The sequence below is a fragment of the Aurantiacibacter flavus genome, assembly GCF_039710615.1.
Taxonomy (GTDB): domain Bacteria; phylum Pseudomonadota; class Alphaproteobacteria; order Sphingomonadales; family Sphingomonadaceae; genus Alteraurantiacibacter; species Alteraurantiacibacter flavus.
On record NZ_JBDLBR010000002.1, the window covers coordinates 845,972 to 895,119 of the forward strand.

Consider the following 49,148-nt stretch of genomic DNA (forward strand, 5'->3'; position numbering starts at 1 on the left):
TCCAAGCGCTTCGGGGGAAAGGCTGCCTGTCACCGCTGCCACGGCGAGACCTGCGCGAGCTTGGCGACGAAGGAATTCGGCCTGAGACTCTCTTGGAACGCGAGCCATTCGGCGCGGTGACGCGCAAGCAACGCCAAGAGGTTCGCCTCCGCCTCGGCCGACGACATCCTGAGGGCATCAGCGGTTTCGCGGGCGACGCGGGCAACCGCGCGTCGATGGATGGCAGAGCCGGAGAGCGAGGCCAGATGGTCGAGGTGGAGTACACCGGCTATGGCATGTTCGCGGAGCGAAGGGGTCATCAGCTTGAAGCCCACGACCGCGCCTTTCTCGATCTCGGGGGCGGACAGGTCCTCCCAGATGTAGTTGGCGGCAGGCTCCTCAACGCCAGCCGCATGCATGCTGAGGCGGCGCAACATGCAGGCAGCGCAGATACCGCATTGTCGGCGCTTGTGCTCGAAGCTTACCTGCCGAGCACCCTGCCAACATGACCGGGTGTTCGCCCAGTTGGGCGGCTGCGCGAGCTTCTGCGCCGCTGCGACGGTCTCGCCCTTGGTCGACCAGATGCGGGGATACTCGTAGTGCGGCGCCTTGCCGGTCAAGGCTTCGAATAGCGCTTCGATCCGACGGGTAAAGGCGGGATGGACCCGATAGTCGGGGTGGCTTTGCCCCAAGGTGACGAGGATTGGACCAAGGGCGCCTTGTCCGCTCTCCGTCACTACGATCCGCTCTACATTGGCGAGCGCCGCAGCGATGCCTGTAATTACCGCGAACTTGAAACCCCGCGACCGCGCCGACGATTCGACCCTCTGGCCTACATCGAACCGCACCTGATAGGGCACCGACATAAAGCGGCGTTCGCGGGGATCCTTGGAGTGAGTGTCGGCGCCCTTGGTACCAAGGCGGACGCGCACGAGACCGCCCTTTTCGGCATTATCGACGAGCGCCGAAACAGCGCGGGAATCCACACCGTCGCTATACGGCATGATCACGCGGTCGCGCACGTCGAAGCCGAGGGAGCCCTGTCCCACGCGCTCAATGTCGCGCTTGCGTTGCACGAAGCTGACGATCCACTGATCGCCCGTTAGGAACGAAAGAGCATCCTCAAGTGCATTGTGGACTGCGGGATCCTCCCAACGATTGAGCGAATGGACGGCCACACGCAGGTCGAAGGACCGCGCCCAGCCCCACGCCGGGCGTTTAACGCTGAGATCGCAATATTCCACAGCGGCCGCGATGACGAGAAGGTCGACAAGTTCTGGACGCCAGCCGGTATAGAAATAGCTCTCCAGCCCAGCGATTGAGAGATTGATCGCGGACCCGAGGTTGGCAGCGATCGCGCCGTCGCGAACATCCGCATCGAGCTCAACCGCATCGACCACGAACGCGGTCTCGCTTGAGGCATGATAGGTGCGGGCGGTCATAGCGGAACTCCAGCGTCGAGATCGGTGAATTGAGCGCGGGTGCGGCGCATCAGCGGCTCGCCCGTCCGCAGTGCGGCACGCGCGAGACCGGACAGATCGATTTGGCCGTGCGCCGCCTCGAAGCGGTTCCGCACAAACTCCGCGTTGCGTATGCTGTCGTCACGGCGGACATGCTCTTCAACCTGACGGTAATTGCAGAGCAGGCGGTCGGAGAGCGCTTCCTCCGCGGCGAACTGGACGGCATCGCCGCCAGTTCGTCCGGTTACTACGGCATCGATCGCGTTGCGGACGAAAGACGCCTCCAGCGGCGAGGCGCAGCCGCGCCGGAGCGCAGCGAGATCTGCCAGAACTTGGTCCGCGAAGAGCGGCTGCTGCCCCAGAGGAGCAACAGCGGAGGTGACTGACGCAACAAGTGCCTGCCGGACTTCGGCGCGCCAGTCCGCGTGTGACGCGCGCGTCACGCTTTCGACGATCTCATTTTGAGAGAACGCCTCCTTGTACGCGCACTTTGCTGCATGTCGCCAACGAGGCTTCATCGGAAGAGATTTGTACGGGCCATCACTCATCACATCGTGCTCCCCGCACTTTAAATGAAGCTAGGTTCTGACAATGTCAATATCGATTGCTAAACAACCTGACATTACCTTGTTCTGGTAGGTGGCGGGCGCGACCGGTTAATGCAGCACCAAGGCAGAGGTTTGGAAGGTCAGCTACGATTGGTGAGCTTAGGCGAGGCCGACACGATCGATAGACGTGGAAGCATAGGGATGAGCAGGCGAAGGGTGATCGCTCGCCCCGATTGAATTCTGCTTATCGTAGGATCAGTGGCGGCCTGTCGCGGCCAAAGTCGATCACCGGCGCTGTACGGCGTCCCTATAACGGTGCGAGTGGCGACACATATTCGTCAGGTTTATCTAGCGCGGGGCGCCGGTTGATCGAAGCGAACCGAGCCCCGCTTGTCTCGGACTTGAGATCTGTCAGCTATAGCCCCCCGCATGCCAAAACCTGCCAATCCGCAAACGGCCCAGAAGCCGTCGCCGGCGAGTGTCTGAACGTAGGGCAGCTTTTGGCGAGCTAATCCGAAGCAAGGAATGACGGCTATTTTGGCGGCTGCCGACCCAGACCCGGTCGTTCCCCAGCATCAACGGCAAGGTCAACTTTCGCCGAAAGCGGTCAGGCCGCATTTGCGATTGAGACCCGAATCGGCTGATGACTGAAGCTGGGAGGATTCCTGCCGGTAGCAACCTCAACGACAGGTTTGCCGAATGGCCAAAAGCGGTCAAACCCACTCCTCGGGTAGTAATCTGCACACGCCTTAACGCTCGCCGTTGTGTAGGGTTCGCTTCAGCAGAATGGAAATCACATCATTAGAATGAAGCATGTCCTCGTGGACATGTCAGCCGCGCCAGCACCAAAATCGAGAGCGGCGGGCTAGATCAGGTTTTGACTGTTGCGCGGCATTCTGGTGCCGATAGGATCGACAGATGGACGCCTACAACCTCGATCCTCGTCAGCTCATCAGAATCGAAGCTGTTCACGGCGGTTTTCTGTACCAACACCTTTATGCGGCCGCCTGCCTGTTTCAGGCCGCGCGAACGGGCGTAACCCACGTCGTCGTAGAAAATGATGAAGACGTAGAGTTGCTCCAGGACCGCGAGCGCATCTACGCTCAAGTCAAGAAGCGGGCGGCAAATCTGATTTACAGCGATATCGAAGGTGCGCTTGAGCGGTTCGACGCGATCAGGGCCGAGCATTCGGAGGGGCGCCGAAAAGGAACATGCCGGTTCGCGATAGTCACGAACAGCGCACCAAGTCCGAACCTTGCCGAGCGCATGGAAGCGGAGGGATGGCCTTCAGATGTCGTGGTGCTCTACCCGGGCTCGGAGCCCGAAGATGACGTCCTTCCCCAACCTCGAGCGAGCATAGAAGAGGCCTTTGAAGCCTGCCGGGGCTCAGCGGAGACGTTGCCATTCGCTGTGCTCGCTCCCGAAACACTCGTCTGGAAGCTCGCCGGCCGAATCATGGCCGCCTCCGCCGGCGCCGAGCCCAATCCGGATCATGCTTTTGTGGTCGCCGATCTTCCAGCCCTTTTCGAGCAGCTTGTCATTCAGCTGCAGGATTTTCCTGCACCGCCCCTCCGCTACCGGCCTCAAGACAACGAGCCGAGCCTCGCGAACGGGCATCGTGTGCGGATGATCGTGGGCTTCTCGGGCGCCGGAAAGACATCATGGGTCTCACAAACTGCACTGCATGCGACCGATCGCCTGGCCTATTACGACGTCGCGGATATTTCCGGTCCAGCTATTGCGAGCGCGGTGTCACGGGAACTGGCGGCCCGCATCTACGGATCGCGCGGGGGAAAGCTCGGCGAGATTCTGCTACCGGGTGCAAGCGGGACCGAGATCCTCTTCGCTATTGGCCGTCATCTGGCCGAGGACAAACTCACCGCAACAGTTGTACTCGACAACGCCCATCGCGTTCCGGCCGGCGATCTAGTCGCGCTGGTCAATGCATCCGAGCACCTGCGATTCGTTCTGTTGGCCCAGCCAGGTACGTCGATCGCACGAATAGAAGCGACGATCGGCATCAAGGCAGAGCTCCTTGCTGGTTGGTCCAACGAGACAGCCGCGGCAGAGGGTGCGTCGGTCGGCTGTCGCGGCAGCTATGAGGATTACGAGCGCCTTTTGCGGTTGACGGGAGGACTGCCCCTCTACGTCCAAAACGCGCTCAAGATTGCAAGCGAGAGCTATGGTGGCGACCTGAGCCAACTCATTGCGGCGCTTCAAGAGCGTACACACATCACCGAGACCGCCCAAGAGTTGATCCTCTCCGACGGTTTCGCCACGTTCAACGAGATTGATCGGCACGCCACGGCGGCATTAAGCCTCAGTGATGTCCCTATGACTCAGGCCGAGGCTGCGGGCGTGCTCAACCGGAGCTTCGCGATCGAACCTGCCGCAGCGGCGGCGGCATTCAGGCGCCTTCGATCGAGCGGCGTGATCCAGATTTTCGGCATCGACCACTTCAAGATTCACGACGCTATGCGACCGCTCGGCCTCGCCTGTTTCGATGAAAGCGGCGGTGAGCACCTCCAGAAGGCACGAGAGGCAATCCGCGACCTACTGATCGCCACCCTGCAGCAGGACAATGATCGTCAGCGGGTTTTCCTGCTCCTTCGAATGTTCGTCGCCCTTGGGAATATCAAGCCGCTGGTAGAAATGGCCACGGACGAGTTGTTCCACGAGATGGGGTATATGGGCGAAATCGCTGGGTACCTTGCCACAGCCGCACAGTCCGATGCCATCAGCGCCGAGGATCGATTCTGGGCTCTGGACGGCCTCGTCTTCGCCCACTTCAAGGCGGGGGATAAGGCCGACATTGAGGACAAGCTCGACCGCATGGAGGAGCTGATCCGCAAGGAGACGCTCGGCCTGCAGGAACGGCTTGCCCTTGGGATGAAGCGGATGGTCTTCGCAGCCCGCGCCCAGGACGCCGCCACGGTTAAAGCGATCATGAAAGACCTGACGCGCGTGCTGCCCAAGACCCCCCAGCACCTCCGCGTCGCGCGGTACAACTACGCCCATGCGATGTACGAGCTCGGTCAGATGGAGGAGTGCGTCATCGCGACCCTCGATCTGGTCTCGGAGTATTACGGCGTGCTCGGCCTCACCATCAACGATGTGATGGCGAAGAACCCTGACAAAATCTTCCCTCTGCTCAGTGAGGGGAAGAACCACACCGATAATTTGAAGCATCTCGCCGACGCTTTAGACCTCCAGTCCAAGGCACTCAGGGCAATCGGCAAAAACCCCGGTCTGGGGCCGATTCACGCCATGAAATTCTACTCGATGGCGCACTCGCTCGATTCGTTCGTCCGTGTCGGACAGGAGCTGGTCGACGACTTTGTCGGCCACCACGACTATATCGGTGCCCGGAACGTCATCGAGACTAATCTGATGCCCACAATTGTCGGGCTCAAGCTGGCTGGCCGCGTCATCCCTGTGCGCAGCCAATATGCCGTCGTGCTTGCCTACTGCGGCGCGTTCGACGAGGCGGACGCAGAAATGGCGCGGCTGATTCCCTACGAATCTGGCTTGGATGAAGAAGGGCAGCGTGAGTTGCAAAACCAGCGTGCTTACATCACCTATCTTCGTGATAACCCGCCTCCCCCGCAACGAGAGATGCCAGCGCAGCTCAGCGGGCCCGCGGCAAAGCCGTAGCGCTGCGCCTCGGGCTAAGAAGCAATCCAGCGACGCAGATAGTAGTCCGTCTCCTTGTTGCTTTTGCAATGGTAGGTACTGCGGATCATTTTGCGAATAGTCTTGCCCTCCGGCCCCGCTTGCTGCTCCCCTTCAGACAAGTCGACGCTGTCGAGTTGCTCCTGCGTGAAGCCCTCCGCAGGCATGGGATTAATCGTCCAAATTTCGCTGATGTTTGCGGTCATGCCATTTGAAAACTCGATCCGCTTGAGCAGGCGAGGAACGTGATCCTCGAGTCCGTAGAGCCGTGCCGCTCCGAGCTTCACGCTGACACGCACGTCCAAGATCGGCTTTCGCCTATAGAAGGTCACGTCGGTTGGCTGCCCGGACGTCGACAACAGCGTCAGTGTATGGGTGAGCATGCCTATGCGATCGCCAAAATGCTGCTCTAAGCGCTTAATCGCCTCTTGTGGCGTAATGTCCTGCGTCATCAGCTCCTCACCTTGCGCCTACCAGCACTCACAGACATCTGAATAGCCTGGCGCTCACAACCACCGCAACGAGTGTGTGGTAGTCGCTCAGGCAGAATGGCAGCTAGCAGCGTAAGCCGACTATCCAGCGATGGCACCTCAACGAAGCATTCCGGGTCGGAAGCTGACCAACTGCAAAGCGCCGAAAAGGCAGTCAGGGTATTGTCCCGAAAGCAGCCGCCAGGCCAGCCGCCAGTTTTCAGATGTATCGCCGATAGTCCGAGCTCACTACCTGTCCTTCAGCCATATATTTGAGTACTTCGCCCACCTTGCGGGCGGCTCGAATAGGCACGGGCAGACGCTGGTTCATCTGAGTTGAGTTCCAGTTGATTTTGGTCAGCGAGAATACCTCTTCGGCGATCTGAGCGACAGTGCTGTCGCTGCTCGGATGGGGGCAAAGGAGCAATGGTCGCGGCACGTACATACCGGGATAGGTGCCGTAATACGGAATGCTACCATTCGTGTAGAGCAGGCCCTTGCCGTCCAGCTCGACGAATGTTCCCCGCAAAACCGGATAGTCGCCATCTCGCAGGATTTTGGCGTCATAGGATTCCTGGACCCATACAAGGTCGCGGAACTCGGTCTCGGCCTCATCTAACGCGCGTAAGATGCCATCCGCTTCCTCGTCCCGAAAGCGTGAGGTTTTCAGAATAATCACCCGTGCGGGAGGGTGCTTGTGATGATCGCGGTAGGCCTTCAACGCGCCCTTCACCAGGTCATAGGCGTCGGTTTCGGTCATGTACGGATGGCGGCCGCGCGTCTCGGTCTGAGCCCGCTTCCCCTTCAGGATAAACCCGCGACCCCGCTCATCAAACATCTGGGCCGAACTTGTCCATAGCTGTTGCCCCATGACATCGCGATAGAAGCTGACCCCGATGTAGCAGGCGCGAAACTCGCCCTCTTTCGGTAGGCGCCGCCAAGGGATGCGACCTGTGCCTTTGTAGTAGAGTGTTGTCAGGAGGTTCCAAGTCCGACCGGCCTGATCCTGAATCTTCCGTTCGCTGCTAAGTTTCACCTTACGCGGGATCCTGGCATTTTCGTCGATCACGTCTTCCCAGATGATCTGGATCGGGAAGTTCAGCGGCATGGCGCGGGCCTTGAGTAGGCCTCGGAAGTTCGGCGCGTCGGAGCCGCCAGCGTCTTCCTTCTCAGTCGTGCCCTGCGCATCGGTCTTCGCGTTCCAGACCCGCTCGATAAGGCCGACAGGTAACGCAATCATGGCGACGTCGGGCCGATTGCCGCTATCGTCCATCGTCTGGAGGATATCCATGACCGCGTCGACCGCCATCTCGACCGCCTTGGCGTGGTTGGGCTCTTTCCGGATCTTGTCGATCTGGGCTTTGGTCAACGTGCCGCAAGCGTCGTCATCGACCTCGAAACCACATCGGAATGGATTGTTGTTGTTCAGGCCAGGAAAGTGCGGGTTCATGTTCGGATGGCTCTCGGCTTTCGAGGCGAAGCCAGATGCTGCCGCAACCAGAAAATTCTTCGAGCCTTCCACGGTCTTGGCATCGCCGACTAAGCCGACGCGAATCTTGTCGCCCAGCGGCGCCTGCAACGGGCCAGCGTCGGTCAGGCCCAACCGAGGATCGGGATGGCTGTGTTGATCGCCAAATTCGAGCAAGGGCTCGTCAAATATCCGACACTCAAACTTCATCGAACAACAATCCCACTATGCTGCCCTCATCCCGGACCGGCTGAACCTGCTTTGGCCGCCCCCAAACGTCGTCTGGCACTGTCGTCGGCAAATCCACCTCGGGAGGAGGTTGGAAACGGAGCATCATCGCAGGACCGGCGTCCTCATTCCCGAATAGCCCACCGCCCCGTTGCTCATGCTGTGTAAGGAACCGGTGCCACATGATCACCTGGCCGCGGATCGACGCATTGTTCTCCAGCCGCTTCTTTCCTGAGAGGAGTGCGTCCGGATGGGGGTGGCGATAAAACCCGTTGGTTGTGAAGTGATAGGTCGGGCTGACCATCAGAAACCATTGGTCCATCATGCATTCGAAGCGAGGGACGAAAGCGTGATGGCGTACGAAGCCGACCTTTCCGGGCATCTTCGTGCTCATCGACACGTTCACGACGTCCGCCTTCGTTTTCACTTTGGCGGACTGATAGTGGAAGGTCCTCGGTTGGCTGTCTTCGATCGCCCGGATGTAGAACAGCTTGTTCTCCTTATCCCACGCTAGGTCGTCCTGCATCTGATGCTGCAGCGTTTGTCGGAGCAGGAAGGAGAAGTTGTTCTGCTCGTCCATCTCCTGATGATAGGCAATGAGTGGGGTTTCAATCGCTTCCACCTGATCGATATCGACGATCGCTGCCGTCACAGCTTTGCGCGGATCATGGAATGACCAGAAGGTCCCAGCCTTGATTGCCCAGTCAAAGCGCGGCGGCTCGTCCTGATCGAATAGCTCTTTGATCGCTCGCTTGCTGTCGAATGGTGTGCTTGCAACAAAAATCTCCGGAGGCAGAGTGATCGGGAACATGTTCACCAAGGCTGTCTCGCCACCGCCCAGGGGTGGAACATAATAGCCGAAGCCGTTCACAGGCACCGTCAGCGCCGCGAGCCGATCAAGGGATGAGCGGTCGAGAATGTCGCGGCTTTTGTCGAAGGTCAGTACGCGCTGTTCTGCGCCAGGGTGGTTCTGGACCTGACACCAGTAATGGCTGTCGTCACTCTCACGATACAGAACGACGATGACTGGCAGATTGGAGGTCTTCCAATACTGAAGGTCCTTCAACTCTAGCAGATAGGTGAAGCTGGTCTCGGTCTCCGATCGGTATTTGCCCGCCCGCGTCGACTTGATTTGGACAGCGATCATGCGAGCGGTTGGTTCGCCGTCGATCATGACCTCCGCAAGCCCATCGATTCCTGCCTCGAGGCGACTGCGATGGTCGAATTGGAAACCTATAGACAGGAACCGCTTGCGGACCGCAGCCTCTCCTAGCTCGCCGATGATCTGATTGTCAGTGATCTTCTTCGCCATACCAGGATAATAGAACATCTTGGCAACAAAGCTATCGTGTTTTTCGCAACGGCCGACGCCGAGCTGTGGCTCGACAAGTTCGACCGGGGCGTTTGGTTCAAAGAGATGTCTGCTCTTAGATACCAGCCGCTCAAAGCCGCCAATCCGCTGTCGGCCCAATTCCGCTCGTCCGGTGATATTGCCCGGGCAAAAGCTAGAGCGGCAGCTTTTGTCAGAAGCCGACATTCAGCCGCCGCGCATGGAATGACCGGGAAGTCCCAAATTTCCACCATTCCCTTCAAGAAATCGACGGCCCTCCCCGCTGACGTCCGATTGTCCAGTTGATGCTGTCTCCCCGCATGATGCCGAACACGTGTTTGCCGACATGACGCTCAAGGACGGGACGCCATGGCACGAGCGTAAACTCGCGCGACTTTTCGATCAGCGCAAAGCGCCCCGATGCAAGCTCGATCGGTCGACGATAGACGCCCTCGACCCGCTCTCCCGATCTGGCCTCGGCATAGCGCAATCCCAGTTCATTTGAGAGCTGCCCGGCTGCACGGCTCAATTCCCGCCGCCGAAGCGTCTCCAACAGACTCGCCCGGAATATGACGCGGCCCTGCTCTTCCTGTGCCAGGCCTTCCTCCATGAGCCATTGCCGTCGGCGCTCCAGCGCCTCGTGAACATCTCGCCCAAATCCGGCATCGCGGAACTGGTCAGTTTCGGCACCGACTAACTGCCGATCGAGCCAGGTCGCGCCGTCGCTGCCGACCTGCCGGTCGAGTGGTAAGGACGACAGGGTGTTGACGACGACTGGGGCTGCCTTCGCCCGCTGCGCCTCGAAGGCCGCTGCCCGCTCGAGATGATCGGCAGCGATGATCCATGTACCATCGGCCTCACGCCCCAGATCGCCCATTGCCTTGCGGATGGCTTCCAGACGTCGGACATGGGTTTCGGCGAAGCTCTGCGAAGAATTGGGATCCTGCCGTAAATGGATGTCGACCGAGTAGCGCCCGCCATGAGCCGCCGCGATCTCGGCGACAGTGCGATCCACCATGCGGGCGGCTGTCGATCTGGCCTCGATCCTCACCACCGCACCAGTAGGAATTGCCTCTGTGGCGTCACCCTTGCCGATATCGACATAATGGCTGCGTCCATCGCTCGCATCCACGATCAGATAGTGACGGTCGGTCATCTCGTCGGACAGACCGCGTTCGATCACCCGTCCGACAATCGGCGTCATGGAAATAGGATCGGCAATGACGTAGTCGGCGGCCGCGCGTTCCAGTCCATGCTCGGTAAAGGCGCGCTGCATCGTGCGGATGATGTCACCGCGCTCGCCCATGCGGCGCAATGTCTCGTCCATCCCGTCGGCGAGCCGCCAGCTGCCCGGTGCGATTTCCTCGGCCAGCCCAAGCCGTCCAAGTGTCTGCAGTCTTCCCGCCCGCAAACCTTGCTGGAAGGGATCGCGATCGCTTGCCTCCACTACCCGATCCCGGTCCATGCCGCGCAGCAAGCGGCGATCGATAGCGGTCAGCCGTTCCTGACCGATTTCGTTCTGAAGCCGGTCGGCGATTTCGAGATCGCTTCGCGGGCCGAGATCGAGCGAGACAAGTTCCGCGGCGCGCTCACGCATACCGACCGTCAGATATTCGCGGGCGATGACCAGGTCACGGCCACGCTCGTCCTTGCCGCGCACGATGACATGGGTGTGGGGATGACCGGTGTTGAAATGATCGACCGCGACCCAATCGAGGCTGGTCCCGAGGTCCTGTTCCATCTGCGCCATCAGGCGGCGCGTAAGCGCACGCAGATCGTCATAATTCTGGCCGTCCTCCGGAGACACGATGAAGCGGAACTGATGGCGGTCACCGGTCTGCCGGTCGAGGAAGCTCCTGCCGTCGGCTTTGTCCTGCTCGGCGGAATAGAGCTGCCCGGGTGCGCCCTCGCGGGTTACGCCGTCGCGCTGGATATAGCGCAGATGCGCGCGGGCAGCATTCATCCCCCTCGCCCGGTCGAGCCGGACAATGCGCGATTTGACCATCACGCGGCGCTGACGGAAGGCCGCGAACCGATCGCGCGAGGCGAGCACCCGGCCCACGCCGACACCGATCCCGGAGCGATTGCCGTGAAAGGCCCCTCGCCGCCCACCGGCAGCCTTGATTCCGCCTGCGAGATTGGCGGCCTTGAGCACCTGGCTCATATAGCTGCGGCCGCGCCGGATCGGCGTGCTGCGGGGCTTGCCAAGACGCGGTTCGATCTCGTCGTCATGCGACATGGCAGAAATCCGCGATCAGCCCGGATGGCGCCATATAAAAGCGCAGTAATCCGCAGGTTTCAGCGATGCATGGCGCCATAGCTCGCCGGATAGCGCCATCGACGAGCACCGCAAAAAGGATGTGCAGACAAGGAGTTATGGCGAGAAGGCCGCAGGGCATGGCGCCATTTCTTTCATCTTGCCTTACGCCCCCTTCCCCTGACCTCGCGCTCCTCCACCCTTCCCCGTCACCACAGCCAACCATCGACCGAGAAGGGAACGACGCTGAAACGCGCCGTTCCCGGACCCCGATCAGAGGCCTCTCGGATGCTGCTCCAGCTCCCGCAGAGCGGCTTCCAGTTCGGCCTCGATCTGCGCGATCTCCGCAGGATCGTCGTTCCACGCAAGTTCGGCCCGAAGCTCTTCGATATGCTGCTGAAGTTCCATGATCGCCTCCTGATCTCGTAACGACAGGGGCGGATTCCGGCGGGGAGCAGACCGAGTCAGGGACCGCGAAGCGGCCGCGTGAGCGGCGATGGGGGAGCCGATTTTGCGTCAGCAAAATTGGGGGAACCGTCGTCCTTGAGGTGGTCTGCTGCCTGCCGGATACTGGGCAGGCTCGAGCGGATATCACTCCCTCCCCGCATGGCCACGCGCTCATTTGCGGTGCTCCCATGGCATGTTCAGAGGCACGAAAATCGGGGCGGCCGGTTCCGAAGCGGGCGGCGCAGGCAAAGATTCAATCGTCCTTTCTGCTCCTTCCAGAGCGAAAAACAGCCGCGTTCTGGGCAGCATCGCAGGCGGCATTTCCGGCGTTGCGGGCGTACTTGCAAGCTGCGCGATATAGGCCCGGGTCTCGCCGGGAAGCGGCCTTCGCGAACGCAAATACTCGGCATAACGGCCGGGGCCTGCATTATAGGCCGCAAACAGGCCGGGATAGCCGAAGCGGTCATACATCGCGCGAAGATAGGCGGTTCCGGCCATGATATTGTCGCGCGGATCGTGTGGGTTGGGACCAAGGCCATGGCGCTGCCGCATAGCGTCCCAGGTGCCGGGCATAAGCTGCATCAGGCCCATAGCGCCTGCAGAACTGGTTATCGGCCGGCCCTTCCAATGCGTCAGTCCGGCACTTTCCGCCTGCATGACGGCGGCGATCCAGGCTTGCGGTATGGCAAAACGCTGGGAGGCTTCGGCAATGATCGGTTGCCAGCGCTCCACTGCCGGAGTGATTTCCACGACCGGCTCGGGCGTTTGCGCCAGGCTGGCGGACGGCATGACGAGGGCCACCAGAAGCGGCGCGACGAGGCGGGTCAGCGCAGCCATAGCGGCATCGCCTTTCCGATCAGCGCATCCTCATCGACCGGCCCGAAATAGCGTCCGTCGAAGGAATCCGGCGCATCCATAAGCAGCAGAACCCGGCCGCCACGAAGCCGCTCGCAGCCATGCCACCATGGGAGCGGACGGCCCCGCGTGTCTGTGCTGCGGCGAGCGGTAACCCATGAGCCGTTGATGAAAATATTCTGCCCCAGCGCACAGACGTCATCGCCGCTTTCGGCCGCGATGCGCTTGAGCAAAGGCACGTTGGCAGGAAGGTAGCGACGCTTTGCGGCCAGCGTCCGGACGCTGCGCGGTGTCCTTGCCAGCACCATGTCGCCGGTGTGGAGCCGCGCATGGGGATCGATGCGCCAGAGTCCGACCGGAGCGCTGGCTGAAGCGTTCCAGACCAGACGCAGCGCGGGCCGGACGGCCAGGTCGAGCACGGTCGCCAGCCCCAGAAGGGTAAGGCCGATCATGCTCGCTGCCAGCACCGGACGGCGCCGGGCGCGGAGCTGGCGGGCAAGCGGCGGGTCCCATTCGAGTAAGGGCGCAGGCACGGGGCGCGGCAGGCGGGATACACGCGGCTTACGCATCGTCCGGCTCCTTGTCCCAGGTCGCGGAATGCAGACCGGCGAGAGTGCGGCGCGACCAGTCGTCGAGGTCGTCGATATGATAATTCACGCGGCCGCCGTGCCGCCGGTAGCGCGGTCCCTCGCCCCGCCAGCGCATGTTGGCCAGCGTCTTGGCCTGCATGCCGAGATAGTGAGCGGCCTGCTTGGCGCTCAGAAACGGGCTGCCCTTGCGGGCCTTTCCGGCCCGGTCGAAAGCGTCGTCATCCATATAAGCGTTCCTTTCCTAGCTCCTTGCAGACGGATCGGGACCGCCCGCGATGAGGCAGGAAAATGCGGGCGCGGCGCAGCGCCCGGCAGGGTCGATTCCGCGTGCATCGCTTTTCGACCCCCTCGCCGGACAACGAAGGCTCCGCGCCGGTGGGGACGCGGAGCCTCGCAAGGCGGTCAGACGGCTTCGTTGACGATCACCGCCAGCACATCGTCATCGTCCTGACCGGCGGCGCGGCCGAGATTGGCGTAGATCGGCCATTGTGCGATCTGCGGGTGGAAGATGCGCAGCGAGATATAGGCCTTGCCGGTCTCGCGCGAGGTCTTGACCCAGCCCGCGCCCAGCTCGTTCGTACCGCTGAAGATGCGGAAGTCGGGCTGGCGTTCATGCGCCTTGGCGGGGTTGGGGACGATCTCGATGCCGACCGGATTACGGCGTCCGAGAAGTGCGATTGACCCACGCATTTCGTTGGTTTCGGGGTTGCGGGAAACGATACCGAGAGTGGACATGGTGTGCTCCTTTCATCTGTTCGCCGGAGCCGATCCCCGGCGATGCCGGGACCGTGATGGGCGCGGGAGAAGGGCCGCACCCAAAGGGCCGCAGCAGAGCGAAGGACCGGACTGGCCGGGCTATTTTGGAGCGAAGCGGGCGCGAGGAGCCGCGTTTACGCGGAGGGGAAAATAGGCGGGCCAGCCCGGTTGCGCGGCCTTGGCCCGTGCCATAGGTCGATGAGGCAGCCGGGGTTGCGTCCGGCCCCAACAGCATGCGGGGCACTGCCTGAATCGAGCCGGTCGTTCCCGAACATGAGCCTGAACACTGTGCGTATGGATCGCAAACGCCCGGATTCCATCCTGTCCGGCGACCAGGGCGATGCCGCCCCCGGAAGCACCAGCAGTGCCGGAATGGGCGTCAGGTGGCAGCGGCGAACGGTGCTGTGCGGGTTCTCCGTCTAGCGCGGAAGCTGGTAGCGAATTCGCAGGGTCGCGCCCTGTCCTGATGGCGGCGCATGGACGATCTGATCGCCGCCGCGCATCTCTGCGCGCATAACCGAACAGCAGGCGGGCATGCGGTGATCGGGGCCGGGATAGCCACCGACATTGCGATGCAGTTCGCCGGAAATCACTTCGATAAAGGCCAGACCGCGTACCTCGGCCCGCGCGATCTGGCGCTCCAGTTCGATGCGGAATTCTTCACTTTTCGGCATAGGCCCTCCCCGTGCCCTGACGATAGGGCAAAGCCCAGCCGGACAAAAGACATGCCGCCCGCGCGAGATCCGAAGGATGCGCGGGCGGCAATTTTGCAGTTGTCTCAAAAGCGAAACGGGGGGCAGCGATGCGCTGCCCCCCGCCCTGTCATTCCGCGGCAACAGCGTAGGGATCGATCTGCGGCGTGGGCTCCGGTAAGCCTTTGATGAGCGGCTCGACCTGCTTCCATTTCGCCAGAGTCGCAAATGGCCTGACAGTATAGCTTTGGGCCGGAAAGCGCAGCCATTTGGGCACCCAGCCCTCAACCCGTTTGCGGCCATTGTCGCCATGCAGGCAATCGCGGATGATTGCCTTTTGCGTCTTCACTTTTTCCGCGACATTGCCGTCCGCGAACGCCTTGCCCGCCACTTCGCGCAGCAGCGCATTAACCACCTGCCGGTCGCGAATGAGATCGAACAAGGCATCGTCCGGCGTCCAGCAGCGCGCCATATCCACCTTCAGATAGGTGCCGAGCGCTTCGACGATGGCGCTCCCCGCCTGCATCGTCTCGCCCATGACCACGGCGAGGATTCCCATCACCTCATGATCGCCAAGGCCGATGAGCCGCGCGAAGATTGCTGCGAGATCATCGCCGCCACCGGTTACATTGGGCGCGTCGGGCGGGAAGTCCAGCAGAGCCAGAACCGCACGGCTTTTCTCGTCGAACAGCGTTTCCGCAGCGCAGGTTTCAACGCTTTCGGCAATGGCTTCATTGCGGACATGCTGGTCGTCCACCCGCACGTTCCAGAGCGGCGAACCGGCAATGACATGGGCGACCATGAGCCGCAGCGCGACGGCGGGATGATCGGTCAGCACGGCCCGCGTAGCGGCGTGGCGGTGCAGATCGATATAGGTCTGCAAGGGACCGGTCGTCTCGCTGCGCTGGTCGCGCGCCGCCTGCCGGTCGGCTTCGGTTGCGCCGCCGCGCGCTTCGAGCGCGCGTACTTTCTTCGCTTCCCGGCCCGACAACCAGCCTTCATGGCATTCGACTTCGCCCCGATGGCTGATGCTGATGAAGACCTTGCCGCCCTTGTCTCTGGGCGTGCGCTCATATTCCCATGAATGGAAATACTGCCCCGGTTCCATCACCTCGACCTCGCTCCAGCCTTCCGCCAGAAAGGCGTCGCGCTTCGCTGCGATGGCGGCATTCTGCGCGCGCCAGAACTGATCGGCGTCGGCGAATACACCATCCTCCCCGAACAGGTCGGCAATGATCCGGCCCTTGTAGGTTTCAAGCGGGAACAGGGCGTGTTTCGTGGAAATCGACACGCCGCCGAACAACCATGACTTGAGCTGGTGCCCGGTCGGGCAATAATCGTCCTCGCTGCCCCACAGCGCCAGCCATGCCTTTTGCTGCGCCTTGGTTGCGAGGGTCAGATGGCGGATGCTGGCCGCGTTGATCTCGCCTTCGCGATAGAGAGTGCGGATGCGGGGCAGCAGATTGCCAAGCGCGAGAACGCGGCGGACATGAAGATCAGTCAGCCCGAAGGTCTGGGCGATCTGTTCGGCGCTGCGCCCTTCCTTCTGGATCAGCCGGGTAAAGCTTTCCCATTGCGCCACCTCGTCGGGATCGAGACGAGCGATATTCTCGATCAGCGAGGCTTCGAGCGCGGCGGCATCGTCGCCTGCGTCCATGATCGCGCATGGGAGCAGATCAACTTCGCCGCTCTCCTGTGCTGCAAGTGTCGCGGCATGGAAACGCCGCGCTCCGGCGACGATGGCGAACATGCCGGGCCTGCCTTCGTCTTCGCCTGCCCGCACGATCAGGGGCACGATCACGCCGCGCGCCTTCACCGTGGCGAGAATGTCGGACACGTCGGGCGGCTTGGTCCCGTGCCGCATATTGGTCTTGCTGACGAACAGCTTGCCATGATCGATATGTGCGAGGTGCATGACAGTTCACTCCTTTTCCTTGGGGGTGGACCGGCGGCATCCGCTGCGTCTTGCAAGGGCTCGCGGGTGCAGCCGGGATAAGCGCCTTCAAGAGCGGCGCGGCTCATCCGTGCGGGTTTGCCCGGAATTGCGTGGGGTCGAGGCCAAGCGAAATGGCGGCCGCGCACAGCCAGCACTCGCGCTCGATGATCCGGCCTTGCTGCCTTGCGGCTTCGGCATAGACCACGAGCGGGAAGCGGGCGGAAAAGGTGAGGTCGCGCTCGATCCGGCACCCATAGGGAAGGCGCAAGGCTTCGATCTCGGAGAGGCCGAACGAGCCAAGTTCCGGACATCCGAAGCCAAGGTCGGCAAGCCCGAACAGCGTGTCGCCATCGGCATCGAGTTCCGAGGCCAGCCACGTGGCCGCGCCGAGCGGATTGAAGAGTTTGAGCAGCGGCACCTGTCGGGCACCGCGCGCCTCGCCCTGTGCCAGCATGCGGCGACGAAGATCGTCGGGGAGTAGGATCATGCCGCCTGCCTCCCCAGCTCATCGCCGGTCATCGCCTCGCCGTGACCAAGGATATAGTCCGCCGCCTTGCTCGCCTGCCCTGCCGCGCGGAAGATCGCGCGATTGTCTTCGCGCAGCACTTCGAGCCACGATCCGACATAATCGGCGTGCCGCACGGTCGGTGCGATCCCCAAGGCGGCGCAGGTGAACGCGGCGGAAATCTCGGCGCACAATTCCTCGCGCGCATAGGCTTTGGAGCCGAACCGGCCGGACAGGTCGCGACCGAGCCGGTGCCCTGCCCCGCTCCAGTGCGAGAGTTCATGAAAGGCGGTGCGGTAGAAATTTACAGAATCGCGAAAGGCGGGCTGCGGCGGCACCGCGACATAATCGCCGCCGGGCGAATAATAGGCCTGCGCGCCGCCGATGCGGAAATCAGCACCCGTTGCCGCGATCAGGGCCTCGGCATGAGGGATGATTTCCCGCTCGGGCAAAGGTGCGCTCTGCGTGACCAGCGCGTTCAGGGCTTCTGGGCGCAGCCCTTCGCACTGCGCGACATTGAAGACAGTAAAGCGTTTCAGGAACGGCACCGCGCGGGCGTCGTCTCCGCTCTCATGCGCGCGCGCCTTCTCCGCTTCGGGAATGAAGCGGTCGGCATAGACCACGGTCACGCCCTTCTCGCCCTTGCGCACGGCCCCGCCTGCCTGCAGCGCCTGCCGGAAGGTAAGCCAGTTTTGCGAGGGATAGCCCGCGCTGATCGCCGCGCCCCAGAGCAGCAGCACATTGATGCCCGAATAGGCCCTCGCGGTGAGCGCATTAACGGGAAGGCCCGGTCCGCCGCACCGGCTGGAATCCCAAGGTTGAACCCACGGGAAGCGCCCGGCTTCCAATTCCGCGATGATCTTCGCGGTCACCTCGTCGTAAAGGCTGACGCGCGCCTGCGCCGCTTCCTGACGATCCCTGTTGCGGACCTTGCCGCCTGCGCGACGCTTGCGGGAACCTCCCATGATCTGCCTCCTTCACTGGCCAAAGACCCACCGCAGATCCCGCCGGGCGTGGCGGGTGGGCGGCAAGCGATCCGGAAAGGCCCGCGCGAAGCGGCGGGCGGCACCCAAGTCCGGGGCCTCGGCGCGGGCACGCGACGGGGTGGGCGCAGGGGCGAAACGTAGTGGAGCAGCCAAGCGCAAGCGCCAGGCTTGCCACCGGCCGCGGCGGGCCTAGCAGGAAGCGCCGACCACCCGGCACGCCCAGAGGGACTGCCCACAAGCAGCGCCGGCGCGCGGCCTGCTCGCGTCGCCTACAGACCGGGGCCGTGTGCGGCCCCGGCACGCGTCAGCGATCGTCACCTGTGGCCGTGACGGCATCGCCGGCCCGGTGGCGCCGCAGCGTCAGCAAGGCGTCATAGAGCGCGGTCGCCCGCCCAGCGGGCGAGACGCCATGAACATGGAGAAACGCTCCAACCGATCACCACAACAGCTTGCACCAGCCACCCCGGATCAGACCATGCATTCCGAATGCATGACGGCGATGATCAACGCGACCTATCTGAAGGTACAGCGCACGGCATCGATCCTGCGGGTAAAAAGAGGGATGCGGGGCGTTTGATCGGGCCCACCAAGGACGGCATGAGCACCAAGTTTCACGCCCTCACTGATACAAGCGGTTGCCCTATCAGCTTCATCATGACCGCAGGCGAAGTCAGGGATTATATCGGTGTCGCCGCCCTCCTGGACAGCTCCCCAAGGCCCAATGGTTGCTCGCTGATCGCGGCTATGATGCGGACTGGTTGGGCGCCTGTTCAGTCCAGGCTTTTCTTCTCATAGATGGTGGAGATGATGCTACCATCCCAGACATAACAGAGATGACGTTCCTGCCGGCAATTCGACAGGAGCCGAGGCCGGAAGACGGCCACGCACTCCCCGCCCTCATCCCGCACGCTCCTGTAAACGACGCCATCTGATCCGGCATCGCGCAAGGCCCGCCCCAGTTCCTGGGACATTGCATAGCTTGTGGGGTGATAATAGGCGGGATCGCTGTCGCGCATCGCGCGGATATCGTGAAGATCTGCATCAAGGTCGACGGCATAGACCCGCATGTCGATCTCCTGTGCCGGCTCTTGTGTCGCTTCCAAAAAACGCGTGCGATGATGCCTGGTTTCCGCGATCGCGGTCTCCATGGTCAAACTGGCATAGAATACGCCGTAACTGCCATCAGTGAAACGATCACCTCCCGGGTTGAGGTGGGTGAAGGCGGCCATGATCGGTGAGGTACCCGGCCCCGCCACACGGTCCTCGGCCGGCACCAAAGTCAGTTCTCCCACCTCCTCGCGCAGGCGATCATTGGTCATCGCCTCGATCCGGAACACCGCCTCCAGGTCAGTCGGATCGGCGACCGCCTCGAATAGCTCGATCGGCGGGAAACGGCTCGGGATGATCCGATAGCAGGGCTGCCACCGGACGGCGGAGACAGGAATGGTCACGATCAGCCGCGCTGCGCGTCGATATACTGGCGGACCACATAGAGGTCTGCGACATTACCCGAGGACATCCGGTCGAGCGCTGAACGCCCGCCGAAGATCGGGGCCGTGTTGGGCTTGCGCACCCACTCGTCCGCCGTTTTGGGCAACAGGATATGCAGCCCCTTGTAGATGCCCATGACGTAGGAAATGCGCTCAAGCGCATCCTTTGAAAGAGCAGCAATGGCGCCACGTTTCCAGGCCTGCAGCGTAGACCGGCTGTCGAGACCAAGCAGTCGCATCTGCTCCTGTTCCTTCAGCCCCCATGCATCGGCGATGCGGAAAAAGGTCCGCAGTGCAGGACCGGTCAGGTCCTTGCGATCCTTTGCTTTGACGACCGACGCGACAACCATGATGCCTTGTCTCCTTCTAATGCAGATATGTTTATATTATGAACATATGTCAATATTGAGTGCATAATACAATTAATCCGTAGCGACCAACTTGTCATACGCCGGGACTGAACGACCATGAGGAAGTTCCGCCCACAGACCGGGGCCACATGCTGCCCTGGCACGCGTCAGTGATCGTCACCTTCGGCCGTGATGGCATCGCCGGCCCGGTGGCACCGCAGCGTCAGCAAGGCGGCATAGAGCGCGGTCGCCCGCATGAGCGGGCGAGACGCCATGAACATGGGACAGCGCGCCGACCTTTCACCGCAACCGTTCTGCGCCAGTGACAACCATGACGCCTGGGCAAGCTGCTCGCCGGTGCCCCATGACGAACATCCCGGCGCTGCAGACGCTTCCCTTCTCCGCAACAACCGGCCACACTGGCCCTGGCTCTGCCCGGGTGGTCGGCGCTGTGTCCAGGCGCTTGCGCTAAGGGCGTCGGCGGTTGTTTCCAAGCGACTTCTCAACGCCCGGGCGGGGCTATCCATTGAGCCGCGAAGTCTTCAGCGATATGCTTGGGGCATTCGCTGATAGGACAAGTATGCGCGTCGACCTCGATCATCTTCCCGAAGTTCAGCAGGCCGAGCTTGCACGCGTTCGCGAGACGCTGATGACCGAGTTTTCGCAGGCGATTTCCGGCGCTACCAAGCCGTGGAAGCGCAAAGGGCGCATTCTCAACATCATCCTTTTCGGCAGCTATGCGCGCGACGATTGGGTCGATGAGCCGGAGAACGGTTATCAGTCGGATTTCGACCTGCTGATCATCGTCAATCACGACAGCCTGACCGACGTTGCGGACTATTGGTACATCGCCGAGGACAAGATCCTGCATGACCCGGCGGTCGCTCGCCCGGTCAACATCATCGTTCACACGCTACAGGAGGTGAACCAGGCGCTCGAGCGCGGCGAGTATTCTGGGTTGATATCGTTCGCGACGGCATTGTCCTCTATGAACTGCCAAACCATGCCCTGACCGCGCCCAAGCCGCTCGCTCCGATCGATGCATATGAGACAGCGAAGCGGTATTTTGATGAGAAGTTAAGCGACATCGGAATTTGGTTGGAAACCGCCGATGGCCAGCGTCATCCTGACTGATGATCCGGATCGCTACCGCAAACACGCGGCCTTCAACTATCATCAGGCGACAGAAACGGCTTATGCCTGCTTTCTGTTGGTCCGCACACTCTACTTTCCACGGTCCCACAATATCAAGTTTCTGCGCTGACTGGCCGAGGACAAAGAGCCCCGTCTGATTGACGCATGGCCGCGCGAGACGCGATTGGACCGTAGGCGCTTCAAGTTGCTCAAGCGTGCCTATGTCGAGGCGCGCTATTCCGCGAGCTTTGTGATCGACGCCGAGGATCTTGATGCCGTTGCGTCATCGGTGAAGCAGCTTCGCGATATCGTTGAAGCGCTATGCCACGAATGTTTGGCGCGGCTGCGAACGGATGCAGGCGTCTGACGGCGCGGCGGCACCACCCCATTCCAGGAACGGCGGCCGTCCTCTAGGAAGCGGTAAAGCCAGTGCGGCAAAGCGCTGCGTGTCAGCTCGCCTCTAGCTTGTCTGTATTATCCAAGGCTTTTCGACGACATTTTTGGCTTTGATGGGCACGGCTTGCAGTTTGGCGTCGGCGGTATAGTCTGAAAGCGCGCCGCGATCAGGGCGGCGCCGAGGCGTGAGAACCTCGCTTGGGACGAGTCACCGGTTGCTTGCTGCGGCCGGGTGGCCGACGTGCATGTCCAGGCTGTGCGCGGCTAAAGGCGTCGGCGCGTGTTTTCCCAAGCGCGTTCTCATCACCCGGCTTTCTAAAGGCCGTGCCTCGCTAGTGGAGGCCGGTCGATGGAAAAAACTGCAGGTTTCGATTGTCTGGAGGGGTGGCCTTGCCGCCCGGGCCTGGCGTGCGGGTGAACCCGACCGAGACCGAGCGCCTTGACGCGGCGGCAGCGGACGCCGCTGACGAGGAGGTTCGGCAGGCGGCGGATGTGGCGGCGCTCTACGAGGCCGAGGCGCCGCGCTTGTGGCGGTTCTTCCGGCGGCGCACCGCCTCTCCCGACGAGGCGCAGGACCTCGTCCACGAAACCTTCACCCGAGCGCTGGGACAAGGTCCGCGAACGAGGGTCCGCAATCCCGGTGGCTATCTGACGCGCATCGCGCAGAACCTGCTGCGCGACCGCGCGAAGATCGCCCGGAGGCGGTCGGCTGATCTGCACGTGTCCGCCGATCCCGATCTTCCCGCCGGAACTGACCCGGTGCACCTGCTGGAGGTGCGCAACATGCTTGACCGGTTGGAGGTTGTCATGCTGGAGCTTCCCGAAACCACACGGGAGGTTTTCATGGCACACCGCATCGAAGGGCTCACTTATACCGAGATTGCAGGGCGCACCGGCCTCACGGTCAAGCAGGTCGAAAAGGCGATCGCCCGCGCCATGGTTGCACTTGACCGCGGGCTTGGTCCGCGCTGATGGCGCCGCCACCGCCAGAAACTTCGCCGGACGACGACGTACGTCTTGCGGCCGCCGAATGGTTCGCACGGATGCGTGACCCCGACGCCGAGCGGCATCGCGCTGAATTCGACACCTGGTATCGCGCGGATCCCGCCCATGCCGCCGCCTATAACCGGATGCGACTTCGGTGGGATCAAAGCAGACTTGTCGGCCACACGCCTTCGGGACAGGGGCGAAAGGGCCTGCCCGCTCCACCCCGCCGACGCTTTCGGCTCCGTGCGCTCGCACTCGCGGCGGCGTTCGTAGCAATGCTGGTGCTCGGCGCGGTGCTCATTTCGGCTTGGAGTACGTTGCCGGACGCAGGTCCGGGCGCGCAGATCGCTGCCAGCGATACCCTTGAAACCCCGCGCGGGGATATCAGACGCGTGTCGCTCGCCGATGGCTCTGTGGTTACGCTTGACAGCGAAAGCCGCATTTCTGTTGCCTTCACGTCTGGTGAGCGGCGATTGCGCCTCGTTGCCGGGCGCGCCCGATTCGAAGTCGCGCATGATGCCGGCCGCCCCTTCATCGTCGCGGCAGGCGGCGGCGAGGTCGTCGCGACCGGCACCCGGTTCGACGTCTCGCTGATCGGCAACCAGCCGCGCGTGCGACTGATCCAAGGCTCGGTCGAAATTCGCCGATCGAAGTCCGGCGCGGCGGGTGATGCTGCGGCTTCTGCGGTGCGATTGAAGCCGGGACAAATGGCTTTGGTCGATAGGCCCGTACCACCCGAGACCGCACCAGTTGCAGGGGAAAGCTGGGTCTCGGGGACGCTGAGCTTCGAAAACGCGCCGCTTGAGAACGTGCTTGCCGAAGCCAATCGCTACACCGCCCGCCAGGTCCGGCTTGGCGACCCCGGGCTCGGCAGGCTGCGCTTCACCGGAGGCTTCCGCGCCGGCGATACCGACCAGCTGGCGCAGGCGCTGGCCACTGCTTTCGGATTACGCGTCGACCATGATCCGCAAGGCAATCCGGTACTCATGCGCCCCTGACCAGACAGGGATCGCGAAAGAATATTTTGCACGCGCCGGGGGAAACCCGCGCCGCTGTCGTCATGTCCCCCAAGCGATCCGCACGGTGCGGGCGCGGGGGGAAACAGTGGCATGGGGTTTGGCGGATATCACTTGGCTCAGTTGGGAGTTTCGGCGGTCGCCATGTGCATGGCGATGCCCGCATGCGCACAGAGTGCCGAGCGGCAGCAATATAACCTGCCCGCGCAGGACCTCGCGCGCTCGGTCCGCGCCGTGGTCGATCAGTCGGGCGTGACGATCGTTGCGCCTGCCGACCTGCTCGCGGGACTGCGCGCGCCTGCATTGCGCGGTGATTTCACCCCCGAGCAAGCGCTCGCCCGGCTGATCGCCAACACGCCCTTGCGGGTCGCGCGCGTCGGTGATGCCCTTGTCCTTCAACATGTCCCTGCCGACCGGGTGCAGTCCTCGGCGGCAGCGGGTGCCGGTGACGTCGAAATCCTTGTCACCGGCACCCGCATTCGCGGTCGGGCGCCCGCAGGCGCTGCGGTCACCACGATAGACCGCAGCGACATCGAGCAGAGCGGCTACGGGACGACGCAGCAGATCCTCCAGGCGCTGCCGCAGAATTTCGGGGGCGGACCGAACGAGACCACGATCGAGACCAATCGCGGCAATGCCTCACTCAATCAAAATTATGGGTCCGGGGTCAATCTCCGTGGACTCGGTACGGGTTCGACGCTCGTTTTGCTCAATGGAGAACGCCCTCCGATGGCCGGTTTTGCCGGTGCTTTCACTGATCTATCGATGATCCCGACGATTGCCATCCAGCGCATTGAGATCCTGCCCGACGGGGCCTCCGCGCTCTACGGATCCGATGCCGTGGCCGGCGTGGTCAACATCATTCCCCGAATCCAGTTCGAAGGGTTGGAAGCTACCGCCCGCTACGGTCTCGCCGATGGCTTCGATGAGGTTCAGGCGGGGTCCATCGGCGGCAAGCGCTGGCAAAGTGGCCATTTCGTCCTCGCTTATGATTATTACCGGCGCAATCGCCTCGCGGTCGCCGATCGGCCCTATATTAGCGAAGACTTGCGTCGGTTCGACGGCGGCGGAGACTATCGGGCGAACTACGCCAATCCTGGCACGATCGTTTCCGGCGGCCAGACTTTCGCTATTCCCGATGGGCAGGATGGCCGCAGTCTCTCGGCGTCGGATCTCACAGCAGGAACGCAAAACCTGCAGGACCAATGGCTCGGTGCGGATGCTTTGCCTTTTCAGGAGCGTCACGCGCTGTTTGCGTCCATGCAGCAGGAACTCACGCCAAGCCTTGAATTCTACGCCCAGGCGCTGTTCGGCAGTCGCCAGTTCGATCGGCGTCTCCGCGCCTCGAGCAACAACGCGCTGCGCACCGTCCCGGTCACCAATCCCTTCTATGTTGATCCGATCGGCACCAACCAACCAATCCAGGTCAGGTACAGCTTCGTTGAGGATCTGGGACCTGAGACGCTGCGCGGTCGATCGGAAGCATTCGGCGCCAGTTCTGGATTCCGGCTCGACGTCGGGCAATGGTCATTCGACGCGCATGCGACCTATGGCACACAGCGCGAAAACTCGGTCTTTTACAATAGGGTCAATTCCGCTCGCCTTGCAGCAGCGCTTGCCGACACGAACCCCGAGACGGCCTACAACCTCCTTGGCGACGGAGCGCACACCAATCCGACGACGATTGCTTCGATCCGGGGAAGCATCAGTGATAGCGGGCGTTACACGATGGTGTCGGGACTGGTGCGTGCTGATGGCCCACTGTTCCGGCTTCCGGGCGGCGATGCTCAGCTCGCTCTAGGAGCTGAATATCGGCACGAGCGGTTTCGCGACAGTCCCGCGATCAGCGATACAACAACGTTGACACCCATCGAGCTTGCGCCGACGCCGATGCCCGACCCGCGGCGGGTCACCGCCGGTTATGCCGAGCTTCTCCTGCCATTGGTGGCTCCGGACCTCGGCCTTGCCGGAGTGCGATGGCTCGATTTGTCGGCGGCGGTGCGCTTCGAGCACTACAGCGACTTCGGAGACACGACCAATCCCAAACTGGGGCTATCCTGGCAGCCCATTGAGGGTCTGACATTGCGAGGAACCTGGGGCACCTCATTCCGCGCGCCGACTTTCAATGATCTACGCCCGGACCTGGCGTCTCCGCTTCAGTTTGCGATCGGCCTCGCTGACCCGGCATCGAGCACCGGCATCACCTATGCTCTGATCCTGCGCGGTACCGTGCCGGATTTGGGTCCGGAGCGCGCTACAAGTTGGACCGCTGGGTTTGATCTTGAGCCGCGCCTTCTTCCTGGCCTGACCGCTCGACTGACCTATTTCGATATCGACTATCGCGACAGGATCGCCAGTCCAGCCTCCGAAACGTTGAATTTTCTAATAAATTGGGCGACCTATGCCTCGATCATCGATGCGTCTCCGGACCCGGCAACGGTTGCGGCCTATTTCTCAGGGACGGGCTATGTTGCGTTGTTTCCGATAACGGCCTCGCAGGTGACGACCATCATCGACGCCCGGACGCAGAATCTTGCCGGTCAGAATCTCAACGGTTTCGATTTCGATCTCGCATATCGCAGCGAGTTCGCCGACGGTTCGCTGGAAGTGGGAGTCGGTGGCAGCTGGCTGTCAGGTTTTCGCCAGGCGCTGACCGAGGATGCGCCGGAGGTCGACATTCTTGATACGCTCGGCAATCCCGTCGATCTGCGTCTCCGCAGCCGCGCCAGCTATACCGGCGAACGTTTCGGCACGGCGTTGTTCGTCAATTATGTCGACGGCTATGAGAACCGCACCGGCGCCGTGCCGCAAAAGGTCGACGCCTGGGTCACCGTCGACGCACGCATCAGCTACCGCCCCGCTACCGACCACGGGCCGCTGGCCAGCACGACGCTTGCCCTGAGCGCGAGCAATCTGTTCGACAATGATCCGCCGTTCACGGTCAATAATCTCGGCCTCACAACTATCGGTTATGATCCGGAGAATGCGAGCCCCGTGGGACGTGTTGTCGCGCTTCAGGTAACCAAAACATGGTAATGTTGGCTACGACACTCCTATGGGCGGTAGCAAGCCCGTCCGCATCCTCCCCGGACTCTTGCCGCGAGCGATTGCTACCGCCCGTGGTGGAGCAGCAGGGACCGCAACGCGCGGTAACGTCGCGCGATATCATTGAGTTACGAGATTTTGGCGATCCCTGGCAGGATCCGTCGATGGAACGGCCGTTCGCCTTGTCTCCGGACAGGCGCCATATTGCCATCGCACTGCGTCGTGCCGACATTTCCAGCAACAGCTATTGCTATGGCATCCTGCTGTTGTCGCTCGACGATGGCACCCGGCGCTTGCTCGACGTAGGCGGCGAGCCCTTGACCATGAGCAGCGACTACTTTGGGCGGGCCGACAAGCCGAACGGGACTGTGACCAGTTCGCCACTTGCCTGGTCACCCGACGGGCAATGGGTGGCATATATGCGACGCGATCACGGCCGTACCCAGGTCTGGCGGGCAACGCTGGAGGGAAACACCGCGGAACAGGTCACACATGCGCCGGTCGACGTTCGTCGTTTTTCCTGGTCGTCCGACGGGACCGCTATTCGCTTCACGACACGTCCGGGAATACCGGACGCGATCGCTACTATCGCAGAGGAAGGCCGGAGTGGCTTCCATTTCGACGAGCGCTTCTGGCCGCTCAGCGCAGACCGACCGCTCCCACAAGGGGATGTGCCGTTTGTCGAGCAGACGATCGATCTCACTACGCATGCGGTAAGTTCGGTCCAGGCTTCGTCCGTGCGCGCCTCGGGAAAGGATAATGCCGTCGCCCGGCCTGACGACCCGGCGACGTTGGCCTGGCTGGACAAAGACCAGCCGACGGCCTTTCTCTCTCCCATCCGCCTGAAGACGAGCTCGGAGGGAGGTGAGAAGGTTTGCTCCGCACCGGCTTGCACGAATGTCACCGGCTTTTGGTGGGACCGCGACGGGACTATTCTGTTCCTTCGTGACGATAGCTATTCGGGTGGCGGACGGCTGTCCCTTTACCGCTGGAGACCCGGCCCTATGTCGCCAGTGCGGTTATGGCAGACTGACGCGCTATTGATCGGCTGCGTTCTTCTCGAACCTTCGCTTCTTTGCGCGCAGGAAGCGGCAGACCAGCCAAGGCGCCTCGTTCGTGTTGCGGTCAACGATGGCGCGATCACGCCCTTCTTCGATCCGAACCCCGAATGGATAGCCATTCGCACCGGGTCGGTCGAAACACTTGCGGTGGTTTCGGCCGATGGCGCACCGGGTTTTGCGCGTCTCGTACTTCCGCCGAGTCATCACCCCGGTGAACACCATCCGCTGGTCGTGGTTCAATATACCAGCCGCGGGTTTCTGCGCGGCGGAACCGGCGATGAGTATCCCATCCACCTGCTTGCCGACCGCGGCTATGCCGTGCTCAGCTTTCACAAACCACCTCAGCCGGGTGCTGATCCGCCATCGCCGGATCTCGATAGCTTCGTTCGCCGCAATCTTGCCGGGCTCGCTGAACGGCAACGAAACTTCACAGCGCTTGATGCAGCGATCGACGCGGCGATCGCACGCGGTGCGGTCGACCCCGAACGTGTCGCGATCACCGGACTCAGCGACGGAGCGAGTACGGTCGCCTATGCTTTACTGCAGAGCCGCCGCTTCGCGACGGCTATCCTCAGCACCTGCTGCGATGAACCTAGCTTCACGCAGTATCTTTCAGGGCCAGCCTATGCAGCCAACACGGAAAAATGGGGATACCCCGGATATGGCGAAGAAGGCTTCTGGCCCGAATACTCGCTGGCGCAGAACGCCGAGCAGGTGGCGACACCGCCAATCCTCATCCAAGCCTCGGACGAAGAGTATCGGATGGCGCTGGAGACCGTCGCAGCGCTCCACGCGGCGCAGCGCCCGATAGACATGTACGTCTTCCCTAACGAGATGCATGTTAAATGGCAGCCGGAGCATCGTGCAGCGATCTATGCAAGAGTGATCGACTGGCTCGATTTTTGGCAGTACGGCAAAGAAGATGCCGCCCCGGTAAAGCAGGAGCAGTATCGCAGGTGGCACGCGTTGGCGGAGTCCGTTCCCGCACGAGCGTCTGCCTTACCCGGCCCATGATCGTGCCCATGCCTCGGCATCCACGAGGCCGAGGATGCGCCCGGCGCTCCGGCCGGATACAGGCGATTCCGGGCGAAGCTGCTGATCAATCGATGCTCGGTCCAGCAGCCCATTTTCGGCGAGGAGACCATGGAGCAGCATTGCGCGGACCTGATTCTTGCGAGATTCCAGGATGCGCGAAATCATACCGGCGAAACTTCCCTTGCCCTGTCGCTCGAGAATGTCCTTCGGCAGATGATCGGCAAAGGCAGCGCGAGCAACGGCACGATTGCGGCCGCCCGCACACCAATGCCAGCTCGGGATCGAAAGGCAGGTCTCAATAATCGGTTGCGAAAGCAAAGGGGCAATCAGCGGCGCATGCGCCAGCCGGGCATGGCCCTCAAGATAGTTCTGAATACGCAGGATGGCGGCAACATGCGCGCGGCTCCCCGGGTCAGATCGGTCACAAGCCGCAAGCCAGGGGTGTGGAAGCGGTCGAGCTGTTCCCGTCACGACATCGCGAGAGAGAAAATCCGGCGTCCAATGCCATTCCGAATACGCAGAGCGGTGGAAGCTTCGGCGTACGGACTTGATGAGCACCTCCCACCTCCCGACCTCGCATACCTGCGCAATATCGGCAGCTGTTTTCCAAGCTGCCACCAGATGGCGTGAACGCAGGCGATCGCGAACCGGTGCGACCGATGACAGGAAGCAGAAGACATTGTCGCCGCCGTTGCCGGTAAAAAACGCATCCGCTCCGATGCGTCGCGCAGCATTCCAACTCAGACGATCTGTCTCCTGAATAAAGCTGCGTGCGTGTGGTCGTGGCAGATGCGCCGCAGCGGAGACTTCGAGCCGAACTGCGCTTGAATCCGGGAAAACCACCTCAAGGGACTTGCCGAGATAGTCCGCAACGCGGCGCGCGTAGTCGGTTTCATCGAGGTCTGCGCCAGACGCTTTGTAACTAAGACAGTGAAACCTGCTGCCCGCTTCAGCGAGTGCAGCTGCGACGATGCTCGAATCGAGACCTCCGGATAGCTCCAGCAGCGGCCGCTCGAAACGCTCTGCCCATGCCGCAATGCTGCGAAGTATCACATTGTGCAGTCTATCGGACGCGGTGTCGAAGGCGCCGACTGGCGCAGCAATGTACGGCTCAGGTGTCCATATCGTCCGGATGTCTACCCTGTCCGCGCTGATCACCGCCATCGTCCCTGGCAACAGCTCGCGAACTTCCGCCAGACAAGTCTGTTCGGGTCGCGATTCTCGATAGAGCAACAACGCGCCAAGCGCCTGCCAATCCACCACAAAACTTTGCCCTGTTGTCTGCGAAAGCAGTGCTGCGTCCGATGCAAAGCCCCAACCTTCTTCGAGCCGCGTGAAATAGCAGGGATTAGGACCCGACACTCCGCGAAGGATCGAAAGGCCCTGTGGCGAATGCACAAAACCGATATAGGCCCCCCAGCATACGTCAGGCAGTTCGTTGAGCACTGCGATCCTTTCGGCGGCGCTCCTGCCATCCGCGCCAGATCGCCTGAAGAGCTCTCCTACGATCACACCGGGCGTCGCCTCTAGCCTTGTCATCTGCAGATCCCTGTCCGCAATCAGGGTCAACCAAGGCAGTCGGCAAACGCAGGACATGCCTTTGGCCACCCCTTTGGCGATCGCCTTTTCGATCACCGCCGCTGGAGCCTCGATCAGCGCGACGTAGCGGCGAGACATGTGACGAGGATCGGTGTGTATCGAACGACATGATCGAGCGTATCGTTGAGCAATGTCGTGCCGGTTTGGACCCAGCAATGCGCACCGAAAGGGTGCACGGTCACGCCGAAGGCAAGCGTTGCCGCATGGCCGTACCGGTTGAGAAACATCGACAAAGCCAATGAATCGGGGAGGCACGATGTCTGATGCTTGGGGAACCAGGCACGAATACGCGCGAATTCCATAGCCAGGTCAGTCACGGAAATGCGCGATGCGGACTGCCCACTACCAGTATTGCAGCGCGAGACCTCGACAACGAGTTTCTGCAAGGGCGTCCTTCGCACTTGTCGCCGCATCCGCACCAGAGTCCACACCGCTTCAACAGCGCGCGTGATGCGGAAGCGGTCTCTTAAATCAAGGAGCGGGAGGGCTTCGGTGGGAGCCGGCAAAGTGCAAGGCTGCACATTGCCGGGATCGTCTTGCCGGGCAGGGACGACGAGCGCGTTTTTAATCAGAGCCTCGGGCATGGCGATGCGAGCGTCGTCCTGATCGTTCCATTGCTGAAACGCACGATTTACGCTGCGAGGGAGCGCAAAGTAGCGATCGCGCGACAGGTCGAGAAACACGGCCTGTCCATCCACCCAACAAAAGCTCACATGATTGGCGAGACGCCACATAGGGATATCCGACGATAAGCTGGCGCGCCAAGCGGCGCGCCAGCGCAGGCGGGTTCGTTAATCGTCGGCGATGCCGGCGACACGCTGCAGTCCGCCGATATCGAACGGCTCGAGGCCGTCGCCCTGGGTCTCGACGCTGGCGGCGCCGAGATCGACGAGTTCGCGAAGGTCTTGCATGTCCATGATCATCTCCTTGGTTCCGCCGCGATGAGTCGCGGCAGTCCAAGAGTCCGGACCGCGCCGACAAATCCCAAGTTTATATGGAACGTATTTGCAGGAAGTTCTGCAGCAATAATTCAGTCGGTCGCGCGGTAGCGCAGGCGCAGCAGTTCAGGCACAGCCGCAATCCGTCGCCGATGGTAGCGCCCGAGCAGGACGCGGATCTCGCGTCTTTCGGCTTGCGCCAAGGCGGCGAGCTCTTCGTAGCAATCACCGAACCAGCGTTCCTCTCCAATCCGAACCGCATGAAGCCGGTCGTTGAGTGCGGCGACCGTCGCGAGCTGTTCGCAGTTGCCGGACAGCCGTGCAATTCCCGTAAAAAGCGCTTCTGCCTGCTCAGCAATGGAACCGGGCGGCCCTGCATCAATTTGCGCAGCCGGCAGACCGCCAGGGCGCGGCGCCGCGAGCAGCAGTTGCAGATTCCAGGCATAGAGGTCGCGCAGGTCGGGTTCGGTGAGTAAGGGCACTTGGAAGCCCTCGCCCGCCGCATCGACCATACGCTCGCCGGTCAGCCGATAGAGCGCATCGCGCACTGGTGTGATGCTCGCGGCGAGCTCGTCGGCAAGTGCTGCGGGATCGAGCCGCGCGCCAGGCGATCTGCGCCCCTCGCGAAGCATCTGCTTGAGGCCGCCATAGACCCGATCGAACACCGGTGCCGCATTCATCGCGAAGCACTCAGCGACTGCCGTCAGTATCGTCGAGGCTGCGGCGGAACGCGGCGACCATCTCCGCTTGATCTGGTCGCAATGCATCGATCGCACCGATCCGGTCGGGAAGGCGCTCGCCGAGAAGCACCGAAGGACACAGCCCTTCCCAATTGCCAAGATTGGGACGATGCTGGCGATAGCCGACCAGTGCGGCGAGCTCGGGCGGGAAATGACGCGCTACCTCGGGCGGATAGGCGAGCCACTGATTTTCATAGGGCTTCAGCCAGCCGAGCGCATAGGAGACGATCATTCCGCGCCGGATGGCATCACTGCGATTGCCGCCCGCACCGTGCAGCGTCGACCCCAGAAAGATCAGCGCTGAGCCCGGTGGCATCTCGACTGCAAGCTTGTTCGCCGGCTCCTCGGCATCAAGCGCATGCGCACCATGGCTGCCGGGATAGACGAGCGTCGCGCCATTTTCCTGCGTGTAGGGCGTAAGCGCCCACATCACATTGACCAGATATTCGACTTCGCCCTTCACCCCTTCCCACATGTCCTGGTCGCGGTGCGGCACTTGCTGCGGGGCGCCAGGATGGATTTCGATTGCCTGGGTGAGGTTGAGCTGGATCGTGTCGCACCAAGGCCCCAGTGCGCCCTCGACAAGCTCGAGGACCAATGGATGCTGGACGAAGGCAGCCGCGTGCTTTGAGCGGGTCAGTAAACGCCCGAAGCGTTTGGTATGCTGGCCGTAGAAATCGCCGCGGCAGAAATCTGTCATCGCGAATTGGGGTGCGAGGTCGGCTTCGAGCGCTGCCGCCTGCGCAGGCGAGACCAGGTCGGGCACGACACAATAGCCGTGCATCTGCAGCTTCGCCTGCCAATGATCGGCAGCGGAGAAAGGACGCTCAATTTGCGTTGCCATAGTCTTCTCCTCAGGCCGCGTATCGGACAGGTTGCGGCGCGACGACCAGCTCTGGAACGATCCCCGCGCGCGCGAGCAGATTCGGCGTCTCGGGACTGATCGCGATCCGCAGTGCGCCCAGCAGCGTTGCGCCATTCTCCCTTGGCAGCCCTAGCGGCTCGCAGTCCCAGCCGAAGGCGAGGATCTGCTGCAGCCAGGCTATCTCGGCGACGCCGGTATAGGCCTCAATGCCGTTTGCCAGCGCATAGTCAGCAAGCGCACAGACAAGCGTGTCGCGCACCCGGCGGCGCTGGCGCGCGTTCTGGCGTGGGTCCAAAGCGAAGCGGGTGACTTCCCGTGTCGTCGGCCCTATCGGAACCGCTCCCTCACACAGCTCGGGAAACAGCGTGTCGAGAATATGCGGTCGCTCGGTTTCAAGCAGTCGTGCCGAGCCGAGATGTTTGCCGGCCTTGTCAGAAATAATGAGATAGACTGCGTGAGGATCGTCGAACTGATCCACCTCGAAGCGCTCGGCTACCACCGGGACATTCCAGCCGAGCAAGTCGACGAAGATACGCTTGCGCGCTTCAAACATTGCGGCAAGGAGGCCGTCAAGTTTGCCCTGCGTGCGGCTAAGGGTCGTCAAATACATGATTTTCGCTCCCGTCTGATGGACGGAGTGATCCTCTCTCCAGATGCCCATGCGGCCTATCCCCATTTCTGGGGATAGGCGTGCGCTAGCGCCGGAAAATGTCGCTGAACGAAATCAAACCGTCGAACAAAGCGCGCACGGCGAGGACCGAGCGCTTGGGCACGTCATAACGTTCTCGCGCCTGTTTGAGATGCTGAGTGACCGTTTCCTGGCTCAGCCCCAGAATTCGCGCGATCTCCCAATCGGTCTTGCCGCGCGCCATCCATAACACGCAATCGCGCTGGCGTTCAGTGAGCGTGGGGACATGTGCATCGAAGCTGCGCATGCCGTTGATCCGGCGTGCGGCCTCGAAGGCGAACGCGCCTGCCAATTGTGCGAGCGGAAGAATGTCGACCGGCACGGCCCGGTCAGGCTCCACTGCGAACGAACAGGAGCCGGTCGCTTCGCCCGGAACATGCGCTGGGACAGTGAAGCCGTCGCCAATCCCGCGCTCGCGCGCGCATTGCAGGACATACCGATCTTTCGCCGTGAGCCGGATCATTTCGGGCACGCGCTGCCAGGTGAAGCCGATGCTCGTTGCCTGACTGGCACGGTGGACGGGATCGCTTACCCCGAGGCGACGGTCGTCGAACCAGGCAACCCACTCGTCAGGATAATTGTGCAGCCGCACCGCCGCATGGCCCGCCGCCGCGAAGTCGACATGATGTGCCAGTGCGAAATAGTCGAAACCCAAGTTATCAGAGACGCAAGCAAGCGCCTGTACCAGATCGGCGTTGGTCGACGCCTGTCGTGCCAGACCGAAGAACTCTCTGGCTATGCCTAGTCCACTCATCGTCAGCATCGATCGCGGAGGCGTTTCCCAAGCCGCCGGATCCCGCAAATCGCCTTTTGTAGGCTCGGGGGCTTTGCTCTCATGTTGCGCGCCCGAATCCGCTACACCACCACCTTTCCGACACCCCGTTGGCCCACTCCCCATTTCAGGGGAAAGCGCAGCACCTTAATGCGTGTTGTGCTTGCGGCATCTTTTTGGAGATGCCGATCATGCGCTATCTGGCCCCAGCTCGTCCCAAAATGCAAATATTTGCATATTGTTCGCAGTATATTTGCGGCAGCTGTGATTGCAGTTGCGTCCGCGGTACTTTGAGCAATGGCTGATCGACCTGTGGGAAGGGCGCCCGATGGCAGCGATCCGCAAGCCTATCGCTGGCTTGCCTCGCTCGACCGCGCAGGCTGGGCGTGGGAATGGTTACGGCGCGATCCCGATTATCGCGGCGCCCGGCGACCCGAAACCCAAGCCTCTGCGGAGCTGCTTGTCCTTCCCGCTGGCAGCGCCGATCCGCAGCGAGGGTTGCTCTTTCGCAGAGGACCCCAACCGTTCGGCCCAGGACGCCGCGATTTTTTTCGACGCAGCGACCGATGCATGGGTGCTGCCCTGCGAAATCGTTGATAGCGGCCAGGAGACTGTTGATCTCCTGCGCTCGGGTTGCTTTTCGGCCCTGCTGCGCGGCGATGACCCTTGCGAGCACGTGCTGATCTCCGACGGCATTCGCCGTGTGCGGCTCGATGTGCAGGGCGGGAGTCTGCGCGATGGCCCGGCGGTGCTGCGGTTTTGCTTCACGGGATTGGAGAGGGTTGGCGAGCCGCTGACGACGCTTCGCCGGCTTGCTGCCTTCGAGAGATTGGGGCGCATGCCTCGCCACTTGTTCCCCGCCGAGCGGCGCGCGGAGCGCTGGACGCTTGCTTTACGTGCGCACGACGCAAGGACGCACGGCGCCAGCCAGCGTGAAGTGGCTGAAGCATTGTTTGGAGTTGCACTCGCTCGGAGCGAGTGGGACGTAGCGTCAGATCATCTGCGCTCCAGGATCCGGAGGCTGCTGCGCTTGGGTAATGGTATGATTGCGGGCGGATGGCGAACTTTGCTCGCTCCTGCTTCGACCAGAGCCGCACAACCAAGAGATCGAGAGAAAAAGACAGTCACGCTGCTTGTCAGGGGAGAGCGGTCGGAGGTAAGGCTCTCGGCGGTCCGACGTGGAAACCCGCCATGACCGATAGGCTCCCGCGTGCCGATCTGTACAGAGCCATTTTAATGCGGTGATAGTGAACGAAGGCGCCATCGCCGGGGCAGGCTTTAGTCACGTTCATGCTGCCAACAATCCGACAGCCCATGCCTGGATCGTTGCAATTCGGAGCACCTGCCGGCCATCCTTCGCACTCGGTTTCAGATCTCCAAGTCTGTCTCATAAACCGATCTGATCCAGTCGGGCAGGCGTGACAAGGCGAAGACAAGCCGCCCGTTTGCGAATGTCAGGCAATGGCTCGGCGGTTCGTTTAGGCGGGAATTATCGAACACCAGACCTCGATCCGCTTTAAGAACTGCAGCGCGGATCAACGGTGCGCCACGCGCATATCGGGTGAGGATTTTGTTCTCAGGCACGATATGTCCGCCTTCCTCGACGCGCGTACCAACCCGCTCGACGGAGAGGTCTGGCGTGTTGACGCCGACATGCATCACTATGATGGTGAAACCTCGCTCACGCGCTTCGTCGATCAGTTCGAGCTTTGAGGGATGCGAGAAGACTGTTTCGGTCACGAAATCCCGACGGCGTGCGAGATAGTCGGCCCGGCGTGAAGACGCGATTTCGGCAGCTTTATAAGATGCCGCTGGAGAGGGATCGCGCAGTTCATCGCGCTGGATGATGTCGGCGTTGATGAAAGGTCCTGCGAAACCTGGTGCCACGCGCGTCTCGTAGAGGGTCGACTTACCGGCGCCGTTGGGTCCGGCAAGCACGATCATCGTCGGCGTCATGCCTTGCGCGTGGCCTTCTCTCGTACCAGATTTCCGGCTGCATCAAGACCAATGCCCAGGCCAAGCTGCTGCCGTCGGGCAAAGAAAGCATCCTCGTCGGGGCCCGGCTGTGTCATCTTCTCGACAAAGCTGTCGAGCCAGACGTCTTTTTCCTCATCAGTGAGGTTGGTTGTTTCGAGGTCTCCGGCGAGCGCAGCTGTGATGCGGGCATGATCGAAATTGCCCGATTTCTCGATGGCGCGGCCTATGCGCACCCAATGCGCGATCTGGCCGGCAATCGAGCGGCTTTGCAACTCGGACTCGCGGCGGACGATTTTCATGATGTCATCAGCAAGTTTGACAGACTGAGCCATAGGTAACCTCCATCCAAGAGGTAGCATTTTGCCACCTCATCTTCAAGCACGTCTTGCAATGTGAATCTAGGCGCGGCACCGCTACCTCGGGATGGCGTCGGGCACGGCGCAAAAGTCGGCGCGAGCTTTTCGACGATACCACGGGCGCCCGCTGAAATCGGAGCCCATGCCGAGACTATGACTAATATTCTGTGCGGCTGTCTCGGGGAGTTTCGCTGATCGGCTCGCGGAACTCCAGGCGCCAACATAACGGATTTTGTCCGGCTTGCTTCCGCTCCATGGCGGGTGCCGGGCATTGACGCGCCGACTTATGGCTCCTCCTGCGCCGATGCACGAACCCGCTGGACGGGGTTGGCTATGGCGGTGAGGAGCCCTCCGGGCATGACCGTTTGCACTGCGCTACACGGGCAGACCCGTTCGGCTCCTTCAACCTGAGGAATCGAACGATGAACGATCTTGTCCCGGTCGAAGCGCTGAATAATGATGCCCTGCTGCATCACTCGGATCAGGGAAGCCAAGGTGGATTCAATCGGTCAACGCAACGCGTTGTTTATCGATTTACGCGAGCCACCGGTCAAATGCTTCAGCCGGCATTCTCCAGCCCAGCGTCTTGCGCGGTCTCCCATTGAGCGTTGCTGCCACGGCCGCAAGGGTATCGGCGCTATGTGTGCTGAGATCGGTGCGCTTGGGAAAGTAATGGCGCAGCAGCCCATTGGTATTCTCGTTGGTGCCGCGTTGCCAAGGGCTTTGCGGGTCGCAGAAGTAGACCTTCACGCCGGCGTCGACTTTCAGGCGCGCATGCTGCGCCATCTCCGCGCCCTGATCCCAGGTGAGTGACCGTCGCAGCTCTTGAGGCAAGGTGGTGATGGTACGTGTGATAGCATCCCGAACCGCCTCGGCTCCGTGTCCGGCCAGCGCCGGTCCGTTCTTGATGGCCGGACCAGCCCCGTGACCTTCCATGCGCGGCAGGTGCAGTAGCATCGTGTAGCGTGTCGTGCGTTCTACCAGTGTGCCGATCGCCGAGCTTCCGATTCCGAGGATAAGGTCGCCTTCCCTGTGACCCGGCACTGCGCGGTCGTCGGCTTCGGCAGGGCGCTCACTGATCGTGACCTCGGTGACACGAAACTTTCCCGCGCTGTCCGACCGCGCCGCGGCACAGGTAGAGCGCGTCCGCTTCGCAGACATGCGGTAAGGTCACGACGCAGGGCGCTGCGGCCTTGTACGAAAAGCGCCTGATATATGGCTTCGTGACTGATGCGCATGCTGTGGTCATCCGGACAGTCGATGGGCAGACGCTTGGAAATCTGCTCCGGGCTCCATGCCTTTGACCAGCGTCGGTTTTGCCGCGGTCCATGGCGCCGCCCCTTCCAGGATACCCTGGGACCGGTGACTGGCCTATCGCCGGGCTTGGCGACGGCCCCGCTCAAGCGATCTTCGACCCAGCAGCGTAGGGTGTCGTTCGCTGCTAGTCTAGCGGACCTTCGGACGGCGCACCGCGCGTTCGGCATGCCACTGAGCTGTCGTCGCACGATATTCGAAACTGCCACTACGGGTTGCCGCGTTGCGCCGGATCTCGCGGGAGACTGTCGAGGCTGCTCGACTGAGTCGGCGCGCAATCTCACGCAAGCCATGCCCTTGGACCAGTAAGAGCGCGATCTCTTCGCGCTCCACCAGTGACAAATATCTGCCCGACAAGGGCTTGGTCGAACGCCTGAACTCCGCTGGTGGCATACCGCCCGCCTCCCGAAACCAACGGCTTCCAACCGGTTGTGACGCTCCAACCTTTGCCGTTGTTGCCTCGCTGCTCATCCCGGCAGCAACATACTCCCAGAACATTGCACGCTGATGCCGATTAGCAACCGGTGGTCTCCCAGGAGACCTCAATTGTGGTCGTGTGCACCGATCTGAACGCCGCCTCTTGATATCCATCGCTCGCCTCCATTTTTGAAGCGTTGCATCGACCGATTGAATCCGCCCAATATACCAGCGAGCAGTTCCAGCGCCTGATGGCCGATAATGGGGTCACCTGCTCGAGGAGCCGGTCCGGCAATGTATGTGACTTACCGGTCATACCCAAACGGCATGTTAAACAGCCGGTATTGCCGGATGCGGACACACCCCTGCGCGGGAGCGAAGATCAGTCGTCTGCCCGCTGGAAGACACACCAGATGAACTTCTGCGCGGTACCCCACGGGGTGAGGTGTTCCTCGCGCCAGTCGTCCAGCAGCGTGAACTCGCTCCCAAGTGCAGCGGCCAAGCTTGCGGCATCATGCCGCTGCACCGGCAGGCCACTGCATTTTTCCGGTCCGTCGGGCGCGAAAGTGGCGATGATGACGTGCGCATCGGGCGCGGTTCCCGCCAGCAGGGCGCGACGAAAGGCAGTCTGTTGCTCCGGCTCGGTCAGGAAATGGAACACGGCCCGGTCGTGCCACACGCCGTAGCGGCGCGGCGGGTTCCAACGGGTGATGTCGGCGACCTCCCATTGAACGCGCGCCGCCTTCTCGCCGAGCCGGGCCTGTGCAGCTGCCAGCGCCGGGGCTGCAATATCAACTACGGTCACATCGCTCCACCCACGCACAAGCAAGGCATCGACAAGAGTCGACGCCCCGCCACCGATGTCGACGAAAGGCGTTGTGGCGGGCAAGCCAAAACGAACCAGCGCATCGAGCGAGTGGCGTGGCTCGCTCTGGAACCAACTGACGTCACCTGGGGCCTTGTCGGAATAGACCCGGCCCCAGTGCTCCTGTGGTTGACCTGTCATGTCTCACATTCCCATCCTTACAGGCGTCCTGCCGTTTCGGCTGCGCAAAGCCCGAGCAGAATCGCGCCAAGCAGCCGGCGCGCCCGCTACCCGCCCGGCACCAACCGGGCCATCATGCGTATCACGCTATGGCCGCCTGATACCTTGCATCCACCACTTCCCAATCGAGATCTGCTATGAAGGCATCGACATAGCGCGCGGCGGCGGCACCGTAATCCATGTGAAAGCTGTGCTCGTACATATCGAGCGCGATCAGCGGTGCGCCACTTGCAGCGCCATGGTCGCGAAATAGCACGGATAGCCAAGGCGCACCATTTCCTCAGTCATCATACCAGACAGATTGAGCACGCCGACCGCAAGGACGACAAATGCAACAAGGCCCTGCAGGACCAGCTGGACCATTTTGATCACCCGAGAAGAGGATGCGGTAGTCGTCATGGTCACTTCCTTTGTATGTCCTGCACGCGGGGCTGCGCTCGGGAGAGGACCTGCGGTTCGCCCCCAGTGTCCGAGCCGGATCGAGATCACACCACCCAGATCACGTAGTTCGCATCACGGACTGCAGTGGTTACATGCGGTGGTCAAAACAGCCCCGTCGGGGCGGCTGCCGCGCTCGCCAGTTCAACCGCCGCGGGTTCAGGGCGCCGCCGGCGAGGATCGCCGACACCGGAGGTCTTATCCCGGTGGATCGAAGGCCCGCAATGCATTACGCGGCGTGAACAAATTCGATCGGCGGCTATTCGCTGGGCCATCCTAGAGGCGGCCTTTGGGGTCGACATTCTGCCCAGCATTCCAAAGGCGCCGTTCATGCACGGCCAAGTCAAGATCTGAGCATCCCATGGCATTTCTGGCCGATCAGAGAATATCCCGTTCGCGCACATGAGGCGTGGTCGTTCGCAGCATAGTAGCCTCATCCATAGCCGCGGTACATTTATGGCTTGTTGCAGTGTGACTGCTACCGTTCTCGCCTTATCGAATCGACATCCTCATTCGAAGGATGGCTTCTCCGGTGCCCTAGTCCCGTACCCACCGCTGTGTCACGGTTCCAGCATGCAGCTGGCGCTATGATGCCAGATGCCCTAGACCAGATTTTATCCCGGTCGTACAGGCGCGCTTCCAAACAAAAGGAGAGTATTCATGACCAATGCCGATTTGGCCGAGCAACTCGCTGAAGCGTATGGCCTCACCAAGGCCGACGCCCGCAAGTACGTCGATAACGTGTTCGGGGCGATCGTGGACGCGGCCACCAAGGGAGAAGAGGTGGCGCTCAACGGTTTCGGGAAGTTCAAGGTGAAGGAAAGCGCCGCGCGCAAAGGCCGCAACCCTGCGACCGGCGAGACGATCCAGATCGCCGCATCGAAGAAGCTCGCATTCTCGCCCGCCAAGGCGGTCAAGGACAAGCTGAACGGCTGACCGGTCTTGAGTTCGTCCGCGTCTTTTTGAAGGCGCGGACACCCGGCCTTCGGCCCTCGAACGAAGGTGGGGCGCCACAATAGGTCGATGAGCCCGCGAGCTGTCGAAAGGTCGGCCGAGGAGGAACGCGACCACCCGTGCCAGGGTTTGCCATGGCGCTGATAGACTTCGATGATGCCGATTTGCGTGCAGTCGGTCATGTTGTCCCGAGCCTAAGCATATATCGGCATTCGATGGCTTTAACGAGGATTCGTCTGCTCATGCCGGAATGGCCGAGTTTGGGGCGCGTCCGGCAGGCAAGTTTTCAGACCCTGTCTTCGGAATGCCGCCATCCCGGTTCGACGTAGATCGGCCCGCCGAGGTCGCCAACAAAGCGGTCATCCTGGTATCCGAGCGTTTGCACTCAAAGCCGGCGTCGGTTCAGGTCAAAACATCGACTGCTTATAGGTGCCGATGCCCTCCACCTATATGGCAAGAATGGGGCGTATTCTGTTGAAGAAGTCGTTGCCGGAGCTCGGTGTGGCTCGCGGCTGGCACCGGGCGAGCGGCGTTGTAATCCCGCTCAGGCGGGTGCGAGGCCCGGCATCGGCTTCATTTTGGCCAGTTTGCGGAGGTTCTGGGCTGCGGCGGCGAGGTGGAACTCGTCTTTGGCTCCGTTGGGACCGCGCAGGCGCAAGCGGTCCAGCTTGAGGTGCGCGAACAGCATCTCGACCTTCTTGCGCTGTCTGCGCGAGACGAGATAGGCATCGGTGCTAGCGATCTCGCGCGCCATGTCGCGTGCGCCTTCGTGGACCGAACGCATGATCTTGCGGGCTGCCAGCTTCGGCGTGCAACGTTCCTTCAGATTGCAGGCACCGCAGTCCTTCTCGCGGGCCCGATAGCGGATGAAGCCGTCGGCATTGGCGCGCGGGCGCGGGGTGCTGAAGTTGCGGTTGGATGGACGCAGGCGATTGCCGCCGGGACAGACATAGCTGTCATCCTCATGGTCGAAGGTGAACGCCGACCGCTCGAAGGTATCATCGCGCCGCGCGGACTTGTCGAACATCGGGATATGCGGCTCGATGCCCCGGCCCTCGACCAGCCAGGCCAAGTTCGGCGCAGAGCCATAGGCGGTATCGGCGACCAGCTTCTCGGGCCACAGCCCGAAGCGGTCCTGCGTGCGCTCGATCATCCGGCGCTGGGCGGTGACCTCGGCCTGCCGGATCGCGGTCGTTGCCTCGACATCGACGATGACGGCATGATCGAGATCGATCAGATAGTTGGTGCTGTAGGCGTAGAAGGCCGACCCGCGCGTTGCCGCGGTCCAGCGCGAGGCTGGATCGGTCAGGTTGATGCGCTTGGGCGTGACCGGCGTCGCCCCGCCGAACGCGGCATCGTCGAGCACCTCGAGATACTCGGCGACAGCGCGGCCCGCCGCTTCGGACGGAAGACCTTCTTCTCCTGGCACCGAACGCTGCCGGTGAACATCGGCGCGGATCAGGCTGGCATCGACCGCGAAGCCCTCGGCGCCCACCAGCCCTTCGGCCATGCAGCGCTCGACGGTCAGCTCGAACAGCTTGCGCAACAGATCGCTGTCGCGAAACCGGCCGTGACGGTTCTTCGAGAAGGTCGAGTGATCGGGCACAGCGCCATCGAGATCGAGCCGGCAGAACCAGCGATAGGCGAGGTTGAGATGCACCTCCTCGCACAGCCGCCGCTCCGAGCGAATGCCCATGCAGTAGCCCACGATCAGCATCCGGATCATCAACTCGGGATCGATCGAAGGCCGCCCCGTCGCGCTGTAGAACGGCTTCAGGTGCTCGCGGATACCGGACAGATCGACGAACCGGTCGATCGCGCGCAGCAGGTGATCGCCCGGCACATGATCCTCGATCCGGAAGCTGTAGAACAGCGCTTCCTGCATCACCGTCCGCTCGCCCATCATACCAACGTCTCCGCTTGCCTGCGGATCACTGAATCAGCACTTCACCCCAATCACAAGCGGGAGTTTTTCAACGGAATACACCCCCTTGCGGACGTTCGGTGCTCGCTCGGGCAAAATAACCTATCGTAACCTACTTATGGTCATTTACCCGATCATTCCTGTCTGCTTTGCAGGGTAGAGTTGGGTGCTAGAGCAGTTAATCGAAAGTCTAAACCGCCTTTTGCCTTCGTGCGGAATAGCTTGGCCAACGCCAAGTAGCAAACCACGGCGGCAATCGCCCCGACAATTCCGTCAAGAGCATAGTGCCAGCCCAATGCAATCGAGAGGGCAAACATTGTCAGCCAGGCCGCAATGGCGATGGGAAGCCATCGGCGCGCGAAAACAAAAAAGACGATCACGATCCATGAACTCATCGTGACATGCATTGACGGCATCGCCGAAATGCCGCTTCCGGCCCCAAAGCTCTCGTTGGCGTAGATCGACCAAAGATAATCCGCCACGGCGACCGTCTCGGGCCCGCCATCCAAACCTTCGAAGCGCGGTCCGTACCCCATGCGCTCATAGAAAATTGGTCCTGCGGCGGGCAGGATCGAATGGATCAGCGGGCCAACCACCGACCATAAAGCAAAATAGCTCAGGAGAATAGCGGACCTGTTTGAAGAGAAAGGCGCGAAAGCAGCGATTAGTAGCGAGCCAATCATCAGCAGGAACCAAATTGGATGGTAAACGAGTCCAGCGTTGGGGAAGCTTAGCCAGCCCAAGGTCTGCCAAGGATCGTGGCCTAGAAAAAGAATGGCATCCCATTTGGCCAGTAAAGGATCCGCCCAGAAAGGAACAAGATAATTCAATAGGGGCTTGACCCACATGAAGGAAACCATATTCATTCCGGCGAGAAGCATCACCAAAGCTACAAAGAGAAGCTTTCTTTTTTCGCGGGAAAGATATGCGACTGCTTCGGCAGCCGGTCGCTTCACTCCGTGGAGAGCCATCCAAACGAAACCAAATATCGTACTAATTGCGAAAGCTCCGGCCATCCATGCAGGAAGGATGGCGAGCGCCGGTAGCAAGCCAGAAACAGAAGGTATCAATGTCAGCGCCGCGGTGGCAGTAACGATCGTCAACACGATGCTGGGTAGCAGCCATTCCTTCTCCCGCAATGTAGTTCCCTATCATGAATTATAAACGGATTGTTTCAGGAGTGCGCAAGCCTCGCCAAAGCCGACTAAGAGGGCTCTGTAACGAAGAATGGTAAATCTCGAGTGAAAGCCGCACGCCGATGTCCGCTAAACACCCCACGAGCGGTCATGAGCGGTGCTGATGCGCGATCCCGAAAGCGGTATGGCGTCTTTGCCTCGCTCCTGGACAATTCCTGCCGTTCGGCAAGCGGCCCAGGAGGCGCCATAATCTGCCGTAAGAACGAACGGCCGGTTTCAGGCGCCAGCGCGCAAGCCGCGAACGGCAGCAATGTTGTCGGCTGCGGACGCAGTGCCCGCCTCCTGAGTGGCGGCTGCTCCCGACCGATTTGCGTCGGTCCGGTCCGGATGTCGGAATGGCTGTTCACGCCGGAACCGGCCCTGATTAGAAGCCGAGAATGAGCGATCTGCGCTGCTGGTCCTCCAGCGAAATCACGTAGTGGACGAGGGCCTGGCATTCGTCGATCGATCGCTCGATGAGGTTTCTGAGCGTGTCGAGCGTGGTGCGTTGTCGGTCGTTCAGACCGGATAGCGCTTCACCGATCTCATTGACGTCGTGATTGGCGGCGAACATGAACATTTTGCCTAGCAGGCCCGTCAGGGCGTCAGAAACCTGTACCCAGGGCGCGGTCCGGGAGTCGACGAAGGTAAAATTCGTTAGCGGCGAAGTACCATCCGCGAGGTTCAAGCCAGCCAGATAATTCTGGATTGCCTTCTCGATGTCGAGGACGTGCGCCGAATGTTTGAACAGCGACAGTCGGTGCAGGTAAAAGCTGCCGAAGCCGTCAATCAGCACATTGGCGGTTTCGTCCTCCAGATAGGGGAGGCTTTCTAAGCCCGCCGCGATCTTCAGCACTCCCTTGAGCATCTGGAAATTGAAGTCGGGAAGCCAAGCTCGCCGCGCTTCGAGCAAGTCGCGCAGTTCTACGATGAAGGCCGCCCGATTGGCTCGGCCGACATCAGGATAGCTGTAGCGACCGAGAAACTCCGCAGTCTCGTCAGGATTGTCCCGAAGCAGCGTGAAGAGGTCGTTTTTCAGAAGCGGCGCGATTGCCATTAGTTCGCGGTCGCCATGCTCATCGATGATCGAGTCAATGACATCGACAATCGACCAATAGAGCGGGTTGAATACCTGATAGTGTACGAAGACATCGGCAGCGGATAGCCAATCGAGGAAGGCACCGATCTTGGGTGCGTTCAGCAGGCTGAGGAAGTCGCCCTTGCCAAGCTGCTCCAGCTTCAGTTCCAACGATGATTTCTGGAGATGGAAGGCCTGTCGCAAATCCTCAAAATCGAGGGCGGGCGCGGGGCCGAAGTGGGCGACCCCGCCCAACACGAAACATTGGGGAGCCCGGACATTCAGACCGTCCGGCGTCAGGTGGAGCCGCCGAATGTTGTTAGTTTCGTCGTAATGGAGCTTGAAAACACGGTCGAGGCCGGTCAGCCCGTTCAAGAGGATCGTTGGGTCGCGGATGACATTGACGTCGAGCATGTTCGCACTGGATCCTTCCTTCTCGTCCACTCAAGTTCGGGTTAGAGGGGCGGTATGGCCTCTGGTAGTAAAAAGACTCGCGCAAGGACGAAGCGCCCTGACCCCATGCGAGACCTAGGCCGTGTTGACAAAAGGGATTCCCAACCGCCCCAAGTTCTGATTCAAGACTGCTTTTTGTGGAGCGGTCATGGGTCGCGGGGATTTATCAGACGCGGAATGGGAGCTGATCGGGCCGCTGCTGCCGCCTGAGCGGGGTCGGTGGGCGCGTCCATCGGGCGATAACCGGCGCTTCCTCAATGGCATGCTCCACGTGTTGCGGGTCGGCTGCCCCTGGCGCGACATGCACGAGCGCTACGGCAAGTGGAACTCGGTTTACGTCCGGTTCCGGCGCTGGGCTGAACAGGGCGTCTGGGATGCGCTGCTGGAAACGCTGGTCGATATCGGACTGACCGATGACTGGCAGCACATGATCGATAGCACTAGCATTCGCGGCCATGTCTCGGCAGCGGGCGGAAAAGGGGGGCTTGTGCGAACGCTCTTGGTCGATCACGCGGCGGCTTTACGAGCAAGATCCACGCCCGCTGTGACAATCAAGGACTGCCTCTCGGCTTCATCCTGACCGGCGGGGAGGCCTCCGATTATACAGCTGCCGAACCGCTGATGACGATCCCCGTTGCCACGCCCAAGGCATTTTTGGCGGACCAGGGCTATGATGGTGATCGCTTCCGGGACAGCCTGCTGATCCGAGGTATCCTGCCGATCATCCCGCCCCGCTCGAACCGCAAGGTGCCCGACCATCCCGACTATCGCCGCTACCGGGACCGCAACCGCGTCGAGCGAATGTTCGGCAAGCTCAAGCAGCAGCGTCGGATCGCTACCCGCTACGACAAGACTGTCCTATCGTTCGAGAGCTTCCTCAACCTCGCTGCCACGCGCCTATGGCTGAAGTCTTTTGTCAACACGGCCTAGTCGCAAATGCCGTCGATTTTCTGACGCTTGCGACGGAGGAGTTCAAGGAAAGGCCGAAGCATTCGATCATCGCCTTTCATTCGGCTGTAGAGCTGTTCTTGAAAGCTCGGCTGATGGAGGAGCATTGGAGTCTGGTCGTGAGCAGGACGCCCGACCTGACGAGCTTTGAGAGCGGTGATTTCGTGTCGGTCACATTCGAGGAGGCGTGCCAGCGCCTCGCGAAAATTGTGGGCAGCCCGATTCCTGAGCGTGCTCGGCTGACGCTCGACGTCATCCGCAAGCACCGCAACAAGATGGTCCACTTCTTTCAGGACATCGACGATCCTGTGACGCGCGAACAGATGGCGATGGAGCAGCTCAACGCGTGGCACGCACTCATCGGCCTGATCGGTAGCCAATGGCGGGATGTATTTGACCGCTTCCAGCTCGACATTGACGCGCTTGACGGTCGGTTCGCCGAGCACCGCCTCTATCTCCAGTCACGCTTCAACAGCCTCGCGGAGAAGCTTGCCAGCCTGAAGGGCGAAGGCAAGGTGCTGGCGGCCTGCGGTCGATGCGGCTTCGAGGCCGCCGAGACGACGCCTGTCCTGCACGAGCTTCACAGCGCGAAATGCCATGTATGCCATTTCGCACCTCATTGGCTCGCGCTGGAATGCACCCATTGCTCGGCAGAGTTTCGGGCCGACGGCGACGAAACGTCGACCTGTGAAGCCTGCGACACGGTCTTTGATGCATCTGATATCGCTGAAATCGTCGATGACGATCCGGTCACGACGGACAATTATTATGATCGGGTTACACCGGCCAACTGCACGCGTTGCGACGGGCATCAGACCGTCGTCTTATTCCATGACCATTATCTCTGCACCGGCTGCCTTGAGCTCACCGATCACATCAGCGCCTGTGGCTGGTGCGGGGAAGGAAGCAACGGCGACATGGAGGGAAGCGATTGGAAGGGCTGCAATTATTGTGATGGCCGTAAGGGCTGGGATCGCGACTAGCCGCGGCCCTCCTCGCCAAAGCATAAATCGGTATTGTCGTGTAGGCGGAAAGTTGGTTGGGCGCTTTGGTGCGCCGACGCTATAGCAGTTGCATGAGCACAGATCCGCAACCCCACCCTTATCGGCGCTGTTTTGTCAGCGGGAATGATCCCGCGACAACGGCACGCCTGGTTGAAATGGTCCGCGCGTTGGGCATCGAAGCCGCGAGCACAGATCAGATTCGCGTGGGGCAGACCATCACCCAGGAAGTCGTTCGGCTTATTACCGACGCCGATTTCATCGCGGTCGTGATTACCGACCGCGCACAGGCGTTTGTTGCCTACGAACTTGGTCTTGCGCAGGGGCTTGGGAAGCCGGCATTTGTCGTATTCGTTGGGGGGCAGGCCCTGGATCTCGCCAGCGCATACATGGTGTCCATCGCCGATGACAGGGAAATCGAGAGCGTTGCTGACGATCTTGAGCGTTTCGTGCGACATGCCAAACGGCCTGGCACGCCACCCTCGCGCGGCGAACCTGCACCAGCACAGCCGCTCGATTGGGCGCGTGACAGGTTGAAGGCGCTGCGGGCTGAAAACGGGCCAGATCGCTATCGGGACTTCGAGGTACTTTGTGCCGAGATATTTCGGGCTGCGGACGCTGAAGTCGCACTTGTCGGCGATGATCGGACCGTCGGGGCCGACCTTGTCGTCTGGCTGAACGATATCGCTTTTGAGCTCGGTGGACCGACATTGGTGGAATGCAAATTCTACGGCGGAGGCGTCGGCAGTGTTATCAAAAATTCTGAGGCCACTGTCCGCAGTATCGAGGCGGTGATGGATCGCAGCGACGCCAAGCTGGCGCTTCTGGTCTATGACCACGATCGTTTGAAAGCGCCGCCGAGCCTTCATGAAACGCCGCGCGTTCTTTCGCTCGCGATCGAGGACGTGATTCAAGCCGTCGAGCACGGTAATCTCGACAAAATGATCCTGAAGCGGCGGGAGCGCGCATTGTTCGCGGGGCGTCCACAGTGACGCTGGACCCGGCATGGATCGCCAGCGAATTGGCCGAGATCGATAGCCTAGGCGAGAAACCGCAAGATAAGGGAAAGCGGCTCGAAACGCTGATCGCCGCAATTTTCTCGGATGTCGAAGGCCTTCATTTCGAGCTGTCCAACCTCAAGAATTTTTACAAGACCGAGGAAATCGATCTTCTGTTCTGGAATGATCGCGAGCGGCACGGCCTGCATTTTCTCGACTGCCCCCTGATCGTGGAATGCAAAAGTTCGAAAAGCGCTCTGTCTGGACGTGACCTTCGTTATTTTGCGACCACTCTTGCCGACAAGGGGCGCAGCAGTGGCGTTCTAGTGGCGCTGTCCGGTGTCGCCGGAAAGGAGACGGCCGCGACGGCGGGTTTCTACCACATGACGGTGGCGCTGACGCAAGGGGTGAGCGTCCTGCTTATTACGCGGGAGGATTTGCTGTCGCTTACATCGGGTGCAGGCTTGGTCCCTCTGCTCAAACGACGCTTGCTGTCGCTTGTGACTTCACAGGTTCTCGACGCGGGCGCTGCGTCGACCTAGCAAACTCCCGAAACTGGACCCTGTAGACGCCGCCTCAGCATACTTCGTTCTTAAGTCCGATAAGAGTTAGAAGCGGGGATTAGCCGATTGTCGCGTCGCGCGGCTTACGTTGCTCTGCCACCTGAATTTTGGACCATTCGCAGCTAGAGTTTTCGGCCGTAGATTTCCTTGGCTGGGCAAGGAGTCGTGGCATGAAGGCATCGAAGTTCACGGACGCTCAGAAGGCGTTCGTC

The 49,148-nt window shown here is 61.4% G+C and carries 47 protein-coding genes and 3 pseudogenes (1 of these 50 cut by a window edge); 16 read left to right on the top strand and 34 right to left on the bottom strand.

Going from position 1 to position 49,148, the window contains the following annotated elements:
• The 3 genes in view from ABDJ38_RS08730 to ABDJ38_RS08740 are tightly spaced (each overlapping or abutting the next) and all read right to left on the bottom strand, a layout consistent with a single transcriptional unit that may run on beyond the window.
• Positions 1 to 42, bottom strand: partial view of a helix-turn-helix domain-containing protein gene (locus tag ABDJ38_RS08730; RefSeq protein WP_346784700.1) — the 5' end (the start) only. The gene continues 1,140 nt to the left of window position 1, outside the view; 42 of the gene's 1,182 nt are visible here — the first part of the coding sequence; its start codon is at positions 40 to 42; its stop codon lies beyond the left edge, outside the window.
• Complete coding sequence (locus ABDJ38_RS08735; protein WP_346784701.1) at positions 30 to 1,421, bottom strand: 7-cyano-7-deazaguanine synthase; 1,392 nt, start codon at positions 1,419 to 1,421, stop codon at positions 30 to 32. The genes ABDJ38_RS08730 and ABDJ38_RS08735 overlap by 13 nt, the downstream gene beginning before the upstream one ends.
• A complete protein-coding gene (locus ABDJ38_RS08740; RefSeq protein ID WP_346784702.1) occupies positions 1,418 to 1,987 on the bottom strand; it encodes a hypothetical protein in 570 nt (189 codons plus the stop codon). Before ABDJ38_RS08740 ends, ABDJ38_RS08735 begins: the two co-directional genes overlap by 4 nt.
• Positions 1,988 to 2,905: 918 nt before the next feature.
• On the opposite strand from ABDJ38_RS08740, the gene ABDJ38_RS08745 reads away from it, so the two are divergent.
• The gene (locus ABDJ38_RS08745; protein ID WP_346784703.1) at positions 2,906 to 5,641 is read left to right on the top strand and encodes an ATP-binding protein; all 2,736 of its coding nucleotides are present in this window, start codon (positions 2,906 to 2,908) and stop codon (positions 5,639 to 5,641) included.
• A gap of 14 nt (positions 5,642 to 5,655) precedes the next feature.
• Here ABDJ38_RS08745 and ABDJ38_RS08750 read toward each other — a convergent pair whose 3' ends face one another.
• The 13 genes from ABDJ38_RS08750 to ABDJ38_RS08810 all read right to left on the bottom strand — a co-directional run bounded on the left by ABDJ38_RS08750 (position 5,656) and on the right by ABDJ38_RS08810 (position 18,158).
• Positions 5,656 to 6,111 (bottom strand): hypothetical protein, encoded by a 456-nt coding sequence (locus ABDJ38_RS08750; protein ID WP_346784704.1) that lies wholly within the window; start codon positions 6,109 to 6,111, stop codon positions 5,656 to 5,658.
• Positions 6,112 to 6,349: 238 nt separating this feature from the next.
• On the bottom strand, positions 6,350 to 7,774 hold the full coding sequence (locus ABDJ38_RS08755; protein ID WP_346784705.1) for an argonaute/piwi family protein: 1,425 nt from the start codon (positions 7,772 to 7,774) through the stop codon (positions 6,350 to 6,352).
• A 22-nt stretch (positions 7,775 to 7,796) separates the two neighbouring features.
• Positions 7,797 to 9,362 carry a DUF4365 domain-containing protein gene (locus ABDJ38_RS08760; protein ID WP_346784706.1) on the bottom strand — a complete coding sequence of 522 codons (1,566 nt, stop codon included), beginning with the start codon at positions 9,360 to 9,362 and terminating at the stop codon, positions 7,797 to 7,799.
• 52 nt (positions 9,363 to 9,414) lie between these two features.
• The gene (gene rlxS / locus ABDJ38_RS08765) at positions 9,415 to 11,394 is read right to left on the bottom strand and encodes a relaxase/mobilization nuclease RlxS (RefSeq protein ID WP_346784707.1); all 1,980 of its coding nucleotides are present in this window, start codon (positions 11,392 to 11,394) and stop codon (positions 9,415 to 9,417) included.
• Between the two features lie 291 nt (positions 11,395 to 11,685).
• Positions 11,686 to 11,820 (bottom strand): hypothetical protein, encoded by a 135-nt coding sequence (locus ABDJ38_RS08770; protein ID WP_346784708.1) that lies wholly within the window; start codon positions 11,818 to 11,820, stop codon positions 11,686 to 11,688.
• 210 nt (positions 11,821 to 12,030) lie between these two features.
• The gene (locus ABDJ38_RS08775) at positions 12,031 to 12,696 is read right to left on the bottom strand and encodes a lytic transglycosylase domain-containing protein (RefSeq protein WP_346784709.1); all 666 of its coding nucleotides are present in this window, start codon (positions 12,694 to 12,696) and stop codon (positions 12,031 to 12,033) included.
• Complete coding sequence (locus ABDJ38_RS08780) at positions 12,684 to 13,283, bottom strand: S26 family signal peptidase (RefSeq protein WP_346784710.1); 600 nt, start codon at positions 13,281 to 13,283, stop codon at positions 12,684 to 12,686. The genes ABDJ38_RS08775 and ABDJ38_RS08780 overlap by 13 nt, the downstream gene beginning before the upstream one ends.
• Positions 13,276 to 13,530 carry a helix-turn-helix domain-containing protein gene (locus ABDJ38_RS08785; RefSeq protein ID WP_346784711.1) on the bottom strand — a complete coding sequence of 85 codons (255 nt, stop codon included), beginning with the start codon at positions 13,528 to 13,530 and terminating at the stop codon, positions 13,276 to 13,278. The genes ABDJ38_RS08780 and ABDJ38_RS08785 overlap by 8 nt, the downstream gene beginning before the upstream one ends.
• Before the next feature lie 176 nt (positions 13,531 to 13,706).
• The gene (locus ABDJ38_RS08790; RefSeq protein ID WP_346784712.1) at positions 13,707 to 14,039 is read right to left on the bottom strand and encodes a DUF736 domain-containing protein; all 333 of its coding nucleotides are present in this window, start codon (positions 14,037 to 14,039) and stop codon (positions 13,707 to 13,709) included.
• A 440-nt stretch (positions 14,040 to 14,479) separates the two neighbouring features.
• Positions 14,480 to 14,734: a hypothetical protein gene (locus ABDJ38_RS08795; RefSeq protein ID WP_346784713.1), complete on the bottom strand. Its 255-nt coding sequence runs from the start codon at positions 14,732 to 14,734 to the stop codon at positions 14,480 to 14,482.
• Between the two features lie 148 nt (positions 14,735 to 14,882).
• Positions 14,883 to 16,667, bottom strand: coding sequence for a ParB/RepB/Spo0J family partition protein (locus ABDJ38_RS08800; RefSeq protein ID WP_346784714.1), 1,785 nt, complete (start codon positions 16,665 to 16,667; stop codon positions 14,883 to 14,885).
• 103 nt (positions 16,668 to 16,770) lie between these two features.
• A complete protein-coding gene (locus ABDJ38_RS08805) occupies positions 16,771 to 17,175 on the bottom strand; it encodes a DUF2958 domain-containing protein (protein WP_346784715.1) in 405 nt (134 codons plus the stop codon).
• Positions 17,172 to 18,158, bottom strand: a complete 987-nt coding sequence (locus tag ABDJ38_RS08810; RefSeq protein WP_346784716.1) for an ArdC family protein — start codon at positions 18,156 to 18,158, stop codon at positions 17,172 to 17,174. Before ABDJ38_RS08810 ends, ABDJ38_RS08805 begins: the two co-directional genes overlap by 4 nt.
• Positions 18,159 to 18,672: 514 nt before the next feature.
• On the opposite strand from ABDJ38_RS08810, the pseudogene ABDJ38_RS08815 reads away from it, so the two are divergent.
• A pseudogene (locus ABDJ38_RS08815) lies at positions 18,673 to 18,937 on the top strand (transposase); the annotation flags it as partial.
• A gap of 12 nt (positions 18,938 to 18,949) precedes the next feature.
• On the opposite strand, the gene ABDJ38_RS08820 reads toward ABDJ38_RS08815, so the two are convergent.
• Together ABDJ38_RS08820 and ABDJ38_RS08825 are read right to left on the bottom strand one after the other, a co-directional pair.
• Positions 18,950 to 19,630: an RES family NAD+ phosphorylase gene (locus tag ABDJ38_RS08820; RefSeq protein WP_346784717.1), complete on the bottom strand. Its 681-nt coding sequence runs from the start codon at positions 19,628 to 19,630 to the stop codon at positions 18,950 to 18,952.
• Positions 19,631 to 19,632: 2 nt separating this feature from the next.
• Positions 19,633 to 20,019 carry an MbcA/ParS/Xre antitoxin family protein gene (locus tag ABDJ38_RS08825; RefSeq protein ID WP_346784718.1) on the bottom strand — a complete coding sequence of 129 codons (387 nt, stop codon included), beginning with the start codon at positions 20,017 to 20,019 and terminating at the stop codon, positions 19,633 to 19,635.
• 580 nt (positions 20,020 to 20,599) lie between these two features.
• Here ABDJ38_RS08825 and ABDJ38_RS08830 point away from each other — a divergent pair.
• From ABDJ38_RS08830 to ABDJ38_RS08860, 7 genes are all read left to right on the top strand, one after another.
• Positions 20,600 to 21,031: a nucleotidyltransferase domain-containing protein gene (locus ABDJ38_RS08830; protein ID WP_346784719.1), complete on the top strand. Its 432-nt coding sequence runs from the start codon at positions 20,600 to 20,602 to the stop codon at positions 21,029 to 21,031.
• Between the two features lie 99 nt (positions 21,032 to 21,130).
• Entirely contained in the window at positions 21,131 to 21,283 is a 153-nt protein-coding gene (locus tag ABDJ38_RS08835; protein ID WP_346784720.1) for a HEPN domain-containing protein, read from the top strand.
• Between the two features lie 54 nt (positions 21,284 to 21,337).
• Positions 21,338 to 21,520 (top strand): HEPN domain-containing protein, encoded by a 183-nt coding sequence (locus ABDJ38_RS08840; protein WP_346784721.1) that lies wholly within the window; start codon positions 21,338 to 21,340, stop codon positions 21,518 to 21,520.
• A gap of 419 nt (positions 21,521 to 21,939) precedes the next feature.
• Positions 21,940 to 22,521, top strand: coding sequence for an RNA polymerase sigma factor (locus ABDJ38_RS08845; RefSeq protein WP_346784722.1), 582 nt, complete (start codon positions 21,940 to 21,942; stop codon positions 22,519 to 22,521).
• On the top strand, positions 22,521 to 23,534 hold the full coding sequence (locus ABDJ38_RS08850; protein ID WP_346784723.1) for a FecR family protein: 1,014 nt from the start codon (positions 22,521 to 22,523) through the stop codon (positions 23,532 to 23,534). Before ABDJ38_RS08845 ends, ABDJ38_RS08850 begins: the two co-directional genes overlap by 1 nt.
• A 168-nt stretch (positions 23,535 to 23,702) precedes the next feature.
• On the top strand, positions 23,703 to 26,588 hold the full coding sequence (locus ABDJ38_RS08855) for a TonB-dependent receptor domain-containing protein (protein WP_346784724.1): 2,886 nt from the start codon (positions 23,703 to 23,705) through the stop codon (positions 26,586 to 26,588).
• A gap of 83 nt (positions 26,589 to 26,671) precedes the next feature.
• Positions 26,672 to 28,672, top strand: coding sequence for an Atxe2 family lasso peptide isopeptidase (locus ABDJ38_RS08860; protein ID WP_346784725.1), 2,001 nt, complete (start codon positions 26,672 to 26,674; stop codon positions 28,670 to 28,672).
• Here the strand turns inward: ABDJ38_RS08860 and ABDJ38_RS08865 are convergent.
• The 7 genes from ABDJ38_RS08865 to ABDJ38_RS08895 form a co-directional block, all read right to left on the bottom strand.
• Positions 28,658 to 30,370, bottom strand: coding sequence for an asparagine synthase-related protein (locus ABDJ38_RS08865; RefSeq protein ID WP_346784726.1), 1,713 nt, complete (start codon positions 30,368 to 30,370; stop codon positions 28,658 to 28,660). The genes ABDJ38_RS08860 and ABDJ38_RS08865 overlap by 15 nt on opposite strands.
• The gene (locus tag ABDJ38_RS08870) at positions 30,346 to 31,026 is read right to left on the bottom strand and encodes a lasso peptide biosynthesis B2 protein (protein WP_346784727.1); all 681 of its coding nucleotides are present in this window, start codon (positions 31,024 to 31,026) and stop codon (positions 30,346 to 30,348) included. The genes ABDJ38_RS08865 and ABDJ38_RS08870 overlap by 25 nt, the downstream gene beginning before the upstream one ends.
• Positions 31,027 to 31,083: 57 nt before the next feature.
• Positions 31,084 to 31,209 (bottom strand): benenodin family lasso peptide, encoded by a 126-nt coding sequence (locus ABDJ38_RS08875; RefSeq protein WP_346784728.1) that lies wholly within the window; start codon positions 31,207 to 31,209, stop codon positions 31,084 to 31,086.
• Between the two features lie 113 nt (positions 31,210 to 31,322).
• Entirely contained in the window at positions 31,323 to 31,910 is a 588-nt protein-coding gene (locus ABDJ38_RS08880; protein WP_346784729.1) for a GntR family transcriptional regulator, read from the bottom strand.
• Positions 31,911 to 31,920: 10 nt separating this feature from the next.
• Positions 31,921 to 32,814 carry a phytanoyl-CoA dioxygenase family protein gene (locus ABDJ38_RS08885; RefSeq protein WP_346784730.1) on the bottom strand — a complete coding sequence of 298 codons (894 nt, stop codon included), beginning with the start codon at positions 32,812 to 32,814 and terminating at the stop codon, positions 31,921 to 31,923.
• Between the two features lie 10 nt (positions 32,815 to 32,824).
• Positions 32,825 to 33,445 carry an acyl-homoserine-lactone synthase gene (locus tag ABDJ38_RS08890; RefSeq protein WP_346784731.1) on the bottom strand — a complete coding sequence of 207 codons (621 nt, stop codon included), beginning with the start codon at positions 33,443 to 33,445 and terminating at the stop codon, positions 32,825 to 32,827.
• 85 nt (positions 33,446 to 33,530) lie between these two features.
• Positions 33,531 to 34,277 (bottom strand): helix-turn-helix transcriptional regulator, encoded by a 747-nt coding sequence (locus ABDJ38_RS08895; protein WP_346784732.1) that lies wholly within the window; start codon positions 34,275 to 34,277, stop codon positions 33,531 to 33,533.
• 315 nt (positions 34,278 to 34,592) lie between these two features.
• Here ABDJ38_RS08895 and ABDJ38_RS16960 point away from each other — a divergent pair, with 315 nt between their 5' ends.
• Positions 34,593 to 34,892: a transcriptional regulator domain-containing protein gene (locus ABDJ38_RS16960; protein ID WP_429771095.1), complete on the top strand. Its 300-nt coding sequence runs from the start codon at positions 34,593 to 34,595 to the stop codon at positions 34,890 to 34,892.
• A gap of 151 nt (positions 34,893 to 35,043) precedes the next feature.
• Positions 35,044 to 35,490 carry a DNA -binding domain-containing protein gene (locus ABDJ38_RS16965; protein ID WP_429771102.1) on the top strand — a complete coding sequence of 149 codons (447 nt, stop codon included), beginning with the start codon at positions 35,044 to 35,046 and terminating at the stop codon, positions 35,488 to 35,490.
• A 173-nt stretch (positions 35,491 to 35,663) separates the two neighbouring features.
• Here ABDJ38_RS16965 and ABDJ38_RS08905 read toward each other — a convergent pair whose 3' ends face one another.
• The 6 genes and pseudogenes from ABDJ38_RS08905 to ABDJ38_RS08930 all read right to left on the bottom strand — a co-directional run bounded on the left by ABDJ38_RS08905 (position 35,664) and on the right by ABDJ38_RS08930 (position 39,803).
• The gene (locus ABDJ38_RS08905; RefSeq protein WP_346784734.1) at positions 35,664 to 36,251 is read right to left on the bottom strand and encodes an ATPase; all 588 of its coding nucleotides are present in this window, start codon (positions 36,249 to 36,251) and stop codon (positions 35,664 to 35,666) included.
• A complete protein-coding gene (locus tag ABDJ38_RS08910; protein ID WP_346784735.1) occupies positions 36,248 to 36,604 on the bottom strand; it encodes a ParD-like family protein in 357 nt (118 codons plus the stop codon). Before ABDJ38_RS08910 ends, ABDJ38_RS08905 begins: the two co-directional genes overlap by 4 nt.
• Before the next feature lie 558 nt (positions 36,605 to 37,162).
• Positions 37,163 to 38,533, bottom strand: a pseudogene (locus ABDJ38_RS08915) (IS30 family transposase).
• Between the two features lie 208 nt (positions 38,534 to 38,741).
• Positions 38,742 to 39,365, bottom strand: coding sequence for a class I SAM-dependent methyltransferase (locus tag ABDJ38_RS08920; protein WP_346784736.1), 624 nt, complete (start codon positions 39,363 to 39,365; stop codon positions 38,742 to 38,744).
• A gap of 121 nt (positions 39,366 to 39,486) precedes the next feature.
• The gene (locus ABDJ38_RS08925) at positions 39,487 to 39,585 is read right to left on the bottom strand and encodes a hypothetical protein (RefSeq protein WP_346784737.1); all 99 of its coding nucleotides are present in this window, start codon (positions 39,583 to 39,585) and stop codon (positions 39,487 to 39,489) included.
• A 32-nt stretch (positions 39,586 to 39,617) separates the two neighbouring features.
• Positions 39,618 to 39,803 carry a hypothetical protein gene (locus ABDJ38_RS08930; RefSeq protein ID WP_346784738.1) on the bottom strand — a complete coding sequence of 62 codons (186 nt, stop codon included), beginning with the start codon at positions 39,801 to 39,803 and terminating at the stop codon, positions 39,618 to 39,620.
• Positions 39,804 to 40,502: 699 nt separating this feature from the next.
• Between ABDJ38_RS08930 and ABDJ38_RS08935 the strand changes: the two genes are divergently transcribed.
• Entirely contained in the window at positions 40,503 to 40,778 is a 276-nt protein-coding gene (locus tag ABDJ38_RS08935; protein ID WP_346784739.1) for an HU family DNA-binding protein, read from the top strand.
• 562 nt (positions 40,779 to 41,340) lie between these two features.
• Here ABDJ38_RS08935 and ABDJ38_RS08940 read toward each other — a convergent pair.
• The 3 genes from ABDJ38_RS08940 to ABDJ38_RS08950 form a co-directional block, all read right to left on the bottom strand.
• The gene (locus ABDJ38_RS08940) at positions 41,341 to 42,702 is read right to left on the bottom strand and encodes a transposase (RefSeq protein WP_346784740.1); all 1,362 of its coding nucleotides are present in this window, start codon (positions 42,700 to 42,702) and stop codon (positions 41,341 to 41,343) included.
• Between the two features lie 152 nt (positions 42,703 to 42,854).
• On the bottom strand, positions 42,855 to 43,859 hold the full coding sequence (locus tag ABDJ38_RS08945; RefSeq protein WP_346784741.1) for a phosphatase PAP2 family protein: 1,005 nt from the start codon (positions 43,857 to 43,859) through the stop codon (positions 42,855 to 42,857).
• A gap of 421 nt (positions 43,860 to 44,280) precedes the next feature.
• On the bottom strand, positions 44,281 to 45,387 hold the full coding sequence (locus ABDJ38_RS08950; RefSeq protein WP_346784742.1) for a hypothetical protein: 1,107 nt from the start codon (positions 45,385 to 45,387) through the stop codon (positions 44,281 to 44,283).
• Positions 45,388 to 45,574: 187 nt separating this feature from the next.
• On the opposite strand from ABDJ38_RS08950, the pseudogene ABDJ38_RS08955 reads away from it, so the two are divergent.
• From ABDJ38_RS08955 to ABDJ38_RS08970, 4 genes and pseudogenes are all read left to right on the top strand, one after another.
• Positions 45,575 to 46,356: pseudogene (locus ABDJ38_RS08955) on the top strand (IS5 family transposase).
• Positions 46,326 to 47,357 (top strand): hypothetical protein, encoded by a 1,032-nt coding sequence (locus tag ABDJ38_RS08960; RefSeq protein WP_346784743.1) that lies wholly within the window; start codon positions 46,326 to 46,328, stop codon positions 47,355 to 47,357. Before ABDJ38_RS08955 ends, ABDJ38_RS08960 begins: the two are co-directional and overlap by 31 nt.
• Before the next feature lie 92 nt (positions 47,358 to 47,449).
• Positions 47,450 to 48,367 carry a restriction endonuclease gene (locus ABDJ38_RS08965; protein ID WP_346784744.1) on the top strand — a complete coding sequence of 306 codons (918 nt, stop codon included), beginning with the start codon at positions 47,450 to 47,452 and terminating at the stop codon, positions 48,365 to 48,367.
• The gene (locus tag ABDJ38_RS08970) at positions 48,364 to 48,915 is read left to right on the top strand and encodes a restriction endonuclease (protein ID WP_346784745.1); all 552 of its coding nucleotides are present in this window, start codon (positions 48,364 to 48,366) and stop codon (positions 48,913 to 48,915) included. Before ABDJ38_RS08965 ends, ABDJ38_RS08970 begins: the two co-directional genes overlap by 4 nt.
• The last annotated feature ends 233 nt before the right edge of the window (positions 48,916 to 49,148 follow it).

Bases quoted from the DNA above. Each gene is read 5' to 3' on its own strand.
- ABDJ38_RS08735 (WP_346784701.1), bottom strand. From the start codon at position 1,421: ATGACCGCCCGCACCTATCATGCCTCAAGCGAGACCGCGTTCGTGGTC.
- ABDJ38_RS08740 (WP_346784702.1), bottom strand. From the start codon at position 1,987: ATGAGTGATGGCCCGTACAAATCTCTTCCGATGAAGCCTCGTTGGCGA.
- ABDJ38_RS08745 (WP_346784703.1), top strand. From the start codon at position 2,906: ATGGACGCCTACAACCTCGATCCTCGTCAGCTCATCAGAATCGAAGCT.
- ABDJ38_RS08750 (WP_346784704.1), bottom strand. From the start codon at position 6,111: ATGACGCAGGACATTACGCCACAAGAGGCGATTAAGCGCTTAGAGCAG.
- ABDJ38_RS08760 (WP_346784706.1), bottom strand. From the start codon at position 9,362: ATGTCGGCTTCTGACAAAAGCTGCCGCTCTAGCTTTTGCCCGGGCAAT.
- rlxS (WP_346784707.1), bottom strand. From the start codon at position 11,394: ATGTCGCATGACGACGAGATCGAACCGCGTCTTGGCAAGCCCCGCAGC.
- ABDJ38_RS08770 (WP_346784708.1), bottom strand. From the start codon at position 11,820: ATGGAACTTCAGCAGCATATCGAAGAGCTTCGGGCCGAACTTGCGTGG.
- ABDJ38_RS08775 (WP_346784709.1), bottom strand. From the start codon at position 12,696: ATGGCTGCGCTGACCCGCCTCGTCGCGCCGCTTCTGGTGGCCCTCGTC.
- ABDJ38_RS08780 (WP_346784710.1), bottom strand. From the start codon at position 13,283: ATGCGTAAGCCGCGTGTATCCCGCCTGCCGCGCCCCGTGCCTGCGCCC.
- ABDJ38_RS08785 (WP_346784711.1), bottom strand. From the start codon at position 13,530: ATGGATGACGACGCTTTCGACCGGGCCGGAAAGGCCCGCAAGGGCAGC.
- ABDJ38_RS08790 (WP_346784712.1), bottom strand. From the start codon at position 14,039: ATGTCCACTCTCGGTATCGTTTCCCGCAACCCCGAAACCAACGAAATG.
- ABDJ38_RS08795 (WP_346784713.1), bottom strand. From the start codon at position 14,734: ATGCCGAAAAGTGAAGAATTCCGCATCGAACTGGAGCGCCAGATCGCG.
- ABDJ38_RS08800 (WP_346784714.1), bottom strand. From the start codon at position 16,667: ATGCACCTCGCACATATCGATCATGGCAAGCTGTTCGTCAGCAAGACC.
- ABDJ38_RS08805 (WP_346784715.1), bottom strand. From the start codon at position 17,175: ATGATCCTACTCCCCGACGATCTTCGTCGCCGCATGCTGGCACAGGGC.
- ABDJ38_RS08810 (WP_346784716.1), bottom strand. From the start codon at position 18,158: ATGGGAGGTTCCCGCAAGCGTCGCGCAGGCGGCAAGGTCCGCAACAGG.
- ABDJ38_RS08825 (WP_346784718.1), bottom strand. From the start codon at position 20,019: ATGGTTGTCGCGTCGGTCGTCAAAGCAAAGGATCGCAAGGACCTGACC.
- ABDJ38_RS08830 (WP_346784719.1), top strand. From the start codon at position 20,600: ATGCGCGTCGACCTCGATCATCTTCCCGAAGTTCAGCAGGCCGAGCTT.
- ABDJ38_RS08835 (WP_346784720.1), top strand. From the start codon at position 21,131: ATGGCCAGCGTCATCCTGACTGATGATCCGGATCGCTACCGCAAACAC.
- ABDJ38_RS08850 (WP_346784723.1), top strand. From the start codon at position 22,521: ATGGCGCCGCCACCGCCAGAAACTTCGCCGGACGACGACGTACGTCTT.
- ABDJ38_RS08855 (WP_346784724.1), top strand. From the start codon at position 23,703: ATGGCGATGCCCGCATGCGCACAGAGTGCCGAGCGGCAGCAATATAAC.
- ABDJ38_RS08865 (WP_346784726.1), bottom strand. From the start codon at position 30,370: ATGTCTCGCCGCTACGTCGCGCTGATCGAGGCTCCAGCGGCGGTGATC.
- ABDJ38_RS08870 (WP_346784727.1), bottom strand. From the start codon at position 31,026: ATGTGGCGTCTCGCCAATCATGTGAGCTTTTGTTGGGTGGATGGACAG.
- ABDJ38_RS08875 (WP_346784728.1), bottom strand. From the start codon at position 31,209: ATGGACATGCAAGACCTTCGCGAACTCGTCGATCTCGGCGCCGCCAGC.
- ABDJ38_RS08880 (WP_346784729.1), bottom strand. From the start codon at position 31,910: ATGAATGCGGCACCGGTGTTCGATCGGGTCTATGGCGGCCTCAAGCAG.
- ABDJ38_RS08885 (WP_346784730.1), bottom strand. From the start codon at position 32,814: ATGGCAACGCAAATTGAGCGTCCTTTCTCCGCTGCCGATCATTGGCAG.
- ABDJ38_RS08890 (WP_346784731.1), bottom strand. From the start codon at position 33,445: ATGTATTTGACGACCCTTAGCCGCACGCAGGGCAAACTTGACGGCCTC.
- ABDJ38_RS08895 (WP_346784732.1), bottom strand. From the start codon at position 34,277: ATGAGTGGACTAGGCATAGCCAGAGAGTTCTTCGGTCTGGCACGACAG.
- ABDJ38_RS16960 (WP_429771095.1), top strand. From the start codon at position 34,593: ATGGCTGATCGACCTGTGGGAAGGGCGCCCGATGGCAGCGATCCGCAA.
- ABDJ38_RS08905 (WP_346784734.1), bottom strand. From the start codon at position 36,251: ATGACGCCGACGATGATCGTGCTTGCCGGACCCAACGGCGCCGGTAAG.
- ABDJ38_RS08910 (WP_346784735.1), bottom strand. From the start codon at position 36,604: ATGGCTCAGTCTGTCAAACTTGCTGATGACATCATGAAAATCGTCCGC.
- ABDJ38_RS08920 (WP_346784736.1), bottom strand. From the start codon at position 39,365: ATGACAGGTCAACCACAGGAGCACTGGGGCCGGGTCTATTCCGACAAG.
- ABDJ38_RS08925 (WP_346784737.1), bottom strand. From the start codon at position 39,585: ATGGATTACGGTGCCGCCGCCGCGCGCTATGTCGATGCCTTCATAGCA.
- ABDJ38_RS08930 (WP_346784738.1), bottom strand. From the start codon at position 39,803: ATGACGACTACCGCATCCTCTTCTCGGGTGATCAAAATGGTCCAGCTG.
- ABDJ38_RS08935 (WP_346784739.1), top strand. From the start codon at position 40,503: ATGACCAATGCCGATTTGGCCGAGCAACTCGCTGAAGCGTATGGCCTC.
- ABDJ38_RS08940 (WP_346784740.1), bottom strand. From the start codon at position 42,702: ATGATGGGCGAGCGGACGGTGATGCAGGAAGCGCTGTTCTACAGCTTC.
- ABDJ38_RS08950 (WP_346784742.1), bottom strand. From the start codon at position 45,387: ATGCTCGACGTCAATGTCATCCGCGACCCAACGATCCTCTTGAACGGG.
- ABDJ38_RS08960 (WP_346784743.1), top strand. From the start codon at position 46,326: ATGGCTGAAGTCTTTTGTCAACACGGCCTAGTCGCAAATGCCGTCGAT.
- ABDJ38_RS08965 (WP_346784744.1), top strand. From the start codon at position 47,450: ATGAGCACAGATCCGCAACCCCACCCTTATCGGCGCTGTTTTGTCAGC.